This is a genomic window from Saccharothrix mutabilis subsp. mutabilis, assembly GCF_039521145.1.
GTDB lineage: Bacteria > Actinomycetota > Actinomycetes > Mycobacteriales > Pseudonocardiaceae > Actinosynnema > Actinosynnema mutabilis.
Genome location: NZ_BAAABU010000001.1, coordinates 740,559 through 798,229, shown reverse-complemented (window position 1 = coordinate 798,229; position 57,671 = coordinate 740,559). Strand labels below are relative to the sequence as shown.

Below are 57,671 nucleotides of genomic sequence, written 5' to 3'. Positions count from 1 at the left end.
CGTGGCACGGTGTGTAACAACCTCATTGACCTGCGGGATGTTGCACAGGTGGAGCGCCGGCGGTGGCGTAGTTTCTGCCCGCCACCACTATCCGGTGGACTCGTCGCTGCAAGGGTTGTGAGCCAGTGGACCTCGGTGCCCCGCACGGAATCCGGTTCCGCTTCGAGGCGGGGCTGCTGCGCGCCGTCCTGCTCGACGTGCACCGCAAGCCGCCGCTGCCGGTCAGCGAGCACCTCACCGCCGAGGCCGGCGCGCGGGACCTCCTGGTCGACGAGCACCGGGACGGCCACCTGCGCACCGTGCTCAGGCAGCGCTTCGACCTGCCCGCCCCCGCCGAGTGGCGGCTGAAGGTCGACGCGCCCGGCACCGAGACCACCGACGGCGTGCGGTTCGCCCTGTCCGACCACGTCTCGCTGCACGTCAGCGGCTCGTCCCCGTGCACGACGCTGGACGACGGCGTCCGCGTGGCCCTCCCGGCGGGCGAGTCCGAGCTGCACGTCACCGTGACCAGCGCGCCCGTCTACGGCGTCGCGGACACCGCCGTCGTCTGCCGCCCCGACCAGACCGGTGCGGCGGCGGTCGTGCTGTCCTGCCTGCCCGGGTTCGCGCCCCTGGTCGTGGTCGAGGGGGACGAGCCGGAGCGGCTCAAGGAGTTGCTCGGCAAGACCGGTGTCCGGCGCGCGGTCGCGCTGTGCGATGACGGCTTCGTGGACGGCCTCGACATCGTCCGGCTGGAGCCGGCGTGGGACCCGGACGCCGCCTGGCGGGCGTTGCGCGACGGCGAACCCGACCCGCTGGAAGCGCCGCCGGGCGCCGAGGTCCGAGCCCTGCGCGCGGCGCTGCACCAGGGCCGTCCGCTGCGGATCGTCGCCGGCGCGCCGACCCCGCCCGAGCCGGACCTCGACACCGACGAGGCCGTCCTGGTCGAGGACACCGGCGCCGCCCACACCCTGGTCGCCGCCCAGTACGCCCACCACCGGGGAGCGGCGCTGGTCACCGCGCCCGTCCCCGACCTGACCGACGTCCACCGCGTCATCGCCGAGGAACAGGACCGGGTCAGCGCCGCCGCCCGCGCCATAGGGGACGCCGTCAAGGGCATCGGGTTCGTGGAAGCCCTGTGGCGCTACCTGTCCGCCGGCGACCACGACCCGTTCGCCGCGCTGGAAGCCGTCGTCACCGCCCAGGTCCCGGCCGAGGTGGTCGACGCGGTCGGCGACCGGCGGCTGACCGCGTTCACCACCGGCCTGCCCTACTCGTTCGTCCGCACCGACGACGCCAACTGGACCCGCAAACCCATCGGCCACGTCGCCGCCGACCCGACCCTGGTCGTGCTGACCGAGCTGTACGGGGAGGGCGCCGCCCGCGAAGCCGGCGCGTTCAGCCTGGTGTTCGACACCGCCGCGCCGCCCGCGCCCGCCGACGGGGTCGGCCACTTCACCCACCCGCTCGTCCTGTCCGGCCCGGATGCCTGCCCGGCGGCCCTGGCCGCGCTCGCCCGGGACCTGCCCGTCGAGCTGGTCTTCTTCAACACCCACGGCGACGACGACGGGATCGTGCTGGGCGACGAACCGCTCACCGACGTCCCCCGCCTGGGCCACCGCCCGATCGTGGTCAACAACTCCCGCCGCCCGTGGACCGAGGTCGGCCGCGAGTTCGTCCGCGCCGGGGCGCGCGGGTACATCGGCACGCTGTGGACGGTCCCGCCCGGCCTGGCGACGAGCTTCGCCGCGACCGTCGCGCACCGCCTGACCGCCGAGGAGGCCCCGGCCGCCAACGCCATCGTCAACACCGGCACCCCCGGCGGCATCGAGCGCTGCTACCTGTACCTGGGCACGGTCAACGGCCGCCTGGACGAGTGGCGCGACCGGTCCACCACCGACGGCGAGGCGGCCCTGGCCGAAGCCGAGCTGCTCGGCCGCTTCGCCCGCACCTGCCCGGCCCCGCTGACCACCGTGCTGCGCCGCGAGATCACCGCGCTGCGCCGCACCGCCGAACAGCGCGGGGCCGCCGACGCGCCGTCCTACGTGGACGTCCTGCTCGACGAACTGGCGCTGACCGGCGACCCGGCCCTGGCCGACCGCGTCGACACCGCCCTGGCCGACCTGGACCTGCCCGAACCGGAGTCCGCACCCCGCCGAGCCCGCCGCCACGAGCTGACCGGCCGGGTCCACGAGCAGCGCGGGGAATACGACGCGGCGCTCGCGGACTTCGAGAAGTGTGTGGAGGGGGGCGACGCGTGCGAAGACCGGGCGGACGTGTTGCTGCGCATGGCGCGCCTGCTGGTGCGCGCGGACCGACCGGAGGACGCGCGGCGGGCCGCGCTGGAGGCGCACGACGTGTTCCGGGCCCGGGGCAGTCGGACGCGGCTGGTGGAGGCGATCGACGTGCTGGGTGAACTGAGCGGCGAAGACCACGAGACGGCGCTGCGCTACGCCGTCGAGGGCCACGAGGTGGCCGTGGAGCTGGACGACCGGCGCAAGCAGGCCGGGTTCAAGCTGGAGGAGTGCGTCCGCAGGCGTCGCGCCGGCGACGTCGCGGCGGCGATCGAGGCGGGCGTCCAGGCGGTGGAGTTGTTCCGCGCCGAGCACGACGACGCGGCAGAACTGACGGCAGTGCGCGAACTGGGCGCGTGCCACCGAGACCTGGGCGAACTGGAGACCGCGCAGCACTACGCCACGGTCGGCCTGGCCCTGGCCGAGCGTCGGGCCGTGCCGACGGAGATCGCCACGTGCCACGACGAACTGGGCCAGGTGCTGACCCTGCGCGGCGAGCACGCCAAGGCCTTGGACCACTACAGACACGCGGTGGAACTGCTGGTGGCCAAGGGCATGTGGGTCGAGGGCGCGGCGCTGCTGCCGAACCTCGCGGTGGGCGCGGTGCGCGCGAACGACCCGGGAGCGCTGTGGACGACCGCGCTTTGTGGCGGGTTGATCTGCGAGACGGCCGAGCAGCCGACGTGGGCCGCGGTGGTGCCGCTGGTGGTCGATTCGATGAAGCGCGCGATCGAGGTCGGGCCGCGGGAGTTGACCGAGCGGGGGATGACGGACTTCGCCCACGCGGTGACCGCGGGGAACCGGGACGAGATGCCGTTCCAGGTGGGTGTGCTGGCGGACGTGGTGGTGGTGTTGCTGGCTTGGCTGATGGACCGGGCGGACCGGGGGATCGTCGGGTTCGCGCGGGAGCTGGACCGGACGACGGGTGGCGTGCTCGGGCTGGAGGACTACATCGCGACGCCGTTCGCGCAGCGCGCTCGGCAGGCGGCACATGGGTGGTTGCCTCAGCGGGGTTGACGGCTGGTGCTCTGGCGGCGGGTGGGAGCAGCCGGGCGGGTTACCCGGCGCAGCCGGGGTGGCTTTTCGGCGCAGCCGGGGCTTTTCGGCGCAGCCGGGGATTTTGGGCGCAGCCGGGGCTTTTGGGGCTTTTGCTGGGTGGCCTGGGAGGGGGTGGGTGGGTGGAGGCTCAGGTGGGATAGCCCCTGTCACGCTGCCGAGTCCGCTGGGAGCCAAGAGGGCCGTGTCACCGATGCGTCCACCCACCCACCCCCACCACGGCCGACCCTGCAAAAGCCGCAAAAGCCGCAAAGCCCCGCGCTGCGCGCGACGCGCTGCGCGAAAGGCCGGCCTCCGGCCCCCGTCTCCATGGTCTCACGGGGTACCGACAATCCCGGCTACCAGAGCCGCCCGGTGGGCAGCTCGCCCAACTCCGGCCGGGACAAGTGGTGCACCCGGTACCGCAGCCCTTCAACCCCCGCCGGCACCTCGTCCACCCACAACGTGAACTGCACGAGTTCCCAACCCCGCGTGTCCACCACCAACGCGGTCGAGTGCGCCCCGCCCTCCAGCCGCTTCAGCCCGTCCACAGCCTCCTCGACCGCCGCCACCGGATCGGCGTCCGCCGGCACGTGCCAACTCCGCTTGGTCGCCGACCGCGGCACGGCACCGAGATCGAACGCCTCGAACGCCAACCCCGTCCACTGCTGCACCACGGGCCGCCCGAAGTCGCGGCTCAACCCGGCGAACCCCGGCCCCCACAGGAACGTGTTCATGCCCTCGACCGTGCGCCACAGGTAGAACGGCGCGTACTGGTTCACCGGCGACCCGTCCACACCCCGCTCCCGCACCAGGTACGCCTTGCACGCCAACCCCGGCCACGCGTCCAGGGCCGAACCCTTCGTCGCGACCCGCCTGTGGATCACCGACATGTCGTAGTCAGCGGGCAGGGTGATTTCGTAGTGCATCGCGTGCATCAGCGCGTCCCCCTACGATAACCCGCCGCCGTGAGCGGGTACTGCTCCCGGTACGCCGTCAAGTGGCCCCACGGGGTTGTCACGGACTCCGCCGCCAGCAAGCCGTGCACCAACGCCCGGGCGAACGCGTGCCGGGCCGCCTCCAGGACCTCCTCGACCGGCGCGTCGTGCGTCCCCGTGGACGCCGCGAAGACCGTGTCGCCGTCCACCATGCCGTGCGCCGGGTCCACGGCCAGGGCCAAGCCGTCCTGGCCGGCCGCGGCCAGCGCGTACAGCGCCGGGACGCGCGCGTTCGTCGCCACGACGCCGATCACCGTGTTGAACGGGTTCACCGCAGCCGGCATCGGCCGCGCCAAGTCGTCGCCACCAGGCGGCGGGAACTCGCCCGGCAGGCCCGAACCGTGGGCCAGCGGCAGGCCGGTCGCCGGGTCCACGCCCGAACCGGCCGCGTTCAAAGCCGCCACCGCGCCCACGACCACCCCGCTGCCCAACTCGACGCTCGCCGTGCCCAGACCACCCTTCAACGCGGCGTTCATCGCGCCCGCCCCGGCACCCACGTTGCCCTGCGGCACGTCCACGCCCGCCGCGCGCACGGCCTCCGCCCCGAACTCCGGCGTCGGGTAGGTGCCGAACACCCCACCCCGGCCCAGGTCGTACAGCGCCGCCGCCGGCACGAACGAGCCGACCTCGCGGGCCGCGCCGTCCGCCGCCGCCAGCCCGTACGCGCTGCCCCCGGTCAACACCACGCACCGCACGGCACGGCCGCCGTGGCGGGCGTCCAGCGCCGCCGTGTCGCGGGTCGCCGGCGCGCCGCCGCGCACGTCCACAGTGGACAGCGTTCCCGGCGGGAACAGCACCGCCGTCGTGCCGGTCAACGCGCCGTCGCCGGCGCGGGTGGCGTGGCCGACCAGCACGCCGGGCACATCGGTGATCGCGTTGCGCACGTCCGCGATGCTACTGACCGGCCAGCCGGGCGCCGATCTCGCGGACCACCGACACCAGCAGGTCCACGTCCGCCTCGGTCGTGCGCCAGTTCACGATCGCCGGCCGCAGCGCCACCGCTCTCGTAGGGCACGTTGAGCCACTTATGCGCGTCCGCCGCGATCGAATCGGCGCGGTCACGTCCACGCCGTGCCGCGCCGCCCACCAGTGCCGCGCGCACGCCAGCCCGGTCAGGTTCGCGAACGTCGCGCTCGGCGTCAGCACCCCGCCGAAGGTCCCCGGCAGCCCCACCAGCTCGCGCAGCCACCGCAGCTCCGCCACCGCCGCCGGCGCGCCCTCGCCGTCCTCGGGCAGCGGACCGTCCAGGTCCCGCGGCAGGTGCGCGTGGGCCGCGTCGCGCACCGGCAGGGTCGGCAGCGCGTCGAGGTAGGGGCGGGCCGCCTCCGCCACCAGCCGCAGCGCCGCGGCGGCGTTCTGTCGTCCCATCAGCGGATCGCCCATCGTGGCAGAGTGGTCGCCGATGAGCACACGTGGACGTTTTCGGGGCCTGGCGGTCGATCCCGCGGTCGACGCCTTCCTCGGCATCCGGTACGCCGAACCGCCCTTCGGCCCGCGCCGGTTCGCCGCGCCGGTCCGCGCCGAGCACTCCGGCGACTGCCGGGAGTTCGGCCCCATCCCGCCCCAGTCCGCCGAGCTGCCCGGCGCGCCGGTCTGGCGGCCCGGCGACGAGGACGTCCTGACCCTCAACGTGTGGGCGCCCCGGCACGGCGACGGCCACCCGGTCCTGCTCTACCTGCACGGCGGCGCCTACACCTTCGGCTCCTCCGCCCAGCCCGACTACGACGGCACGGCCCTGGCCCGCGCCGGGCTCGTCGTCGTGACCTGCAACTACCGCCTGGGCTTCGAGGGCTTCGGCCACGTCGAGGGCCACCCCGCCAACCGCGGCCTGCTCGACCAGCGGGCCGCGTTCGACTGGGTGCGCGACGAGATCGCGGCCTTCGGCGGCGACCCGGACAACGTCACCGTCGCCGGGCAGTCGGCGGGCGCGGGCTCGGCGCTGTTCCTCGCCGCCGACGCGCCCGTCCGCCGGGTGATCGCGCACAGCGTCCCCGGCCGGTGCCACACCGAGGACTTCGCCCGCCGCGTCGCCGAGTGGATCGACCCCACCACGCCCGAGTCCGCGGTGGCCTCAGCCGACGCGCTGATCGCCGCGCAGGAGTGCGGACCGCTGGGCTACGACCCGGTCGTGTTCGGACCGGTCGCCGACCGCCTGCCCGTGCCGCCGCCGCACGTGGACGCCCTGTTCTGCCACACCACCTCCGAGTACCGCCTGTTCGAACGCGTCGGCGCCCTCGCCCCGGTGCGCACCGACGACGAGTACGCCCGCTTCGGGCGTGCGCACGGACTGCCCACGCACGTCCTTGACGGCTACCGCGCGCTGTTCACGTCCGTCGCCGACGCGTACGTGGAACTGATGGGCGACAACGTCTTCAGCGAACCCACCACCCGCCTCGCCGAAGCCCACGGCCGCGCCCACCTGGCCCGCTTCACCCGCGCGCCGGGCTGGCACACCGCCGACGTCCCGTTCAGCTTCGGCAACCTGACCGGCGCGGACTTCCTCATCGGCGGCCCGCCCGGACCCGCCGACCACGAGCTGTCGGCCCGCATGCTGCGCGCGTGGGCGGACTTCTGCCGCACCGGCGACCCCGGCTGGACCGGCGTGCGCCACTGGGGTCCGGAGGTGGACCTGTCGGCTCGGCGCGCGCTGTGGCGGGGCGTGGACGTGGAGGGTCCGGTGGACCACCCGGTCACCGGAACCGGCGTTCTCCCGCCTCGGCCGCGACGGTGACGTCGGTGGGTCGGTGCGGCGGTGGTTCGGTGACGACGGTGCGGCGGTGGGTCGGTGCGGCGGTGACGAAGGGACGCCGAGCGGGCGGTGGCACCCGCTCGGCGGACCGGTTCAGCGGTTGTCGTCGCGCTCGCGGCGGATGGTGACCTTGCGGCCCTTGATGGTCGCCCCGCGCAGCGCCGTGATCACCTGCTGCGCCGCGCCGTCGGGCACCTCGACCAGCGAGAACCGGTCGGCGATCTCGATCGCGCCGATCTCGCGGCCGTTGAGCCGCGCCTCGCCCGCGATCGCGCCCACGATGTCCTGCGGCCGGATGCCCGCGCTGCGTCCCGCGCCCACGAACAGCCGGGTCATGCCCGCCGTGGGGCGACGCGGCCGGCGTTCCCGCCGCTCACCGCCCACCGGCGCGCCCCGGCGGTCCCGGTCGCGCGGCACGAACTCGGGGATCTCCTCCTCGTCGGCCGCCGCGCCGGTGGCCTCGTGCGCGAGCTTGACCGCCGCCAACGCGATCTCCACCACGTCGAACTCGTCGGCCAACGTCTCCACCACGACCCGGAAGCCCTCCAGGTCGTCCTCCAACAGGCTCTCGTGCAGCGCCGCCCGGGTCAGCTCCAGCCGGCGGGCCCGCAGGTCGGCGACCGTGGGCACCTTCTCCATCTGGATGCGCTGCTTGGTGACCCGCTCGATGGTCTTGAGCATCCCGTGCTCACGCGGCTCGGCCAACGTGATCGCCACACCCTCGCGGCCCGCGCGCCCGACCCGGCCGATGCGGTGCACGTAGGACTCCGGCGCGGACGGCACGTTGTAGTTCACGACGTGCGTGAGCTGCTCGACGTCCAGACCGCGCGCCGCGACGTCCGTGGCCACGAGCAGGTCGGCGGTCCCGTTGCGCAGCCGTGCCATCACCCGGTCGCGCTGCTCCTGGCTGATGCCGCCGTGCAGCGACTCGGCCCGGTAGCCGCGGCCGTTGAGGGTCTCGGTGAGCTGGTCGACCTCGTCACGCGTGCGGCAGAACACGATCGCCGCCGTGGGGGCCTCGACGTCGAGCACCCGGCCCAGCGCGGCCGGCTTGTGGGCGCGCGGGACGACGTAGGCGCTCTGCCGGACGCGCGGCGCTTCACCCGGCTCGGTCTGCTCGCGGCCGATGGTGATGCGCACCGGGTCGGTGAGGTGCTGGCGGGCCAACCGGTCGATGCGCGGCGGCATGGTCGCGGAGAACAGCACCGTCTGCCGGTCCTCGGGCGCCTCGGCGAGGATCGCGTCGAGGTCCTCGGCGAACCCCATGTCGAGCATCTCGTCGGCCTCGTCCAGCACGACGATCTTCAGGTCGTCGAGCTTGAGCGTGCCCCGGTTCAGGTGGTCCACCGCGCGGCCGGGCGTGGCCACGACCACGTCCACCCCCTGCTCCAGCACCCGCAACTGCCGCCCGATCGGCTGACCGCCGTAGATCGGCAGCACCCGCGCGCCCAGCTCACGCCCGTACCGGTGCACGGCCTCGGACACCTGCACGGCCAGCTCACGGGTGGGCACCAGCACCAACGCGAACGGCAGGGTGTCGGTCCGCCCGCCGCCGCCCATGCGCTCCAGCACGGGCAAGGCGAACGCGGCGGTCTTGCCGGTGCCGGTGGCGGCCTGCCCGAGCAGGTCACGCCCTTCGACCAGCGGCGCGATGGCTTCCCGCTGGATGGGGGTGGGTTCCTCGTAGCCGAGTCCGGAGAGCGCCCGCAACAGTTCGGGGCGCAGCCCCAGGTCGGCGAAGCTGGTCCTGTCGTCGTCGGGCGCGTCGGCGGTCATGCCGTCAAGTTTCGCTGATCGCCCGCGAACCGCTCGGCGAGGGGGTGCTGTAGGGACGGTCGGTGGGGTGTGGCACGCGTGCGCTCTGCTTGCTTCCTTCAAGATCGAGAGCGGAAGCGAAGAGCGAAGAGCGAAGAGCGAAGAGCTGAAGCGAAGAGCGAAAAGCGGCGCTCGCCGCGCGGCAGGCCCCCGGGGGTGGAAGGGCGTCGGTTCGTTCCCCGTACGGCCTGCCGGAGGCAACCACCCTTTGGTCTTCTCCGCAACCGGAAAAGCTGGTTGCGGAGAACCCCAAAGCGCGGTTGGGCTGCGCCCAGGCCGTACGGGGAACGAACCGAGGCCCTTCCTGTGGCTTGGCAGCCCTTGAAAGCGATCGCGGGGGTTTTGGCTGGATCGGTTAAGGTGGTGCGGAGTTGGGTGGATTGGGAGGGTTCTGTGTTGCGGTGGGGTGTGTTGGGGTCTACGGCGTTCATCAGTACGCGGGTTGCGCCCGCCATCCACCGCACCGCCGGGAACGCCGTGGTGGCCGTCGCCGCTCGGCCTGGTCGGGTGGAGGCCTCGGGGCGGTTCGCGGCTGGGTTCGGTGCTCGGGTGCATGACGGGTTCGAGGCGTTGTTGGCCGATCCCGACGTGGACGCCGTCTACATCGCGCTGCCCAATTCCGAGCACGTGCCCTGGACTCTCCGCGCGCTGGAAGCGGGCAAGCACGTTCTGTGCGAGAAGCCGTTGGCGTTGTCCGTCGCGGATGTCGAGAGGGTCGCGGCGGCGGCTGGTGGGCTGACCGTCATGGAGGCCTACATGTACCGGTTCCACCCGCAGCAGCGGCGGGTGGTCGAGTTGCTCGCCTCGCGGGTGATCGGTGAGTTGCGGGTGGTTCGGGCCGCGTTCGCCGGGGTGATGGATCCGGTCGGGAACATTCGGTACGACCCGTCGTTGGGGGGCGGGGCCACCTGGGATGTCGGGTGTTACGCGTTCGACGTCCCGTTGTGGGCGTTCGGGCGGGCGCCTGAGCGGGTGCGGGCTCGGTTCCACTCCGAGGGTGGCGCGCCGGTGGACACCAGTGGCGTCGCCACGTTGGACTTCGGGGGCGGGCGGGTGGCGCAGATCGACTACGGCTTCGACTACGGGCCGTGTGCCCGCTACGAGCTTCAGGGCACGCGTGGGTGGATCGGGGTGCGCAACGCCTGGACCGGCCCCGATGAGGAGTGCGTGATCACCGTGGTGACCGACGAGGGCCGGAGCGAAGAGGTGCTGGCCGGCGCGGACGCCTACGAGCACCAGGCCGCCGCGTTCGCGGAGGCGGTGCGGACCGGTCGGACGCCGCTGATGTCGTTGGACGACTCCAAGCGCACGGCGCGGGTGGGTGAGGCGCTGGTGGAAGCGGCTCGGACCGGCGCGGACGTGTCGTTGTAGTCCGCGCCGGGTCCGGGGGAGCCTGCCTCAGGAGTTCATGGCCTCCCGCAGGGAACGCGGGCGCATGTCGGTCCACACCTCGTCCACGTGGGCGGAGCACTCGTCCAGGGTGCCGGTCTTGCCGTCGGCCACCCAGCCGGCGGGCACCGGCTGGTGCGCGGGCCACAGCGAGTACTGGCCCTCGTCGTTGACCAGCACCTGGTAAGCGATGTCAGACCTCACGAGACAACCTCCTGATCAGCGTAGCGCCGCAACGTGGGACTCACCGTCACGAACGCGGTCACCAAAGCGATCCCGACGGCACACACGACGACCGCGTCGGTGGGCGCCAGGAATTCCGTCAACACACCGCCGAGCACGGGGCCGAGCACGCCCGCCAACCCGACGGCCACCGCCAGCACCCCGCTGAGCCGCCCGCGCAGTTCATCGGGCGTCAGCAGGAGCTGGTGGGTCGAGATCGTCGTGTTCGCCGTCGGCGCCAGCACCATCATCAAGGCGAACACCCCACCGAGCGCGTACCCGTCGGCAACCAGCAGGGAAACCGGCGTCAACAGCGTCACCGCCCAGAACACCCCGGCGATCGACACGTACGGCCCCAGCACGCGGTGCAGGCGCGGCGCCAGCAGCGAGCCGACGACACCGCCCACCCCGAGCATCGCCGCCATCACGCCGATGACCGCCGGGGACACGCCCCGGTGTTGCGCCAGCACGATCACCACCAGGTAGAACGCGCTGAAGAACAGGTTGAGCACCACCGCGCACACCGCCGTCACCCGGATCTCGCGGCGCTGCCACACCCACCGCAGGCCCGACCGGATCTCCCCGAGGAAGTCCGCCTTCCCGACCGTCGGGGTGCGCGGCGGCACGCGCAGGAACAGCAGCGTCACGAACGCCACGCAGTGGGTCAGCAGGTCCACCAGGAACGGCAGCCACCGGGTCACCGCGAACAGCACGCCGCCCAACGCCGTCCCCGCCATCTGCCCCAGGGACGTCCGGGCGGAGTTCATCGCCACCGCCGTCGCCAACTGCTCGTCGGGCACCAGCTTCGGCAGGCACGCGTCCTCGGCCGGTTCGAACAGCGCCCGGCACACGCCCATCACGGCCGCGACCACCGCCATGTGGAGCACGGACGCGACCCCGTGGAGCAGCGCCACCACCAGCGTCCCCAGCGCCACGGCCTGGGCCGCCTCGCACGCCAGCATGATCCGCCGCCGGTCCCACCGGTCCACCAGGACACCGGCCGGCAGCCCGGCCAGCAGTTGCGCCGCCGCGTCCACGGCCAGCACCAGCCCGGACGCGGCGGGCGACCCGGTGACCGCCAGCACCAGCAGCGGGAAGGCGATCAGCGACGCCGAGAAGCCGACCTCGGCCACCGCCTGCCCGCTCCACAGCAGGGTGTAGTTCCGGTTGCGCGCCAACGAGGTCGTCATCGCCGGCAGTCCTCGGCGATGGCCCGCAGCGCCCGCGCGAAGTCCGCCGCGACGGCGCGGACCTCGTCGGCCGGGTGCACCTGCGGGTGGAAGTACCAGGAGAACACCATCCGCCCGTCGCCCGCCTCGCCGACCACGTCGACCAGGTGGTGCGCCGGGTCGGCCGGGTCGTGGTCGCGGCCGATCGACGGCAGCACCGCCCGGTACAGGCCGGTCGACTCCGCCGACCCGGCGTCGAACTGCCCGAGGTAGTTGAACGCCACCGCCGGCGTGCCGCCCGCCGGCACCCGGCCGTGCTGGCGCAGCGCGCCGCAGCCGACGCCGCCGCCCGGCACCGCGCGCAACTGCCGCCGCACCGACTTGACCCGCGTGCGCCAGTCACCCTCCGCGACGTCCAGCACCACCGGGTAGACGGACGTGAACCACCCGACCGTGCGGGACAGGTCCACGCCGTCGAACAGGTCCTCGCGGCCGTGCCCCTCCAGGTCCACCGCGACCCGCGACTGGCCGGTCCACCGCGCCAACGCCCACGCCAACGCGGCCAGCAGCACGTCGTTGACCCGCGTCCGGTAGGCGGCGGGCGCGCCGCGCAGCAACGCGTCCGTGTCCTCCGGCGACAGCTCGACGGTCACCACGTCCACCGGCCCGCGCGCCTGTTCGGCCGCCGGGACGGGAACACTCCAGTGGTCCACCTCGGCGTCGAACCCGCCCTCGGCCACGTGCGCCCACAGCCGCCGCGCCCACTCCTGGAACGAGGTCGTCTTCGCGCCCAGGTCACCGCCGGCGTAGGCGGTCTCCAAGTCGTCGAGCAGGATGCGCCACGACACCCCGTCGACGACCAGGTGGTGCGCGACCAGCAGCAGCTCCGGCTCGTCCCCGGCGAACAGCACCGCCTTGAGCAGCGGCCCGGTCGCCAGGTCGAAGCTCGCGTGCACCTCGTCCGCGAACGCCTCCCGGTCGGCCACGTCGGTCACGACCATCAGCACGTCGACGTCCGACACGGGCGCGTTCTCCTGCCGCCACGACCCGTCGGCGTGGCTGAACCGCATCCGCAGCGCGTCGTGGTGGGCCAGCAGCCGCCGCAACGCGGTCCGCAGCCGCTCGACGTCCACCTCCGGGTCCAGCCGCACCAGGTGGGACTGGTTGAAGTGGTGCGGGTTGCGCCGCCCCGAGTGCAGGAACCAGTGCTGCACGGGCGTCAGCGGCACGTCGCCGACCACCGCCGCCTGCTCGCCGACCGCCGCCTCGCCGGTCACCACGGGCGCGAGCGCGGCGATGGTCTGGTGGGCGAACAGGTCCCGCGTGGTGAACCGCAGCCCCGCCTGCCGGGCCCGCGCCACCACCTGCATGCTCAGGATGGAGTCGCCGCCCAGCGCGAAGAAGTTGTCCTCGGTGCCGACCCGCGGCACGCCCAGCACGTCGGCCCACACCGCCGCCAGCGCCTCCTCGACCGGTCCGGCCGGCGCCACGTACTCCGCCGTGGCCAGGGCCGAGAAGTCCGGCTCGGGCAGCCGCGCCCGGTCCACCTTCCCGTTGGGGCTCATGGGCAGCGCGTCGACCGGCACGAACAGCGACGGCACCAGGTACTCCGGCAGCGACTCGCCCAGGAACTCCCGCAGGTCCCCGACCGGGCCGACGACGTAGGCGACCAGGCGCTTGTGCCCGGCCCCGTCGGCCCGCGCGACCACGACGGCCTCGCGCACGTCCGGGTGCCGCAGCAACGCCGTCTCGACCTCGCCCAGCTCCACCCGGAAGCCGCGGATCTTGACCTGCTCGTCGGCGCGGCCCACGAACTCCAGCTCGCCCCGGCGGTTCCAGCGCACCACGTCCCCGGTCCGGTACATCCGCGACCCGGGCGGCCCGAACGGGTCGGCCACGAACCGCGCCGCCGTCAGGCCCGGCCGGTCGAGGTAGCCGCGCGCCAGGCCGACGCCGGCCACGAACAGCTCGCCCGGGACCCCGATCGGCGCCCGCTGCCCCTCGGCGTCCAGGACGTGCACGCGGGTGCCCGGCAAAGGCCGGCCGATCGGCGGCACGCCACCCGGCTCCAACGGCTCGCTCCAACTGGTGACCACGGTGGACTCGGTGGGGCCGTAGGCGTTGACCATCCGCCGGCCCGGCGCCCACCGCGCGACCAGGTCCGCCGAGCACGCGTCACCGCCGACCACCAGCGTCCGGAAGGTCGGCAGCGGCCGGTCCGGCACGGTGGCCAGCGCGACCGGCGGGATCAGCGCGTGGGTCGCGCCGAACGCGTCGATCACGTCCGCGAGCTGCTCGCCCAGCAGCGGACCGGGCGGCGGCACGACCAGCGCGGCCCCGGCGGGCAGCGCCATGCACAGCTCCAGCACGGACGCGTCGAAGCTGGGCGAGGAGAACTCCAGGACCCGGTCGCCCGGCCGCACGTCCAGGTGCGCGATCTCGGCCGCCGAGAACGTCGAGATGCCCGCGTGGGTCACCACGACACCCTTGGGCCGGCCGGTCGAGCCGGACGTGTAGATCACGTACGCGGGGTGCTCCGGCCGCACGGCCACGCCGGGGTCGTGGTCGGGGTGGTCGGACACGTCGACCGGCCCGTCCAGCACCAGCAGCGGCCGGGCGTCGGCCAGCATGAACCCGATCCGCTCGGCGGGGTAGGCCGGGTCCACCGGCAGGAACGCCGCGCCCGCCTTGAGCACCGCCAGTTCCGCCACGACCAGGTCCGCCGACCGGGGCAGCCGCACCGCCACCACCCGCTCCGGCCCGGCGCCGGCGGCGATGAGGTGGTGCGCCAACCGGTTGGCCGCCGCGTTCAGCTCGGCGTAGGTCAGCTCCGCCGCGCCGGTCAGCGCGGGGGCGTCGGGCGTGCGGGCCACCTGGGCCTCGACCAGGCCCGCGAACGGCACGAACGGCTGCGCGGGACCGCCGTCGCCGAACCGGGCCAGCTCGCGCAGTTCGGCGCGCGGCATCGGCAGGGTCCACAGTGGACGGTCGTCCGTGAGGGCGTCGAGCAGCGTCACCAGGTGTTCGGTGAGCCGCTCGACGGTCGAGGCGTCGAACAGGTCGGTGTTGTACTCGACCGACCCGCTCAGCGCGCCGTCGTCCTCCTCGGTGAACTCCACCGTCACGTCGAACCCGGTCGAGGTGACCGGCTGGGCCACGTCGGTGGCCTCCAGCCCGGCGAACCCGGTGGGGCGCGGCGCGTTCTGCAACGCCACCACCGCCTGGAAGATCGGCGTGCGGCTGGTGTCGCGGTCGGGCTGCACGGCGTCCACGACCCGTTCGAACGGCACGTCCTGGTGGGCGAACGCGGCCAGCACGGTCTCCCGCACCCGGGCCAGCAGCTCGGGGAAGGTGGCCCGCGGCTCGACCCGGGCGCGCAGGGCCAGGGTGTTGACGAAGAACCCGGCCACCCGCTCCAGCTCCGGCCGCTCCCGTCCGGCGGCGACCGTGCCCAGCGCGAAGTCCTCCTGGCCCGACCAGCGCGCGAACAACGCCTGGCAGGCCGCGACCAGCGCCATGAACAGCGTGCAGTCGTGCCGGCGGGCGAGGCCGCGGACCCGGTCGGCGACCTCGCGCGGCACCGCGAACTCGACCTGCGCGCCGGCCGTGGTCTGCACGGGCGGGCGGGGCCGGTCGGTGGGCAGCTCCAGCGCCGGCACGCCGCGCAGCTCCTCCCGCCAGTGGTCGAGCTGGGCGTCCAGCGGCTGCTCGCGTTGCCAGGCGGCGAAGTCCACGTACCGCACCGGCGGGTCCGGCAGGTCGTGGCCCTCGTAGAGCGCGGCCAGGTCGGACACCAGCACGCCGCCGGACCAGCCGTCGGTGACGATGTGGTGCATGGTCAGGGCCAGCACGTGCTCGTCCGGCGCGACCCGGACCAGCGCCGGCCGGAACAGCGGGCCGGTGGCCAGGTCGAACGGCTCGATCTCGGGCAGCTCGGCCAGGAGGGGCAGGGTGACCTCGTGCGGCGGGTGCACCACCTGCACCGGCAGGCCGTCCACCGCGGGGAACGTCGTGCGCAGCGACTCGTGGCGGGCGACCAGGGCGGTCAGGGCGCGGCGCAGCCGTTCGACGTCCAGCTCGCCGCGCAGCCGCACCGCGAGCGGGGTCACGTACTCGGTGCCGCCGGGGGAGAACTGGTCGAGGAACCACAGCCGCTGCTGCGCGAACGACAGCGGGAAGCCGCCGCCGGACAGCGCGGGGTCTCCGCTGGGCAGGGCGGGGTCTGCGCCGGGCAGGGCGGTTTCCGCGCCGGCGGGCGGGATGGCGGGGGTCGCGCGGGGGATCGGGGTCTGGGCCTCGCCGCTCAGGGCCGCCGCCAGCCCGGCCACCGTCGGGTGGTCGAACAGGGCGCGCGGTGAGACGTCGAACCGTTCCCGCAGGCGGGCCGCGACCCGGATGCTGCTGATCGAGTCGCCGCCCAGCGCGAAGAAGTCGTCCTCCGCGCCGACCCGCGCCAGGCCCAGCACGTCCGCCCAGGTCCGCGCCACCAGCCGTTCGGTGTCGGTGCGCGGCTCGACGTACCCGTCGGCGACCGTCGCGTCCCGGTCCGGGGCGGGCAGCGCGGCCCGGTCCAGCTTGCCGTTGTTGTTCAGCGGCAACCGGTCCAGCGGCACGTACGCCGCCGGCACCATGTGGTCGGGCAGGGTGCGCGCCGCGTGCTCGCGCAGCGCGGCGGCCGGCACCGGCTCGTCGGCCACGACGTAGGCGACCAGCCGGTCCTCCCGCGCCACCACGGCGACCTGCCGCACCGCCGGGTGGGCCGCGAGCACCGCCTCGACCTCGCCGGGCTCGATCCTGAACCCGCGCACCTTCACCTGCTGGTCCGCGCGGCCCAGGTAGTCCAGCTTCCCGTCCACCCAGCGGGCCAGGTCGCCGGAGCGGTACATGCGCGACCCGGGCTCGCCGAACGGGTTGGCCACGAACCGCGACGCGGTCAGGCCCGGCCGGTCGAGGTAGCCGCGGGCCAGGCCCGGCCCGGCCACGTGCAGCTCGCCGACCACGCCCGGCGGCACCGGCTGGAGGTCGTCGTCGAGCACGTAGACCCGCAGGTCGGGGATGGGGACGCCGACCGTGCCGTCCGCCTCGGTGCAGGTCACGTGGACGGTGGTCTCGGTGATGCCGTACATGTTGATCAACGTGCCGGCGCCCCGCCAGTCCGCCACCTTGCGCAGGTCCAGCGCCTCACCGCCGAAGATCACGTACCGGGCGTCCGGCTGTTCGGGGATGAGCTGGTAGAACGCCGACGGCGTCTGGTTGAGCACGGTCACGCCCTCGTCGTCCAGCAGCCGGGCGAAGTCGCGCGGCGACCGGGAGACCTCGTAGGGCACCACCACGAGCCGGCCGCCGTGCAGCAGCGGCCCCCACAGCTCCCAGACGGAGAAGTCGAAGGCGTAGCTGTGGAACAGGGTCCAGACGTCGGTGTGGTCGAACCGGAACCAGTGGTCCGTCGCCGTGAACAGCCGGATCACGTTGGCGTGCGGGATGATCACGCCCTTGGGCCGGCCCGTCGAGCCGGACGTGTAGATCACGTACGCCGGGTTCTCCGGGCGCAGCGACGTCCTCGGCGGGGTCGACGGGTACGCGGACAGGTCCGGCAGGCGGTCGAGGACGATCACCGGGCGGGCGTCCTCGACCATGCCCGCAATGCGCTCCGCCGGGTACGCCGGGTCGATCGGCACGTAGGCCGCGCCCGCCTTGAGCACGCCCAGCACCGCGACCACCAGCTCCGGCGACCGCGGCAGCAGCAGCGCCACGAACTGCTCCGGCCCCGCGCCCTCGGCGACGAGGTGGTGCGCCAACCGGTTCGCCCGCTCGTCCAGCTCCCGGTAGGTCAGCGCCGAGCCGTCGAACGTCACCGCCACCGCGTCGGGCGTGCGCGCGGCCTGGGCGGCGAACACCTCCGGGATGGTCGTGGTGACCTTGCTCGTCGCGTCGCCGTTCCACGACCCGAGGACCTGCCGGCGCTCCCGCTCGGACAGCCACGGCAGCTCGCCGATCCGGCGCGTCGGGTCGGCGCCCAGCGCGTCGAGCAGGCGGGTGAGCCGGGCGCCGAGGGTCTCCACGGTGGCCGCGTCGAACAGGCGCGGGTCGTAGGTCAGCTCGACGTGCAGCGCCGAGTCCGCGTGCGCCCGCACGGTCAGCGGGAACGTCGTCGTGTCCAGCCCGTCGACCTCGCCGACCGCCGGCGCGGCACCGGACGGGGCCCGCACGGGGTAGTTCTCGAACGCCAGCAGGCTGTCGAACAGCCGGCCGCCGGCCCACGCCTGGAGCTGCGCCAACGCCACGAAGTCGTGGCGGCGCGACTCGATCTGGGCGTCCTGGAGCCGCCGCAGCCAGGTCACGGCGTCGTCCAGCGGGTCCACCGACACCCGCGTCGGCACGGTGTTGATGAACATGCCGACGATGTCCTCGACGCCGGGCAGCTCGGCGGGCCGCCCGGACACGGTGGTGCCGAACACCACGTCCCGCTCGCCGGAGGTGCGCGCCAGCAGCAGCGCCCACGCGCCCTGGACCAGGGTGTTCACCGTCAGGCCGTGGGCGCGGGCCACCGCGTCGAGCCGGTCGACCGGCAGGTCCAGCACCACCTGGGCGGAGGACTCGGCGCGGTGCGCGTCGGCCGGCGGGCGGTCGTAGGGCAGGGGGGTGGGCGCGGTGAAGCCCGCCACCACGCCCCGCCAGTGCCGCTCGGCCGCCGCGTGGTCCTGCTCGCCCAGCCACGCCAGGTAGTCCCGGAACGGCCGCCGCGCGACCGGCGCGTCCCCGGCGTACTCGGCCAGCACCTCGCCGAACACCTGGGACGTGCTCCAGCCGTCCAGCAGCAGGTGGTGCGACGTCCACAGCACGTCCACCTCGGTGTCGGAGACCCGCCCGATGGTCAGGCGCATCAACGGCGCGCGGGTGAGGTCCAGCCCCGCTTCGGCGTCGCGGGCCACCAGGTCGTCGGTCACCGGCGCGAACCCCACCGGCACGACCACGTCGCGGTGCACCACCTGCACCGGCTCGTCCACGCCCTCCCACACCACGCTCGTGCGCAGCACCGGTGTGCGGTCCACGACCCGTTGCCACGCCCTCGCCAACCGCTCCGGCGAGTCCACCCCGGACAGCCGGACGCGCAGCTGGTTGAAGTAGGCCGACCCGTCGTCCACCAGGCTGTGGAACAACATGCCGGTCTGCAACGGGGTGAGCGGGTAGACGTCCTCGACGTCCGGCGTCACCACCCGGTCCACCTGCTCCTGGGTGAGCCGGGCCAGCGGGAAGTCCGACGGCGTGCGGCCCCAGGACCCGGCGCAGTGCGCGACGATCCCGCGCAGCGCGTCCACCATCCGGTCGGCGAGCGCGCGCACGCCCTCCTCGGTGTCGACCTCGGTCGAGTACTCCCAGTCCAGCACCAGCTCGCCGCCGGTCACCGCGGCCGTGATGTCCAGCGCGTTGGGCCGCACCACGTCGTCGGGCGCCTCGCGGCCCAGGTCGGCCTCGACCACGTCCTCCTCGAACCGGCCCAGGTAGTTGAAGCACACGCGGGGCAGCGGCCCGGTCAACCGGCCGGTCTGCCGCAACGCGTCGTAGCTCAACCCCTTGTGCGGCACGGCCCGCAGCTGCTCCTTGACGGTCTTGAGCGCGTCGCCCCAGTCGGCGGGCAGGTCCAGCGCCACCGGGAACTGGGCGGTGAACCAGCCGACCGTGCGGGAGACGTCGACGCCGGGGAACACCTCCTCGCGGCCGTGGCCCTCCAGCGTCACCAGCACCCGACCCGCGAAAGCCGCCGCCAACGCCGTCAGCAGCACGTCGTTGACCTGCGTCCGGTACGCCTCGGGCACGCGTTGCAGCAGGGCGTCGGTCTCCTCCCGGCCCAGCCGCACGCGCACGGTCCGCGCGCTGCCCGCGGTGGTGGGCAAGGGCTCCTCGGACGGGACCGCCTGCCAGTAGGGCAGGGCGTCGTCCATCGCGCCCGCGCGGACGTGGGCGTCGAGGCGGTGCGCCCAATCGGTGAACGGCAGGCTCTTGGGGGCCGGCTCACCGCCGTCGTAGGCGGTTCGGAGGTCTTCCAGGACCACCCGCCACGACACCGCGTCCACGACCAGGTGGTGGGCGGTGAGCAGCAGCTTGCCGTCCCGGAACAGCACGGCCCGGAACAGCGGGCCGCGCCGCAGGTCGAGGCTCTGCCGGGCCCGGGTGGCCTCGGTCGCGCGGTCGAGGGTGGCGGCGAGGTGCAGGACGTCGCCGGCCTCGCCGACCTCCTGCCGCCACTCGCCGTCCACCTCGACGAACCGCGTGCGCAGGGCTTCGTGGTGCGCCACCACGGCGTCCAGCGCCTGCCGCAGGCGGGGCACGTCCACGTCGTCCCACTCCACCAGCACCGACATCGTGAAGTGCGCCAACGGCCCGTGCTCGGCGAAGAACCAGCGCTGGATCGGCGTCAGCGGCGCGGGACCGGTGAACGCCGGCGCGTCGGCGGCGTCCTCGGCCGCGGTGACCGCGAGCGCCAGGTCCGCGACCGTCTGCCGCAGGAACACGTCCTTCGACGTCAGCCGCAGCCCGGCCTGCCGCGCCCGCGACACCACCTGCATGCTCAGGATGGAGTCGCCGCCCAGGCCGAAGAAGTTGTCCCGCGCGCCGACCCGCTCGACGCCCAGCACCTCGGCCCAGATCCGGGCCAGCTCGGCCTCCACCGGCGTGCGCGGCGGCACGTGCCCGGCGTCGGAGAACGTCGGCGCGGGCAGCGCCCGGCGGTCCACCTTGCCGCTGGGGGTCAGCGGGACCTCGTCCAGGGTGACGAACACCGACGGCACCATGTGCTCGGGCAGCCGGTCCTTGAGCCAGGCGGCGAGGTCGGTCGCGGCGCCGACGACGTACCCGACGAGCCGGGTGTGACCGCCGTGCTCGCGCGCCACCACCACGGCCTGCCGCACGTCCGGGTGGGCCAGCAGCGCGGCCTCGACCTCGCCGGGCTCGACGCGGTAGCCGCGGACCTTGACCTGGTCGTCGGTGCGGCCCAGGTACTCCAGCCGGTCGCCGACCCAGCGGACCCGGTCGCCGGTGCGGTACATGCGCCCGCCGCCGAACGGGTCGGGCAGGAACCGCTGGGCGGTCAGGCCGGGGCGGTCGAGGTAGCCGCGGGCGACCTGCGGTCCGGCGACGAACAGCTCGCCGGGCACGCCCTCGGGCTGGGGTCGCAGGTCGGCGTCCAGGACGTAGGCGGTCAGGTTGCGCAGGGGGCGGCCGATGAGCGGCCGGTCGCCGGTGATCCGCGTGGACACGGCGTCCACCGTGGTCTCGGTGGGACCGTAGAAGTTGTGGGCGCGGACGCCCGAGCGGGCCAGTTCCCGCCACAGCGCGGTGTCCAGGGCCTCGCCGCCGAGGGTGAGGATCTTCGGGGCGTGGGCGCCGGTGAGCAGGCCGGCGTCCAGGAGCTGCCGCGCGAACGGGGGTCCGGCGTCGACCAGGTCGATGCCGTGCACGCGGACGTAGCGCACGAACTCCGCCGGTTCCAGGCGGACGTCGTCGGTGATGATGTGCACCTCGTGCCCGTCGGCCAGCAGCACCAGGCCTTCCCACGACGTGTCGAACGTGAACACCGCGGACAGCGCGACCTTGAGGTGTTCGGTGGCGAAGTCGTCGCGGTGGTTGTGCAGGAGGTTGACCAGGCTGCGGTGCTCGACCACGACCCCCTTGGGCGTGCCGGTCGAACCGGAGGTGTAGATGACGTAAGCCGCGTTGTCCGGTCGCAGGTCCACCCGCGGCCGGGTGTCCGGGCAGGCCGTGAGGTCGGGCCACGAGTCGAGCACGACGGTCGGCGCGGCGTCGGCCAGCAGCACGTCGAGGCGTTCGGCGGGCAGGGCCGGGTCGATCGGCAGGTACACCGCGCCCGCCTTGTGCACGGCGAGGACGGCGGCGACGGCGTCGGCCGAGCGGGGCAGCCGCACCGCCACGGTCCGCTCCGGGCGTGCGCCCAGGCCGATCAGGTGGTGCGCCAACCGGTTCGCGCGCGCGTCCAGCTCGGCGAAGGTCAGCCGGACGTCCCCGCAGACCAGGGCGGTCGCGTCGGGCGTGCGCGCGGCCTGCGCCTCGAACAGCGCGGGGAACGTCGTGTCCGGCACGTCCAGCGCCGGTCCGTGCGGCGAGGGTTCGTCCCCGAGCAGCAGGGACACCTCGCGCAGCGGCCGGTCCGGGTCGGCGGCGACTGCGGCCAGCAGCGCCACCAGGTGCCGGCACATCCGCCGCACGGTGGCCGCGTCGAACAGGTCGGTGCTGTACTCGACCGCGCCCAGCAGGTCGCCGCCGGACTCGCCGAACTCGAACGTCAGGTCGCACAGCGCCGACACCGTGGGCACCGCCAGCTCCTCGACCCGCAGGCCGGGCAGCTCGGGCACCTCGCTCGCGGTGTTCTGCACCAGGACCATCACGTCGAACAGGGCGTTGCGGCTCGGGTCCCGCTCGGGGCGCACCGCCTCCACGACCCGTTCGAACGGCACGTCCTGGTGGGCGAAGGCGTCCAGCACGGTCCGGCGCACCCCGGACAGGAACTCGCCGAACGTCCGGTCGGTGTCCACTGTGGACCGCAGCACGAGCGTGTTGACGAACAGGCCCACCACGTCGTCCAGCTCGGCCCGGCCGCGCCCGGACACGGCGGTGCCCACCGCGATGTCGTCCTGGCCGGTGTAGCGGGCCAGCAACGCCTGGCAGGCCGCGACCAGCGTGGTGAACAGGGTGTCGCCGCGCCGCCGCGCCAGCTCCCGCAGTCCCGCCGACACCTCCGCCGGCACGGTGAACTTGTGCGCCGCGCCCGCGCCCGTGCGCACCGCCGGGCGGGGCCGGTCGGTGGGCAGCTCCACCACCGGCACGCCCGCCAGCCGGTCCGCCCAGTAGTCGACCGGCGGGTCCTCGCGCCAGGCCGTGTAGTCGACGTACTGCACGGGCAGCGGCGGCAGGTCCTCGCCCGCGTAGAGCGCGCCGAGGTCGCGCGCCAGCACACCGGTGGACCAGCCGTCGGTGACGATGTGGTGCAGCGCCAGGACCAGCACGTGGTCGTCGTCGGCCACGCGCACCAGCCGCGCCCGCACCAGCGGACCCTCGCGCAGGTCGAACGGCGTGCCGACCTCCTGGCGCAGCACGTCCTCCCACGAGCCGTGCTCGACCTCCACCGGCAGCTCGAAGGGCTCGTGCACGATCTGCACGTCGTCGTCGAACGTCGTGCGCAGCGACTCGTGCCGCGCGACCAGACCGTTGAGCGCCCGGCGCAGGGCCGCGAGGTCCAGCGGTCCGCGCAGCCGCAGGGCGGTGGGGGTGACGTACTCCGTGCCACCGGGTTCGAAGCGGTCCAGGAACCACAGCCGCCGCTGGGCGGGGGACTGGGGGTGGACGCCACCGCGCGGGATCACCGGGATGGCGTCCACCGCACTCAGACCGGCGATCGCTGTCGCGAGGCCGGACACCGTGGGGTGCTGGAAGAGGGCACGGGGGGACAGCTGCACGCCGAACGCCTCGCGCAGCCGCGAGGTCACGCCGATGCTCAGGATCGAGTCGCCGCCGAGCGCGAAGAAGTTGTCGTCCGCGCCGACCCGGTCGAGTCTGAGCACGTCCGCCCAGATCGCGGCGATCGTGCGTTCGGCGGGCGTGCGGGGCTCCTGGAAGCCGCCGCCGAACTCCGGCTCGGGCAGCGCCTTCTTGTCGAGCTTCCCGCTGGGCGACAACGGGAACGCCTCGACCGCGACCACCGCCGAGGGGACCATGTAGTCGGGCAGGGACGCCTTGAGGTGGTCGCGGGCGTCGGTCTCGGGCTCGCCGGTGACGTACCCGACGAGCCGGCCGGCCCGCACGACCACGACGGCGTCGCGCACGCCGGGCACCTCGCGCAGCGCCGCCGCGACCTCGCCGGGCTCGACGCGGAAGCCGCGCAGCTTCACCTGGTCGTCGGCGCGCCCCAGGTAGTCCAGGACGCCGTCGAGCCAGCGGACCCGGTCGCCGGTGCGGTACATGCGCGACCCGGGCGGGCCGAACGGGTCGGGCAGGAACCGCTGGGCGGTCAGGCCGGGGCGGCCGAGGTAGCCGCGACCGACCTGCGCGCCGCCCACGTACAGCTCGCCGGGCACGCCGGGCGGCACCGGCCGCAGGTCGGCGTCCAGCACGTACGCCTGCGCGTTGTGCAGCGGGCGGCCGATGACGGGGTGGTCGCCGGTGACCCGGGTCGAGGCCGCGTCCACCGCGGTCTCCGTGGGGCCGTAGTAGTTGAAGCCGCGCACGCCCGAGCGGGCGATCCGCCGCCACAGCGCGGCGTCCACGGCCTCGCCGCCGAGCATGAGCTGGTCCAGGCCGGACTCCAGCAGCCCGGCGGCGACCAGCCGGTGCGCGTAGGACGGGGTGAGGTCCATCGTGCCGACGCGGTGGTCGCGGACGTAGGCGACCAGCCCGTCCGGGTCCAGGCGCAGCTCGTCGTCGATGACGTGCAGCTCGTGGCCGGCGGCGAGGAAGAGCAGGCCCTCCCAGGACGTGTCGAAGGAGAAGGTGGCGGTGAGCGCGAACCGGGTCCGCTCGCCCATCAGCTCGTGCCGGTTGGCGTGGAACAGGTTCGCCAGCTGCCGGTGCTCCACCACCACGCCCTTCGGCTTACCCGTGGAGCCGGAGGTGTAGATGATGTAGGCCGCCTGCTCCGGCCGGAGCACCACGTCCGGCGCCTCGTCGGTGGGCGACAGCGCGGGCAGGGCGTCGAGGACCAGCTTCGGCCGCGCGTCGTCCAGCAGCAGCTCGACGCGGTCCGCGGGCAGCGTCGGGTCGATCGGCAGGTGGACCGCCCCGGCCTTGAGGATGCCCAGCAGCGCCACGACGACGTCGGCCGACCGCGGCACCCGCACGGCCACCACGTGCTCCGCCCCGACGCCTTCGGCCCGCAGGTGGTGTGCCAGGGCGTTGGCGCGGGCGTCCAGCTCGGCGAAGGTCAGCGACCGGTCGCGGAAGACCAGCGCGGTGGCGTCGGGCGTGCGCCGGGCCTGCTCGGCGACCACGTCGGGGTAGAGCGTGCCCGGCGTGGGCAGGGCGGTCCGGTTCCACTCGACCAGCACGCGGCGCTCGTCCTCGGGCGTGAGCCACGGCAGGTCGGCGATCCGCGCGTCCGGCCGGTCGACCAGGTCGCGCACCAGGTCGCGCAGCCAGCCGGCGAGGCGGCGCGCGGTGGCCGCGTCGAACAGGTCGGGGTCGTAGGCCAGGTCCAGGTCCAGCCGCCGCGACCCGGCCGCGGTCAGGGTGAGGGGCAGGGTGGTGTTGTCCACCGTGTCCACCTCGACCACGCGCGGGCCGTCGCCGGACTGGTCGAACGGGTAGTTCTCGAACACCACCACGCTGTCGAACAGCCGCGTGCCCAGCCACGACTGGATCTCCGCCAGGGAGGTGTGGTCGTGGCGGCGGGCCTCGCCCTGGGCCGCTTGGAGGTCGCGCAGCCACGCCGCGACCCGCGCGGAGGTGTCCACCGCCACCCGCGTGGGGACGGTGTTGATCAGCATGCCGACCATGTCCTCGACGCCGGGCAGTTCCGCCGGCCGCCCGGACACCGTGCTGCCGAACACCACGTCCCGCTCGCCGGAGACCCGCGACAGCAGCAGCGCCCACGCGCCCTGCACGACCGTGTTCACGGTCAGCCCGAGCCGTTGCGGCGCGTCGCCGAGGTCCACGGCGACCCGCACCGACTCCGTCGACTCCGCGCGGTGCGCCTCGGCCGGCGGCCGGTCGAACGGCAGCGGCGTCGGACCGTCCACATCGGACAGCGCGCGTCGCCAGTACGGCTCGGTGTCGCCCTGCTCGGCAAGCCAGCCCAGGTAGTCCCGGAACGGCCGGCGGGCCGGCACGCGCGCGGACGTGCCGGTGGTGATCGCCCGGTAGTGCTCCAGGACCTCGGTGAACACCTGCCCGGTGCTCCAGCCGTCCAGCACGACGTGGTGGGAGGTCCACACGACCTCGACCCGGTCGCCGCCCAGCGGCGTGACCGCCACCCGCAGCAGGGGCGCGGTGTCCAGCGAGATCTCGCCGTCGGCGGGCAGCGCCACGTCCCGGTGCACCACCTGCACCGGCTCGGCCAGGCCGTCCCACACGATCGACGTGCGCAGCACCGGCGTGCGGTCCACCACCCGTTGCCACGCCTGCCGCAGGGCGTCCGGGTCGGTGACGCCGTCGAGCACCAGCCGCACCCGGTCCACGTACGCGCCGGGCTCGACCAGGCTGTGGAACACCATGCCCGCCTGCAACGGCGTCAGCCGGTAGACGTCCTCCACGTCCGGCCCGGCGATGCGGTCCACCTGCTCCTGGGTCAACCGCGCCAACGGGAAGTCCGACGGCGTCCGGCCGCCGGCGCCGGGCTCGGCGCAGTGCGCCACGATCTCCCGCAACGCCGCCACGACCCGCCGCGCCAGCCGCCGCACGGTGTCCTCGTCGTGGACGTTCGCCGAGTAGTCCCAGCGCAGGGCCAGTTCGCCGTTCTCCACCAGCCCCGTCACGTCGAGCAGGTGCGGCCGGTCCCGGTCGGGGGCCACGTCGCCGGACGCCAGGTCGCGCCGCGCCCGGACCAGGTCGCCGCCGGTGAGGTCGAACCGGCCGTGGTAGTTGAACGACACGTCCGGCAGCCCGGTCAGCCCCAGGGCTTCGTAGCTCAGCCCCCGGTGCGGCACCGCCCGCAGGGCCTCCTTGACAGTCTTGAGCGTGCGACCCCAGTCGCCGCTGGTCTCCAGCACCACCGGGAACTGCGTGGTGAACCAGCCGACCGTGCGCGAGAGGTCCGCGTCGAACAGCTCCTCGCGGCCGTGGCCCTCCAGGGCGACGCCCACCGCGTCCCGCCCGGTCCACTCCGAAAGCGCCCGCCCCAGCGCGCTCAGCAGCACGTCGTTGACCTGCGTCCGGTACACCGGCGGCACGTCGCGCAGCAGGGCGTCGGTGGTGGCGCGGTCCAGCCGCACGGTCACCGACCGGGTGGACCCGACGGTGTTGGGCCCGGACCGGTCCACCGGCAGCGCCGCCGGCTCGGGCAGCGACCGCCAGTGCTCCAGCGCGTCGGCCAACCCGCCCTGCCGCACGTGCTCGTCCAGCCGGTGCGCCCAGTCGGTGAAGGACGTCCCGACCGGGTCGAGCGCCTCGCCCCGGTACGCCTTCTCCAAGTCCTCCACCAAGATCCGCCACGACACGCCGTCGACCACCAGGTGGTGGGCAACCAGCAGCAGCGACGGCCGGTCACCGGGGAAGAACACCGCCCGCAGCAGCGGCCCGCGCTCGACGTCCAGCGACCGCCGGGCCTCGACCGCCGCCGCCTCGACCGCCGCCGCCTCGACGTCCGCCGCCTCGACGTCCGGGCAGACGGTGAACACCTCGGCCCCGGCGGGCGCGACCTCCTGCGCCCAGCCGTCGCCGACCCGCCGGAACCGCAGCCGCAGGGCGTCGTGGTGGTCCACCACCGCGCGCACGGCCGCGCGCAACGCGGTCTCGTCCACCGCCGGGTCGAGGTCCACCAGCAGCGACATGGTGAAGTGCGCCAACGGCCCGTGCCCGGCGAAGAACCACCGCTGGATCGGGGTCAGCGGCGCGGGACCGGTGTAGACCCGCGCCGGCGCGGCGGCCTCCCCCTCGCCCGCGACCAGGGCCAGCTCGGCGATCGTCTGGTGGCGGAACACGTCCCGCGAGGTCAGCCGCAGCCCGGCCTGGCGGGCCAGCGACACCAGCCGGATGGACAGGATCGAGTCGCCGCCCAGGGTGAAGAAGTTGTCGTGCACGCCGACCCGCTCCGCGCCCAGCACGTCGGCCCAGATCCGGGCCAGCTCGGCCTCGGCCGGCGTGCGCGGGGCGACGACCTCGCCGGTCGCGCGGGCCTGGGGCGCCGGCAGCGCGGCCTTGTCCAGCTTCCCGTTGGGCGTCAACGGGATGCGGTCCAGCTCCACGAACGCCGAGGGGATCTGGTAGTCCGGCAGCAGCCGCTTGAGGTGGTCGCGCAGGTCGGTCGGCGACTCGGCGACGACGTAGGCGACCAGCCGGGTGTGGCCGTCGTCGGCGCGGGCCACCACCGCGGCCTCGCGGACGTCGGGGTGGGCCAGCAGCGCGGCCTCGACCTCGCCGGGCTCGACGCGGTGGCCCCGGATCTTGACCTGGTCGTCGGTGCGGCCCAGGTACTCCAGCCGGTCGCCGACCCAGCGGACCCGGTCGCCGGTGCGGTACATGCGCGAACCGGGCCCGCCGAACGGGTCGGCGAGGAACCGCGCCGCGGTCAGGCCCGGCCGGTCGAGGTACCCGCGCGCGACCTGCGGCCCGGCGAGGTACAGCTCACCGGGGACGCCCTCCGGCTGCGGCTGGAGGTTCGGGTCGAGCACGTACGCCGTCATGTTGCGCAGCGGGCGGCCGATCACCGGGCGGTCGCCCTCGACCAGCGTGGACACCGCGTCGACCGTGGTCTCGGTCGGCCCGTAGAAGTTGTAGGCGCGGGTCGGCGCCGCCGCCAGCTCCCGCCACAGCGCCGGGCCCAGCGCCTCGCCGCCCAGCATGAGCACCTTGGGCCGGTGCGGGCCGTCGAGCAGCCCGGCGGGCAGCAGTTGCTGCACGTAGGACGGGGTGAGGTCGAGGAAGTCGATCCGGTGCTCGCGCACGTACGCGACCAGCGCGGTCGGCTCCAGCCGGACCTCGTCGGTCAGGACGTGCAGCTCGTGGCCGTCGGCCATGAGCACCAGGCCCTCCCACGACGTGTCGAACGAGAACACGGCCGTGAGCGCGACCCGCAGGGGCTGCGACGCGAAGTCGTTGCGGTGGTTGACCAGCAGGTTCACCAGGTTCCGGTGCTCGACCACGACGCCCTTGGGCGTGCCGGTGGACCCGGAGGTGTAGATGACGTACGCGGCCTGGTCCGGTCTGATCCGGACCTTCGGCGGCGTGTCGGGCAGGCCGGCCGTGTCCACCGGGCCGTCCAGCACCCGCACCGCGCCCGAGTCCGTGACCAGGTGCGCCTTGCGCCGCTCGGGCAGCGACGGGTCCACCGGCAGGTACACCGCGCCGGCCTTGAGCACGCCCAGCACCGCCACCACCGCGTCCACGCCGCGCGGCAGCGACAGCGCGACCACCTGCTCGGGCCGCACGCCGTCGGCCACCAGCCGGTGCGCCAGCCGGTTCGCCCGCGCCTCGACCTCGGCGTAGGTCAGCACGTCGTCCCCGCACACCAGCGCCGTCGCGTCGGGCGTCCGGGCGGCCCGCGCCTCGAACAGCGCCGGGAAAGTCGTGTCCGGGACCTCCGCCGCCGGGCCGTGCGGCGAGGGCTCGTCGCCCAGCAGCAGCGGCACCTCGGCCAGCGGCCGGTCCGGTTCGGCGACCACGCGGGCCAGCAGGATCAGCAGGTGGCGGCACAGCCGCGCGACCGTCGCGGCGTCGAACAGGTCCGTGCTGTACTCGACCAGGCCGTGGATGCCGTCGCCGGTCTCGGCGAAGTCCAGGCTGAGGTCCCAGTTCGCGTGCCGCCGGGTCAGCGGGTGCTCGGTGACCTCCAGGCCGGGCAGGGCGGGCAGCGCGGCGCCGGCGTTCTGCATCACCACCATCACGTCGAACAGCGGCGTGCGGCTCGGGTCGCGCGGCACGCCCAAGGCCTCCACGACCTTGTCGAACGGGGCTTCGTCGTGCGCGAACGCGTCCAGCACGCCCGTGCGGGTCCCGGCGAGCAGGTCGGCGAACGACCGCGAGGTGTCCACTGTGGACCGCAGCACGATCGTGCCGACGAAGAACCCGACCAGCCGCTGGAGTTCGGGCCGGTTGCGGCCGGTGGTCACGGTGCCCACGGCGATGTCGTCCTGGCCGGTGTAGCGGGCCAGCAGCGCCTGGCACGCGGTGAGCAGCACGGTGAACAGGGTCGTCTCGTGCGTGCGGGCCAGCTCCGCCAGCCGCGAGGACAGCAGCGGCGGCACGGTGAACTCGTGCGTCGCGCCCGCCGACGAGCGCTCCGCCGGGCGCGGCCGGTCGGTGGGCAGGTCCAGCGGCGGCACGCCGGCGAGCCGGTCGCGCCAGTGGTCCAGGTCCACCGGCCGGTCCTGTTGCCACACCGCGTAGTCGCCGTAGCGCAGGTCGGTCGGCGGCAGCTGCTCGCCCCGGTACAGCGCGCCGAGCTCCTCGGTCAGCACGCCGAGCGACCAGCCGTCCACGACGATGTGGTGCGAGGTCAGCAGCAGCACGTGGTCGCCGTCGTGCCGGACCAGCAGCGCCCGGAACACCGGCCCGCCCGCCAGGTCGAACGGCCGTTCCACCTCGGCGCGCAGCGCGGCGTCGAGGTCGTCGGCGTCCACCACCGGGACGTCCAGCCGCACGTCCCGCACGACCTGCGCCGGCTCGCCGTCCACCTCGGGGAACGTGGTGCGCAGCGACTCGTGCCGCCGCACCAGCTCCCGCAGCGCCCCGGTCAGCCGGTCGACGTCCAGCGCGCCGCGCAGCCGCAGCGCCAGGGCGGTGTTGTAGTCGGTCGGCGCCACCTGGTGCAGGAACCACAGCCGGCGCTGGCCCGCCGACAGCGGGAACGGCCCGTCGTGCCCGGCGCGCGGGATCACGTCGGCGGGGGCGGCGCGGCCCGCGAGCCGCTTGCGCAGGCGGTCCCGCAGGTGTGCGGGCAGCGCGGAGATGCGGTCTTCCCTGGAGGTCGTCATGGCTCACGCTTCCCGGTCGGCGAGGGCTTCGAGGTCGGCCAGCACGAGTTCCTCGACCAGGCCGGCGAGGTGGGACACGGTGCGGGCGGTCAGCACGTCGCGTGGTGACAGGTCCACGTCGAAGGCCGCCTTGGTCCGGGACGTGATGCGCAGGCTGCGGATGGAGTCGCCGCCCAGGGCGAAGAAGCTGTCCTCCACGCCCACCCGGTCCACGTCGAGCACCTCGGCCCAGATCTCGGCGATGGCCCGCTCGGTCTCGGTGCGGGGGGCCACGTACTCGGTGGAGGTGACCGCGTCGCGCTCGGGCGCGGGGAGCGCGGCGCGGTCGAGCTTGCCGTTGGCGTTGAGCGGCAGCCGGTCCAGCGCCACGTAGGCCGCGGGGACCATGTAGTCGGGCAGCGCGACCGAGGCGTGCTCGCGCAGGTCGGCCACGGCCACGTGCCCGTCGGGCACGTAGTAGGCGACCAGGCGCTCGTCCACCGCGAGCACGACGACCTGCGCGACCGCGGGGTGCGCAGCGAGGACGGCCTCGATCTCGCCCAGCTCGACGCGGAACCCGCGGATCTTGACCTGGTGGTCCGCGCGGCCCAGGCAGTGCAGCGTCCCGTCGCGCCAGACGCCCAGGTCGCCGCTGCGGTACATGCGCTCGCCCGGCGCGCCGAACGGGTTGGCCACGAACCGGGACGCGGTCAGCCCCGGCCGGTCGAGGTAGCCCCGGGCGAGGCCGGGGCCGGCCACGTACATCTCGCCCACCACCCCGGGCGGCACCGGTTCGAGGTCTTCGTCGAGCACGTAGACCCGCAGGTCGGGCATCGGGACGCCGATCGAGCCGTCGGCCACCGTGTAGGTGACGTGCACGGTCGTCTCGGTGATGCCGTACATGTTGATCATGGTCCCGGCGCCGCGCCAGTCCTTCGTCTTGTCCAGGTCCAGCGGTTCGCCCGCGAAGATCACCCGCTCCACGTCCGGCTGCTCGGGGATGAGCTGGTAGAACGCCGACGGCGTCTGGTTGAGCACCGTCACGCCCTCCTCCCGGACCAGTCGGGCGAACTCGCGCGGCGACCGGGAGGTCTCGTAGGACACGACGACCAGCCGCCCGCCGTGCAGCAGCGCGCCCCACAACTCCCACACCGACACGTCGAACGCGTAGCTGTGGAACAGGGGCCAGACGTCGTCCTCGTCGAACCCGTACCAGTGGCGGGTGGCGGCGAACAGCCGGATGACGTTGCTGTGCGGGATCACCACGCCCTTGGGCTTGCCGGTCGAGCCGGACGTGTAGATCACGTACGCCGCGTGCTCCGGGTGGTGGGCCACCGCCGGCGGGGTCGTCGGGTAGCCGGACAGGTCGGGCAGCCGGTCCAGCACGACCACGGGCTTGCCGTCGGCGATCGTGCCCGCGATGCGCTCGGCGGGGTAGGCCGGGTCGATCGGCAGGTACGCCGCGCCGGACTTCAGCACGCCGAGCACGGCCACGACCAGGTCCGCGGTCCGCTCGAACAGCAGGGCCACCAGGCGCTCCGGGCCCGCGCCCGCCGCCACGAGGTGGTGGGCCAGCCGGTTGGAGCGCTCGTCCAGCTCCCGGTAGGTCAGGTGCTCGCCGGCGAAGCTGACCGCGATCGCGTCGGGCGTGCGGGCGGCCTGCGCGGCGAACCGCTCGGGGATGGTCGTGGTGACCGGGAACTCGGCCGAGCCGTTCCAGTCCACCAGCACTTGGCGGCGCTCGGCGTCGGACAGCCACGGCACGCGCGCCACCGGCCGCCCGGGGTCCTCGGCCAGCCCGACCAACAGCGCCTTGAGCCGCTCGCCCAGCCGCTCGACGGTCGCGGCGTCGAACATCGCGGGCTCGTAACCCAGCACCACGCCCAACCGCTCCGACGGGTACACCGTGGCGCTGAGCGGGAAGCTCGTGGTCTCCACGGCCTCGATCTCGCGCAACCCCATCCCGTCACCCAGCTCGACGGGGTAGTTCTCGAACACCACCGCGCTGCCGAACAGGTCCACCCCCTCGGCGACCGCGCTCCACGCCTTGAGCCGGGTCAGCGGCACGTGCTCGAACCGCCGCGACTCCGCCTGCGCCGCTTGGAGGTCGCGCAGCCACGCCACCACGGGACGCGTGCCGTCCACCTCCACCCGCACCGGCAGCGTGTTGATGAAGATGCCGGTGATGGCGTCCGCGCCCGGCAGGTCCGCCGGCCGCCCGGACACGGTCGCGCCGAAGCACACGTCCCGCTGCCCCGACGACCGCGCCAGCAGCAACGCCCACGCGGCTTGCACCATCGTGTTCACGGTCAGGCCGTGGGCGCGGGCGAACGCGTAGAGCCGGCCCGACTCCTCGGCCGACAGCGCGACCGAGTGCCGTTGCGACGACGCCGCCGGGCCGGTCGCGGGCCGGTCGGCCGGCAGCGGCGTGGGCGAGTCGAACGTGCCCAGCACCTGCCGCCAGTGGCGTTCGGCGGCCTGCTCGTCCCGCGCCGCGAGCCACGCCACGTAGTCCCGGAACGGCCGGCGCTCGGCGGGCTCGCCCAGCACGTCCGACAGCACCTGGAAGACGCTCCACCCGTCCAGCAGCACGTGGTGGAACGTCCACACCACCCGCACGGTCTCCGGCGCGAGCCGGACCACGGCCACCCGCATCAGCGGCGGCACGGACAGGTCGATGCCCAGCGCCCGGTCCTGCTCCAGCAACACCCGCAGCCGCTCGGCGCGCGCGTCCTCGTCCAGGTCGCTCCAGTCCAGGAACGTGAACGGCACCTCGGCGTGCGCGTGCACCACTTGCAGCGGCTCGGGCACGTCCTCCCACAGCACGCTCGACCGCAGCACCGGCGTCCGGTCCACGACCCGCTGCCAGGCGCGGGCGAAGGCCGCCGAGTCGGGCACCCCGTCCACCAGGAACGTGGTCTGCTGGAAGTACACGCGGGTGTCCGGTCGCGCCGACCCGACGCGACCGCGCTCGCCCAGGCCGTGGAAGACCATGCCCGCCTGCATCGGCGTGAGCGGGTAGGCGTCCTCGCCGGTGATCCGGTCCACCTGCTCCTGGGTCAGCCGCGCCAGCGGGAAGTCCGACGGCGTCCGGCCGCCCGCGCCCGGGGCGGCGCAGTGCGCGATGACCGCGCGCAGCGCCGCCGCGTAGGACTCGGCCAGCCGCGCCACCGTGGACTCGTCGTGCACGGCCGCGCTGTAGTGCCAGGCGACCTCCAGCCGCCCGTCCTGCACCCGGCCGACCACGTCGAGCAGGTGCGGGCGCGGCATGTCCGGGTCGGCGGTCAGGTCGAGGTCGCGCTGTCCGCCGCCCCACCGGCCGATGTAGTTGAAGCCCACGGCCGGGTCGCACGCCGGGCCGCCGGCGAGGCGGCGCAGCGCCCCGTAGCCGATCCCGCGCCGCGGCACCGCCCGCAACCGCTCCTTCACCGACTTCAAGGCCGCGCCCCACTCGCGCGGCACGTCCAGCGCCACCGGGTACACCGAGGTGAACCAGCCGACCGTGCGGGACAGGTCGACATCGGCGAACAGCTCCTCGCGGCCGTGGCCCTCCAGGTCCACCACGACCCGGTCGCGGCCGGTCCAGTCGGCCAGCACCCGGCCCAGCGCGGTCAGCAGCACGTCGTTGACCTGGGTCCGGTACACCTCCGGCACGTCGCGCAGCAGCGCGGTGGTGTCCTTTTCGGACAGTCGGACGGTGATCGTCCGCTCGGTGGCGTAGGTGTTGGCGCCCCGGCGGTCGGTGGGCACGTCCCCGCCGGTGACGGCGGCCCAGTGCGCCAGTTCGTCGTCGAACCCGCCGGCGCGGGTGTGCTCGGCCAGCCGGCGCGCCCAGTCCAGGTACGACGTGGTCTTGCGGCCCAGCGGTTCCCGCCGCAACGCGGTCACCAGGTCCTCGGCCAGGACGCGCCACGACACCACGTCCACGACCAGGTGGTCCGCGGTCAGCCGGACCGACCGCGGACCGACGAGTTCCCCGCGCAGCAACGGGTCCGGGCCGCCGACGGGCCGGTTGACCTGCCGGTCGCCCTCGAACCGCATCCGCAGGGCGTCGTGGTGCTCGACCAGCGCGGCGACGGCGTCGGCCAGGTCCGCCTCGGTGACGGCGAAGTCCAGGTCCACCACCAGGGACTGCTCGAACAACCGGGAACCGGTGCCCAGGAACCACTTCTGGATCGGGGTGAGCGGCGCCTCGCCGGTGACCGGGCCCTGGTCGGCGTCGGGCGGCAGGTCGCGGGTGACGTGCGGCGCGAGCGCGGCGACGGTCTGGTGGGCGAAGATGTCCCGCGAGGTCAGCACGAGCCCGGCCGCGCGGGCCCTGGTCACCACCTGGATGCCCAGGATGGAGTCGCCGCCCAGCGCGAAGAAGTTGTCCCGCACGCCGACCTTCGGCGCGCCCAGCACCTCGGCGAACACGTCCGCCAGCACGGCCTCGGTGGGCGTGCGGGGCGCGACGTACCCCTCGGACTCCCGCGGCGGCGCGGGCAGGTCGGCGCGGTCGAGCCGGTGCAGGCCGACGAACGTCGCCGGGATCGCGTGCGCGGGCAGGGTCTGGCCGGCGAAACCCTTGAGGGCGGCCGGGTTCACCGGCGGCGTCACGTAGGCGACCAGGCGGCCGTCCACCGGGACCACGACGGCGTCGGCCACCTCGTGGTGCCGCTTGAGGGTCTGCTCCACCTCGGCGAGGTCCACCCGCAGGCCGCGGACGCGCACGGCGTCGTCGGGCGGGAAGTCCAGCTCCACCAACGACCTCAGCGGCCGGTCGGGGTGCTCCACGACGTCGTGGAGGAGCCGGTCGAGGTCCTCGGCGAGGCGCTCGACGGTCTCGGCGTCGAACAGGTCGGTGTTGTACTCGACGGTCAGGGTGAGCGAGTCGTCGCGCGGCCAGAACTCGACCACCAGGTCGAACCGGGCGTTCGGGCGGGGCAGGTCGTGCTCGGCGAGCGCCAGCCCGCCGAAGTCCGCCCGCTTGACCAGGGGTTGCTGCAACGCCACCACCGCCTGGACCAGGGGCGTGCGGCTGGGGTCGGGTTCGACGCCCAGCTCGGCCACGATCCGGTCGAACGGCACGTCCTCGTGCTCGAACGCCTCCACGACGGTGCCGCGGACCTGGTCGAGGAACGCGGTGAACGGCAGGTCCGGGTCCACCCACGAGCGCAGGACGAGCGTGCGGACGAAGAACCCGACCGCGCGCTCCAGGTCGGCGTGGTCGCGGCCGGAGGTGACGGTGCCGACGGCGATGTCGCGTTGGCGGGCCCGTGCGGACAGCAGCACCTGCACGGCCGCGGTCAGCGTGGTGAACAGGGTGGCGTCGTGCGCGCGGCCCACGGCGGTGAGGCGGTCCACCAGGTCGCGGGGCAGCGGACGGCGGTGGACGGCCCCGGCGGTGGTGCGCAGGGCCGGGCGCGGCCGGTCGGTGGGCAGGTCGAGGGCTTCCAGCCCGGCCAGCCGCTCGACCCAGTGGGCGGCGTCCCGGTGCGGGCGGTCGGCGTCCCAGACCGCGAAGTCGGGGTACTGGGCGGTGGGCGCGGCCGGTTCGACGCCCGCGTAGAGGTCGGCCAGCTCGTCCACCAGCACGGCCACCGACCAGCCGTCGGTGACGATGTGGTGCTGCACGAGGACCAGGACGTGGTCCTGCGGGCCGAGGGGCTTGAGCACCGCGCGGGTCAGCGGGCCGCGCCGCAGGTCGAACGGCGCGCACAGCTCGCGCTCGTCCCCGACGACCAGCGGGATGGTGCCGTGGTCCGTGACCACCTGCACCGGCTCGCCGTCCACCACGTCGAACGTCGTGCGCAGGGCGGCGTGGCGGCGCGCCAACGCGTCCAGCGCGGACTCCAGGCGGGACACGTCCAGCGGACCGGTCAGCCGCAGGCCCACACCGGTGTTCTGCTCGGCGGTGCCGTCGAGGGAGAACAGCCGGCGCTGCGCGGGCGACAGCGGCAGCGGGCGGTCGTGCGGGACGCGGGGGATCGGCGTGCGCGTGGGCAGCACGGCGGCCAGCGCCTCGACCGTCCGGTGCTCGAACATCGCCGCGACCGGCAGGCCGCCCAGCCGGGCCAGCGCCCGCACGGCCAGGATCGAGTCGCCGCCGAGGGCGAAGAAGTCGTCGTGCGCGCCGACCGAGGGGACGCCCAGGACGTCCTGCCAGGCCTGCGCCACCCGCCGCTCGGCGTCCGTGCGGGGCGCGAGGAAGTCCTCCGGGGCCGGGCCGACGACGGGCGCGGGCAGCGCGTCGCGGTCGAGCTTGCCGTGGGGGGACAGGGGGAATCGGTCCAGCGCGACGAACGCCGACGGCACCAGGTAGTCCGGGAGCGTGGCGGCCAGGTACTCGCGCAGGCCTTCCACCTCACCGACCACGTAGGCCACGAGCCGCTTGGGCTCGTCGCGGGCGACGACGACGGCCTGCCGCACCGCGGGGTGCTCGCGCAGCAGCGCCTCGACCTCGCCCGGCTCGACCCGGAAGCCGCGGATCTTCACCTGGTGGTCGGCGCGGCCCACGAACGCCAGGTCACCGTCGGGGGCGCGGCGCACCACGTCGCCGGTGCGGTACATGCGCGACCCGGGCGGGCCGAACGGGTCGGCCACGAACCGGGTCGCCGTCAGGCCCGGCCGGCGCAGGTAGCCCCGCGCCAGGCCCACCCCGGTCACGTACAGCTCGCCCTCGTCGGCCGGGCGCAGCTCGTCGTCCAGCACCCGGACCTCGGTGCCGGGGATCGGCCGCCCGATGGGCGGCGCGCCGCCCGGCTCCAGCGGGCCGCTCCAGCTGGTGACGACGGTGGACTCGGTGGGGCCGTAGGCGTTGATCATCGTCCGGCCGGGGGCCCAGCGCGCCACGAGGTCGGGCGGGCACGCGTCGCCGCCGACGATGAGGCAGCGGAAGGTGGGCAGCGGCCGGTCCGGGACGGTCGCGAGCGCCACCGGCGGGATCAGCGCGTGGGTCACGCCGAACTCGTCGATGACGTCCGCGAGCTGGTCGCCCAGCAGCGGGCCGGGCGGCGGCACGACCAGGGCCGCGCCGGCGGGCAGCGCCATGCACAGCTCCAGCACGGACGCGTCGAAGCTGGGGGAGCTGAACTGGAGGACGCGGTCGCCGGGCCGCACGTCGAAGTGCGCGACCTCGGCGTGCGCGAACGCGGGCAGACCCCGGTGGGTCACCACCACGCCCTTGGGCCGCCCGGTGGAGCCGGAGGTGTAGATGACGTAGGCGGGGGAGTCGGGGTGGATCGGCACACCGGGGTCGCTGTCGGGCTGCCCGTCGGTGTCCAGGGGCCCGTCGAGGACGAGCAGCGGTTCGGCGTCGGCGAGCATGAAGTCGATGCGCTCGGCCGGGTAGGCGGGGTCGACGGGCAGGTAGGCGGCGCCGGTCTTGAGCACGGCGAGCCGGGCGACGACGTTGTCGACCGACCGGGGCAGGGCGATCGCCACCACCCGCTCCGGTCGGGCGCCCTTGGCCAGCAGCAGGTGCGCCAGGCGGTTGGCGCGCGCGTCGAGTTCGCGGTAGCTCACCGCTTGCTCGGCGCAGACCACGGCGGGGGCCTCGGGGGTCCGGGCGACCTGCTCGGCCACGAGTCTCGGCAGGTTTTGGGCAGACGTCATCGCGAGCGGAACCTTTCTCGGGGATTCGGGGAGCAGCGGGCGCCGCCTTACCCGCTTCTACTGGGGTCCAAACGTGTTTTTCAGACCATTTCCGGGACCTGCCGCCGCGCGAGCCGGCCGCCGATCTGGATCCACTCGATCGACCCGCGCTGGGGGTCCCGCAGGAAACGGCCCGTCTGGCTGGTGTCGCCCGTGTCGGAATCACGCATCGCGAACACCAGCCCGTCGAACAACGACAGGTCCGCGAACGGCTCGCCGTCCACCGTGAGCTCCAACTCCTCGCGGTCGGCCGGTCGCACCTTGTATTCGGTGTCGCCGTTGCGGAACCGGCCCGCGCACTCCGGCGGGGGCGGGATGCGGCGGCGCAGCGCGCGGAATCCGTCGTAATCGCCGACCGGCAGGCCGGCCTCGGCCAATTCGGGCACCAGGTCCCGCCACAGCGCGAAGCCGCTGCTGCCGTTGGTGGTCAGCGCGACCACGGTGCCGTCGTCGGGGTTGATCCGCAGGTGGCAGGAGGTGCCGTCGGCGGTGCCGTCGTGGCCCACCCACACCGCGCCGTCCCGCTCGTAGAGGGCGAGGCCCAGCCCCCAGCCGTCGGCCATGCCGAACGGCTCCGCGTGCCGCACCGGCGCGCGCATCAGGTCGAGGTCGTCGGGGTCCACCAGGGTCGGCGGCGCGCCCGCGAGCATGCGCCCGAACGTCACCAGGTCGGTGGCGCTGGCCGCCAGCGCGCCCGCCGGCGCGTCCACCAGGGCCAGCGACTGGCGCACCGGGACGACCCGTTTCAGCGCGGTGTTGACGGCGTGGCCGGGCACCGCGGCGCGGTCGGTGTCGGGCCCCACGGTGAACCGCGGGCGCAGGCCCAGCGGGCGCAGCAGCACCGCGTCCACCGCCTCCCACCAGGACATCCCGGTCGCCTGCTCGATGAGGTGGCCGACCAGGACGTAGCCGATGTTGGAGTAGGAGAAGCCCGCGCCGGGGCGGTGCAGCGGAACCAGCGTGCGGCACGCCTCCAGGGCGTGGCGGCGCAGCGAGGTGCCGTGGACGTCGTCTGGGTCGGACGGCAGGCCGCCGGTGTGGCTGAGCAGTTGGCGCAGCGTGAGGGGCCGGCCGACGTCGGGCAGCGGCGCGTCGAGTTCGAGGTCGCCGTCGGAGACCAGGGCCATCGCGACGGTCGCGGTGAAGGTCTTGGTGATCGACCCGATGGGCACGGCCGCGTCGGGGGGAAGGCCGACGGCGGTGGTCCACAGCCCTTCACCGGGGCGGTGCACGGCGAGCTGCGCGCCGGGCACGAGGTGCTCGTCGACGAGGCCGACTAATCGACGGGCGATCTGTTCGGGGTTCATCGATCCGATCCTTTGTGCGAATGGACCATTTGGTCGCGGACCTACGTTGACGGCCGTTCCGGGAGCCACGCGACCGCCAAACGGAGCATCTGCCGAATTAAGGTTCCCCGGTTTCTGCGGAAGTAACCGGCCGTTTCCGGCGGCGCCTCCCCATTTCACTCGAACGGCCTGGTTTGGACTGGCCGGTTCCGTAATGCCCGGCGCGTATGTGAAGTCTATTCGCACTCGCGGGGAAACTTGTCGCGGGCGTGTCCACTGGATGGACTCGCGAAGTATATTTCACGGCGTTGGACAGTGTTACCGAAGAAATGCGGCGCGGGGCGTAACCTTCCGGCATCGGTAGTCGTTTGTGGTTACTCGCCGGTCGGTTGTCGGGGTGCGCGGCGGCACTTGTCCGGGTTGCGCGCCGTGCGATGCGCGCGGCCGGTCGGCGCGTGAGGGCGCGGTGTGCGCGGGGTGGCCGGGTTGTGTGTGCGTGGGTGTTCGGCGCGCCGGCGTGCGGTGTGCGCGGGGTGGCCGGCGGGTTGTTACGCGTCGGTGGCGCGGGTGCGGCGGTAGTGCCGGGCGGCGCGGACGCGGTTGCCGCAGCCGGGCGAGCACCATTCGCGGCGCGGGTGGTCCTTGACGAAGTACAGGACGCAGCCCGGGGCGTAGCAGGCGCGCAGCAGGGCGCGGTCCGGACCGGTGAACAGCTCGACCGCCTCCGCCGCGGTGGCGGCGAGGGCTTCGGCGGGTCGGCTGGGGGTGTCCGTGGCGGTCCGGCGGACCAGGTCGCCGTTCTCGACCGTGAGCTGCGGCCAGGTGGCGGTTCGGCGGACCGCGGCGTTCACGGCGGCGACGGCCGCGTCCCGGTCCCGGGCGGCGGCGATCTCGCGGGTGTCGTCGGTGATCGTGGCGGCCAGGTCGCGCAGGGCTTGGCGCAGGGCGCGGAACGCCTCCAGGTCGGCGGCGTCGGTCGGGGTGCCGCCCAGCCAGGTGGTCAAGCCTTCCGTCGTGGTGAGGTCGTCGTGCAGCCCGGACCGGTCGGCCCAGACGGTGTTCATCAGGCGGACGGGGCGGGGTTCGTCGGGCAGCACGGGTCTCACGGTAGCACCGGCTTGCATGCGTTAGGCGAATGTTCTAACGTTTGGAGTGAATCACAACCGTTAGAGGGGGTTGGCTGTGCAGCTGGTGCCGCCGTTCGACGAGGAGACCGCCCGCCGCAAGGTCCGGGCCGCGCAGGACGCCTGGAACACGCGCGACCCGCTGCGCGTGGCGGCGGCGTACACACCGGACTCGGTGTGGCGCAACCGGTCGGAGTTCATCACCGGTCGGGACGAGATCGTCGCCTTCCTGACCCGCAAGTGGGAGCGGGAGCACGGGTACGTGCTGCGCAAGTCCCTGTGGGCGTTCGCGGGCGACCGGATCGCCGTGCGCTTCCAGTACGAGTGGCACGACGACGAGGGCCAGTGGTGGCGCAGCCACGGCAACGAGAACTGGGAGTTCGCGGCGGACGGCCTGATGCGGCGGCGCGAGGCGAGCATCAACGACGTCCGGATCGGGGCGGACGAACGGCGGATCGACCCGGCGTCGGACGACGAGATCCCGCTGGCGTGACGGTCCGCCGCGCAACCGGTGCGGCGGGTCGAACATCTGCCGGGGCCGGGGCCGGGGGTGGCCGCGCGCCTCGCGTGGGCGGGCCGCCGGGAAACGCCCGCTCCGCGCGGCGATCGGGTGCTAGTCGTGCTGGATGCGTTGGTGCAGCGACTCCATGCGGGCGTCCAGCTCGGCCGCGATGGCCGCCGAGCTGGTCAGCTCCTCCACGAAACCGGCCGGCACCTGGTCGTCGTACTTGTAGAACAGCTTGTGCTCCAGGGTGGCCCAGAAGTCCATCGCGATCGTGCGCAACTGGACCTCCACCTTGACGTGCTCCACGCGGTCGGACAGGAAGACCGGGATGCGGACGATCAGGTGCAGGCTGCGGTAGCCGTTGGGCTTCGGGGCGGCAATGTAGTCCTTGGTCTTGAGGATCTCGACGTCGCTCTGGCGGGCCAGCATGTCGCGGACCCGGTAGACGTCGGAGACGAACGGGCAGACCACCCGGACGCCGGCCACGTCGTCGAGGTGCTCGGCGGCCAGGGCGAGGTCCGGCGGCAGGCCCTTGCGGCGCAGCTTGTCGAGGATCGCGTCGGGGCGCTTGACGCGCTGGGTGATGTGCTCGATCGGGTCGTGCCGGTGGACGAGGTCGAATTCCTCGCTGAGGATGCGGAGCTTGGTCATCAGCTCCTCGACCGCGAACTTGTACACCACCAGGGACCGCCGCAGCAGGTCGTCGGCGACGCCCGTCTCCATGATCCCAGCGTACCGATCAGCTACGATGCCGGGCGTGAACACCCACTGGCACGTCGTTCTGCCGCCGCCGGCCGCCTGACGGGCGCACCCGCGGCAACTCACCCAGATCGCTCGGCCCTGTCGCCGTGCGCCCGTTCGCGCCCTTTTTCGGACATCCGCGAACGGAGAACACGTGTCGTCCACTGTGCTTCGAGCACGCTTCACCCACGGACCGCTGCCCATCCTGGGCGCGTGCTTCCTGTGGGGCACCACCGGGACCGTCAGCTCGTTGGCGCCGGCGTCCGCACCCGCCGCGGCGGTCGGCGCGGCGGGGTTGGTCGTCGGTGGCTTGTTGTTGTTCCTGACCGCGCGTGGTGCGCGGGAGGTCGTCGTCCGGGCCGATCGGCGGTTGTTGCTCCTCGGGGCGGTGACGGTGGCCGGGTACGCGTTGGCGTTCTACCCGGCGGTGGCGCGGACCGGTGTCGCGGTGGCCACCACCGTGGCGTTGGCCACCGCGCCGATCGTGCTGGGGATGCGCTCGCGGCCCCTGGTGACCTCGACGGCGGTCGCGGGGTGCGCGGCACTCGTCCTCGGGGGCGGGGAGGCGCACGTCGACCTGGTCGGGGTGGGGCTGGCCGTGGTCGCGGGGTTGTCCTACGCCGCGTACTCCGCGGTGTGCGCCCACCTGATCGGGGTCGGGTTCCCGGCGCGGGCCGTGGTGGGAACCGTCTTCGGCGGGGCGTCGGTGTTCACCTTGCCGGTGTTGCTGTGGCTCGGCGTGGGGTGGCTGAGCGCCGGTAGTGGGGTGGCGGTGGTGGTGCACCTGTCGGTGCTCACCACGTTCGTGGCCTACCTGCTGTTCGGCATGGGGCTCCGGCACACTTCGGCCGCCGCGGCGACGACGTTGACGCTCGCCGAGCCCGCGGTGGCGGCGGTGTCGGGCGTGGTGGTGTTGGGGGAGCGGTTGCCGGTGGTGTCGTGGTGCGGCATGGCCGTGTTGGCGGTCGCACTGGCGGCGTTGGCTCGCTGACCTGCGGAGATCGGTACCCGGCCGGGCGGTGGGCGCGCGGCCGGGTGGCCTCCGGCCCCCGTCTCGATCGTCTCACGGGGGACCGGCGGAAACTGGTTGCGGGGTCAGTCCTGGCGGCGGTCCATGGCTCCGCCCAGGCCGTAGAGGATGCGCTGGATGACCTCCGGGTCCACCTCGGGCTCGTCGCCGAGGGCCTCCGCCGCCGGGGAGCGGCGGGGTTCGCGGCGCGGCAGGGGGACCGCCGAGGCGTTCATGCCCGACGGCAGCGCGAGTTCGCACCACGCCAGGCGCCCGCCCGCGGTCAGGTCCACCAGGCCCGCCCGGCCGCCCGCGAGTTCCGGCGGCAGCGCCACGCGGTTGCCCTCGACCTCCACGACCAGGCAGTTGCCGCTCAGGCGCAGGCGCACCAGGAGGAACCCCGGAGCGCGCTGGTCGGCCACCTCGACCGCCGCGGCCACCAGGCGGCGGGCCGTCTGGGCGGCCTCGTCCTGCATCGAGCGCAGGCGCCACTCGCCGAGCGAGAAGCGCACGAACATGTCCGCGACGTTGACCGCGGTGGGCAGCGCGACGAGTCGAATGTCGTCGACCTGTTCGGTCCGGGCGTTCACACCGATCCTCCTCGCCGGGCGTCCAGCCGCATGTTGCGCCAGATGGTGCCATGAATCCAGCCCGTGTCACCCACGTGGTCTAGACACCGTGAGCGGAACGTGTCCATTAGTACGGGCGGAGCGGGCCGGTGGTTCACGGTTCGTGCCTGGAAGATCTCAAACCGTACCGATGTGCCGAATCGGGTGGAATTCCAGGGGTCACTCGAACCGGCGATGCGAACACCGCACGTGCACGCGAAAGGGGCCTGTCCGGACTCGCCGGTCAGGCCCCTTCGAAGGGGGTGCTCAGGCCTGCAGGACGGCCTCGATCTCCAGCAGGATGGTGATCTTGTCGCCGACGGCCGCGCCCGCCGCGCCGCCGGTCACGCCGAAGTCCTTGCGGCTGATCTCGGTGCTGGCGGAGAAGCCCGCGACCTTCGCGCCCTCGAAGCCGTCGCCGAAGCCGTTGAGCTCCAGCTCCAGCTCGACCGTCTTGGTCACGCCGCGCAGGGTCAGCTCGCCGTCGACGATGAAGCCCTCGCCGTTGGCGCGCACGCCGGTGGAGGTGAAGGTCAGCTCGGGGTGCTTCTCGACGTCCAGGAAGTCCTCGTTGCGGACGTGGGCGTCGCGCGCCTCGTTCTTGGTGTTGATCGACGCCGTCTCGATCTTGGCGGTGACGGTCGACTCCAGCGGGTTCTCGGCGGTCACGATCTGGCCCTCGAACGTGTCGAAGTGGCCGCGGACCTTGGAGATGCCGAGGTGGCGGACCACGAAGGAGACGTCGGAGTGCACCGGGTCGATCGCCCACGTGCCCGCGATGTAGCCGGGGATCTGCACGGTCTGCGTGGTCATGGTGTAGTCCTTCTCGCTCGGTCTGGTTGAACTCTCAACTGAACATAGCGCATCCTGGTTGAGAGTTCAACAAGGACCGTATGATGGGAGCATGAGCGACGTGCGGTGGCTGAACGCCGATGAACAGCGGATTTGGCGCGGCTTCACGACCGCCGTGACCAAGTTCACCGAACACCTCGACCGGCAGTTGCAGCGCGACTCGGGGATGCCGGTCGCCTACTACGAGATCCTGGTCGCACTCTCCGAGGCCCCGGACCGGTCGCTGCGGATGAGCGAGCTGGCCCTGGTCTGCCACTCCTCCCGCAGCCGGCTCTCGCACGCGGTGGCGAAGCTGGAGAAGGAGGGCTGGGTGCGGCGGCAGGCGTGCCCGTCGGACCGGCGCGGCTCCATCGCCGTGCTGACCGACCGCGGGTATGCCGTGCTGGAGGGGGCCGCCCCCGGGCACGTCACGGCGGTGCGCGAGCACCTGTTCGACGTGCTGACCCCGGAGCAGCTGCGGTCGCTGGAGGAGATCAGCCGGGCGATCGACAAGGGCCTCCAGGGCGAGTGCGCCCAGGTGCGGGCCGAGCTGGGCGAGTTCTAGCCGGGCGAGCGCTCACCCCGCCACCGGCGCGCGGCGCACACTCGGGCGTCCCTCCCCGCGCGGCGCGCAACCGGGAATCCTCCGCGCGGCGCGCAACCGGGAATCCTCCGCGCGGCGCGCAACCAGGGATCCTCCGCGCGGCGCGCGACCGGGCGTCACTCCCGCGAGGGAGGTGTTCGGTCCGAAGTGGACGCATCCGGCCGAAGGCCCCTGGGCCGGTCGGAGCAGGGCCGCGGAGTCTTCTCCGAAGTGTCATAGGAGAGCGTTAGCATCCGCGCGTGGGGTCAACGCTGGGGAAGATCGCCCGTCGGGTCGTCGCGGTCGGCCGCCGTCAGTCGGCGAGTGCCACCGCCGCCTCGCTGGGCGTGTTGCTGCTGGTCGGCGCGGCGCTGGGCAACGGGATCGCGCGCACCGCCGTCGACGTCTCCGACGGGATGACCTGGCTCGGTGACGACGAGCGCGGCGAGGTCGTGCAGGTCAACCCGAGCTCGGGCAAGCCGCAGACCCGGTTGCAGGTCAGCGGCGGCGACGCGCAGCTGGAGATCGCGCAGTCCGACGACCGGCTGATCGTCCTGGACCGCCGCACCGGCCAGATCACCGTCGTCGACCTGGCCACCCTGCTCGCCAGCGGACGCCGCCAGGCCCCGGTCGGGCAGTCGCCGAAGGTGCTCATCGTGGACGACCGCATTCATGTGGTCGACCGCGACGCGGGCACCGTGCACAACGTGGACCCGGTGACCCTGGCCGACGTCGGCGAGCCGTGGCGGGTGGGCCGGCCGCTGGCCGACGTCGTCGCCGACGACCGGGGCGTGGTGTGGGCCGTCGACCACGGCGGCAACCTGCACGCCCTGGAATGGGCCGAGGACGCCCACAAGTTCCGCCGGCTCTCCAACCGGCCGGTGCCCGGCGCCGGTCCCCGCACGGCCCTGGTGCCCCACGAGCGCGGCGTGACCCTGCTGGGCCTGGAGGGCGGCGTCGTCGTGCGCGACGGCACCACCCGCGACCTCACCCTGGGCACCGACTCGCTGTCCGGCGAGGTGCTGGCCGCCCAGACCAGCCCGCCCGGCCTGGTGCCCGCCGCCGTGCCCGACGCGGGCGCGGTCGTGCTGGTCTCCGACGACGACGTGGTGCGCGTGGACATGGGCCAGTACGGCTGCGCCCGGCCCGGCCGCCCCGCCGTGTTCCGCGACCGCGTCTACGTGCCGTGCCGCGGCGCGGGCAAGGTCGTGGTGCTGGACCGCTCGGGCAAGCGCGGCAGCCAGGACGTCCCCGCGCCCGGCGACGACCCCGAACTGGTCTTCGACGACGGCAAGCTGTTCATCAACACCCCCGGCGCGTCCAACGGCGTCATCGTGGACACCGACGGCCGCACCAAGGACGTGGTGATCCGCAGCCCCGAACTCCCGGTCACCGACCCGGACCGCTCGCCCATCCCGAGCGTGCCCAGCCCGCCGCCGCCCAGGCCCGACCCGCCCACGCGCGACGACCGGCGGCCCGGCGGCCCCGACCCGACGACCACCACCGACGCGCCGGTGACCACCACCCCGAGCGCCGGGGTGAAGGGCGTCGCGCCCGGCCGGCCGCCCGGCGTCACGGTGAACCAGGTGTCCAACGACGGCTCGACCGTCGTGGTCCGCGTGACGTGGGGCGCCGCGCCGGACAACGGCGAGGCGGTGTCCGGCTACTCGGTGACCGCGACCGGCGGGTTCAGCGGCGGCACCAAGTCCACCCGGGTGGCCGGGACGTCGGCGGACCTGTCGCTGCCCTGCGCGGGCGGCGCGTTCTGCGCCAGCGGCCGGCTCGACGTGTCCGTGACGGCCTACAACAGGCTCGGGTCGGGCGAGGCCGCGACCGCGTCGTTCTCGGTGCGCCCGCCGGTCGTGGCGACCACCACGCAACCGCAGCCGACCACCACGACGACCACGCCCCCGCCGCCCCCGCCGACCACGACGACGACCACCACACCGCCGCCGCCGCCCAGCCTGCCCACGGCGGGCGCGGTCGTGATCTCCTCGGTCGGCGCGACCGGCGACGTGTTCAGCCGGATCATCAACACCTCGCCCCCGGCCGACTGGGCCAACCACAGCGGCACGTGCGAGGTCGTCAACATCACCTACAGCACGTCCGTGCCCATCGCGTGCGGCGGCGGGTCGGTCGAGATCTACGTGGACATCGGCACGAACCGGATCGTCGTGCGGGCGCACGCCGGCGGGCAGTCGGTCGACTCCTACGCCCGCAGCGTGATCGTGCGCGACCTGGAGCCCGAACCCTGCGGCGGCGGCCGGATCTGCCAGCCGCGCAGCGCGCCGCGCGCCGACGCGGCCCCGATGGCGAGCGGCGGTCTGGCGCTGCTGGCGGCGGCGTGGCTGCTGGGGCTGCGCAACCGCAAGCGCCCCGAAGACGAACGGTGAACAAGGGCACGACGAGGGGTACGGGCGAGAAGTGACGACAACGGCGGTCCCGGCGGTCGGCGAGGACGAGACCGCGGCGTTCCGCGTCCTGCACGCTCGCCTGGGCGACGCGGTGGAGACCGCGGTCCGGGGCAAGCGGGACGTGGTGGACCTCGTCCTGGTGTCGCTGTTCGCCGGCGGCCACGTGCTGCTGGAGGACGTGCCCGGCACCGGCAAGACCACCCTGGCGCGCGCCGTCGCGGGCGCGTTGGGCGGGGTGTCGCGGCGCGTCCAGTTCACGCCCGACCTGCTGCCCTCCGACGTGACCGGCACGTCGGTCTACGACCCGCAGACCGGCCAGGTGAAGTTCCGGCCCGGCCCGGTGTTCGCCAACATCGTGCTGGCCGACGAGATCAACCGCGCCGCCGCCAAGACCCAGTCCGCGCTGCTGGAGGTCATGGAGGAGCGCACGGTCACCGTGGACGGCGTGGCGCACGCGGTGCCCGCGCCCTTCCTGGTGGTCGCCACGCAGAACCCGATCGACCTCGACGGCACCTACCGGCTGCCCGAGGCGCAGCTGGACCGGTTCATGCTGCGCACGTCCATCGGCTACCCGTCGCCCGAGCACGAGTTGGACGTGCTGCGGCCGGGCAGCGGCGCGGGGTTCGTCGGCGCGGTGCCGACGGTGTCCAACCCGCACGTCGTGGCGGAGTACGGCCGCCGGTTGCAGACCCTGCACGTGGCGGACCCGATCCTGCGCTACGTCGGCGAGTTGGGCGCGGCGACGCGGGCCGACGACCGGTTGCGGCTGGGCGCGAGCACGCGCGGGTTGAAGGCCCTGGTGCGGTGCGTGCAGGTGTACGCGGCTTCGCGCGGGCGGCACTTCGCCGTGCCCGGTGACGTCCAGGCGCTGGTCGTGCCCGTGCTGGCGCACCGCCTGGTGCTGACCCGCGAGGCGCAGCTGGCCGGGGTCACGACCGAACAGGTGCTCCAGGACGTCGTCGCGGGTGTGGCGGTGCCCAGACCGTCGTCGCGATGAGGGGCGTGCGGCTGACCCGGCGCGGCGTGGGCGCGGTGGTGCTCGGCGTGCTGCTGGTGGCGGTCGGGCTGTGGTGGCGGTACCCCGGCGTGGTCGGGATGGGCGTGGCGCTGGTGGCGCTGGCCGTGGTCGGGGTGCTGTCGGTGTTGTCGCGGGCGCGGGTCGAGCCGCGCCGGACCGTGCGGCCCCGGACCGTGCCGCGGCTGGGCGCGTGCACCGGCGTGGTCGAGCTGACCGGCACCGGCAAGCGGTTCCCGGTCATGTTCGACGCGGTGGACCTGGTCGCGGGGAACGCGGTGCCGGTGGACATCCCGCTGCTGCGGCCGGGGCAGACGGTCAAGGTCGAGTACCCGATCCCCACGCACGCCCGCGGGCTGCTGCCCGTGGGGCCGTTGACGTTGAGCCGGCGGGGGTTGGCGGGCCTGGCGCTGGCGCGGACCGTGCTCGGCGACGTGGTGCGGGTGCGGGTCGTGCCGCGCGTGCTGCCCGTGCGCGGGTTGCCCGGCGGGGTGCGGCGCGGGCACGTCGGCGCGGACGAGCGGGTCGAGCGCGGCGGCACGGACCTGGTGGGGCTGCGCGAGTACGTGCCCGGCGACGACCTGCGCCGCCTGCACTGGGCGACCTCCGCCCGCACCGGCACGCTGATGGTCCGCGAGGACGCCGACCCGGCCCGGCCGCACCTGGCCGTGCTGCTGGACGACGACGCCGGCGGCTACCCCGACCCCGCGCGGTTCGAGGACGCGGTCGAGGTGGCCGCGTCGCTGGTGACGGTGGCGGTCGCGGAGGGGCACCCGGTGCGGCTGCTCACGTCGTCGGGCGGGGTGGACGTGGAGGTGGCGGCGGGGTCGGTCGACGCGTCCGCGGTGCTGGCGGTGCTGGCCGAGATGGCGCTGGGGACGTCGGGCGCTTCGTCGGTGCCGATCCGGGACCTGGACGTGGTGGCGGTGGTGTGCGGGCCGGCGTCGGAGGTGTCGGCGTTGACGTTGGAGGCGTCGCGGGCGTCGGTGGGCGTGGTGCTGGCGGTCGACGCGGCGGCGGGGATCTCCGCGTCGGGTGGGGTGTTGGTGTTGCGCGCGCCGGACGCGGAGTCGTTGCTGGCGGCGTGGGGGACGGCGGTGGCCCGGTGAGCGCGGGTGCCGGGTCGACGGGTGCTGGGTCGGTGGGTGCTGCTTCGGCCGGTGCTGCGTCGGTGGTCGCGCGGTTGGCGGGTGCGCGGTCGGGGTGGGCGGCGTTGGTGCTCGTGGTGGCGGCGGTTCACCTCGGGGCCGGGTGGCAGGGGTGGTTGCCGGCGCTGGTGTTCTCCGGCGCGGTGGTGGTGGCGTTCGCGTGCGTGCCGCTGGTGCGGTGGCGGCGGGTGCCCTCCGGGCTGACGTTGCTGTGCCTGGTGGCGTTCGCGCTGGTCGGCGCGTACTGGGTGGCCCGCGACACCGGCGAGACCACCGACCCGACCACCGTGCTGCTCGACGTCGTGCCGCGCCTGCTGACCGCCGCCCGCCCCGCGCCCGCCACGCCGGAGCTGCTGGTGCCGGGCGTGCTGCTGGTGTTCGGGGTCGCGCTGGCGGTGGCCCTGTCGGTGACCGGCCGGGCCCTGCTGGGGCCCGCGGTCGGGGTCGTCGTGCTCTACACGTGCACCGCGCTGCTGACCGCCGGCAAGGCCGACCGTTACGGGTTGATGGCGTTGCTGCTGGTGGCTCTGCTGGTGGTGGGCTGGCTGGTGGTGGACCGGCTGGAGACCGGCGGCCGGCTGCTGACGGCGTTGCCGCTGGTGCCGGTCGCGGTGGTGGCGCTGCTGGCCTCGACCGTGCCGACCACCGGCGCGTTCGAGCCGCGCGAGCTGGTCGAGCCGCCGGTGACCGACCTGGGCGTGACGAACCCGTTGCCGCAGCTGGCTTCCTGGGCGAACCTCGGGCCGGTCGAGCTGTTCCGGGTGCGCGGCCCGGAGCGGGCGATCCGGCTCGCGGCGCTGTCGGACTACTCGGGCGCGACGTGGCGGGCGGCGTCGCTGTACGGGCCCATCGGCGCGGTCGCGGCCCCGGACCTGCCGCCGGGCGGCCGGACCGCCGAGGCCGAGGTGGAGGTGACCATCGGCGAGTTGACCGGCAGTTGGGTGCCCACGGCCGGGCGGCCGACGTCGGTCACGCTGGACGGCGCGATGGTGGACCCGAACTCCGGGTCGCTGGTGCTGCTGGACGGCCTGTCGCCGGGCCTGTCGTACCGGGTGCGCGGGGTCGTGGACGTGCCCGACGACGCCGACCTGACGCGGGCCGGCGTCCCGGCGGGGGAGCGGGCGCGGCGGTACCTGGCGCTGCCGGGGTTGCCGTTCTCCCTGGCGGAGTACGCGCGGCAGATCGTGCGCAACGCCCGGACGCCGTTCGAGCGGGCGGTGGCCATCGAGCAGGTGGTGAAGACCGGACGCGTCCCGGACGCCGGCGCGCCGGTCGGGTCGTCCTACGCGCGGCTGGAGCGGTTCCTGTTCGGGGCGGCGGGGGAGCCGGGTGCCGGGGCCGGGACGGCGGAGCAGTTCGCTTCGGCGTTCGCGGTGCTGGGACGGGCGGTCGGGTTGCCGACGCGGGTGGTGGTCGGGTTCCAGCCCGTGGGTGGGGGCGGTGCTGTCGGGGGCGGTGCTGTCGGTGCTGTCGGTGCTGTCGGTGCTGTCGGTGCCGAGGAGCGTGTGGTGCGCGGCAGCGACGCCACCGCGTGGCCGGAGGTGTACTTCGAGGGGTGGGGCTGGGTCCCGTTCGACCCGTTGGCGGGGTCGTCGTCGGGTGGGTCGAGCGCGGCGGCCAAGCGGGAGGTGCTCGACCGGCTCGCGTCGATCACCGCGACGCCGACGACGACCGCGCTGTCCGCTCCGCCGCCGTTCGTGCCGTCGTCCGCTCAGCCGCCGGGGCAGGCGGTCGCGTCGGAGTCCCGTCGGTGGGTGGGCTGGGTCGTGCTGGCCGCGGTCCCGCTGGTGGTGTTGGTGCTGGTGGTGGCGTTGCGGGTCGGTCGGCGGGTGAGGTTGAAGCGGGCCGGCGCGGCGGGGGCCTGGGACCACGTGTTGGACGGGTTGCTGCTGGCCGGCCGCACCCCGCCGCCTGATCGGACGGCTCCGGACATCGCCCGGGAGTTGGGGCCGCCTGCGGATCGGCTGGCGGAACTGGCCGACTGCTCGGCCTTCGCGCCGGTGGGTGCGCCGGTGGGTGCGCCGGTGGGTGCGCGGGTGGTTGGCGGGGCGGGGTCGGCGGCGAGGCGTGGGGGTGGGGTGGAGTCGGCGGCGAGGCGTAGGGGTGGGGCGGAGGCGTGGCGGTTGGCGCGGGTTGTCACTCGGGGTGTGAAGCGGCGGGCTCGGTGGTCGCGTCGGCTGTTGTGGGCGGTTGATCCGCGGCCCCTCTGGCGTCGCTAACCGTTGCGGACCGCGCAGGACTGGTCGGACGAACCGCGTTGCGTGGTCGAGTCCTCCAGGCCGATGGCGACCACCTTGAAGCAGTACTGCTCCGCCTTCGGGTCCAGGCCCTCGACGGTGTGCTGGGTGTTGCCGGCGGCGATGTTGCCCACCCCGCGCGGCGTCTGACCGGTCACGTCGAACACCACGAACTGCGCCTTGCCCCCGCTCGGGTCGGTCCAGTGCACGGTGATGCTGGAACCCTTGTCCTCCAAGCGCTTCAGCACCGGGACGAACCTCGGGTCGGCCTGGAGCGACGTGGCCGAGGTGGTCGTGGTGGTGGAGGACGAAGGCGGCTGGGCGGTAACGGTTTGGGCGTTGTTGCGGACGCTCAGGTAGACCCCGCCGCCGACGCCGACCACCAGTGCCGCCACGCCGGCGAGGACCCTTGGCGCGCGTCGGGAGCCCTCGCCGGTCTCGTCGGCCATGCGGTTGTCGCGGGGCTTGCCGGTGAGCGGGCGGTCCGGCGGGAGGGTCACCAGCGGGGGTGCGGGCGGCGGGACCGGGGGGCGGTGGGTCGAGTGGCGGACGGTCAGGTCGGCCAGGTCCTCGGTCCACGTGCGCGGGGCCGGTGGGTCGGCGGGTGGCGGTTCCGGGGTGGGTTCGGGTTCGGGCGGGGTTGGGCTCGGGCCGAAGTCCGGGACCGTCGTCGGGCCCTCGGGGTAGTGCCGGGGGACGTCCCGGCGCACCGCCGCCGTGTGGTCCGGGTCCACTGTGGACTGCGGGGCCCAGGTCGGGATCGCGGCCAGGGCGGCGCGCAGCGAGGTGGCGTCCGGGAAGCGGTCCTCGCGGTTCTTGTTCAGGCACCGCAGGATGATCGCGACCAGCTCCGGCGGCACGTCGCGGCGCAGCAGGGACCGGGGCGGCATCGACTGCACGCGGCCCAGGTAGGCGAGCATGGTGTCCTGCTCGGGCGTGGCCGACGCGAACGGCGGCTGCCCGTCGAGCAGGGTGAACAGGGTCGAGCCGAGCGACCACAGGTCGTCCGCCGCCGCCGGCGGGTGGCCCTCCACCATCTGGGGCGCGGCGTGGCGGTAGCTGACCATTTGCAGCGACGCGGAGTGCCCGGCGTCCGCGCCGCGCGCGATCCCGAAGTCCGCGAGGACGTAGGAGGTCGGGAGGACCAGGATGTTCTGCGGCTTGACGTCCCGGTGCAGGATGCCCTGCCCGTGCGCGAACGCGAGCGCGTCGGCCACCGCGATCCCCGCCGCCACCACCTCGGCGACGGGCAGCGGGCCGTGGTCGGTGAGCCGGTCGTGCAGCGAGCCGAGGTCGTGGTACTCCATGACGATGCACGGCCGACCCGCGATCGAGCCGGTGTCGAGCACGGTCACGATGTGCGGGTGCTGCCGCCCGAGCCGGACGGTGATCTCCAGTTCGCGCCGGAACCGCGCGACGGTCCCGGGATCGGTGACGTCGAGGACCTTGACCGCGACGTCCCGCCCCAGTCCGTCCTGGCGCGCCCGGTACACCGTGCCCTCGCCGCCGTGGGCGACCAGCCGGAAGTCGCTGTAGCCGGGCAGGCTGATCGCCGGCGCGGTGGTGGCGGTGGGTTCGGGTGCCCACTGTCTCAGGTCGTCCGACGGATCCACTCCCGGATCCTATCCGGCGGAGGTGGGGGTGGAAGGGTGCTCTCAAGATCAAAGCTGAAAGCTGAAAAGCGGCGCTCGCCGCGCGGCAGGCCCCCGGGGGTGGAAGGGCGTCGGTTCGTTCCCCGTACGGCCTGCCGGAGGCAACCACGCTTGGGTCTTCTGTGCAACCGGTGAAGCGTGGTTGCACAGAAGACCCAAGCGTGGTTGGGCTGCGCCCAGGCCGTACGGGGAACGAACCGAGGCCCTTCCTGTGCTTGGCAGCCCCATGAAAACGCCCCCTCCAGATGGGGGTGGTTGGGTTGGTCGGTGGGGTGGAAGGTTGGGTGATGAGCTTTCGTGACGCCCGGGACTTTCTGTTGGCCCACTTGACCGACTATGCCGAGGCCCGTGCGGGGTTCGTGTGGCCTGACCTGCGTGAGTTCAACTGGGCGCTGGACTGGTTCGACGAGATCGCGCGTGGCAACGACGGGATTGCCCTCTGGATCGTCGAGGAGGACGGGCGGGAGGGGCGTTGGTCGTTCGCCGAGTTGTCCCGGCGGTCGAACCAGGTCGCGAACTGGTTGCGGGAGCGGGGTGTTCGGCGCGGGGATCGAGTGGTCCTCATGTTGGGGAATCGGGTGGAGTTGTGGGAAGCGCTGTTGGCGGCGATGAAGCTCGGGGCGGTGGTCATCCCGGCCACCACGCTGCTCGCGCCGGCTGATCTGCGTGATCGGGTCGAGCGTGGCGGGGCGCGGCACGTTGTCGTGGGGGCGGAAGATGCCGCCAAGTTCGACGAGGTGCCCGGGGATTACACGCGGATTTCGGTGGGGGCGCGGGAGGGGTGGCTTGATTACGGGGAGAGTGCGGGTGCGTCGGTCGAGTTCGCGGCTGACGGGGTTACCCGGGCTGACGACACCTTGTTGTTGTACTTCACTTCCGGCACGACGGCGCGTCCCAAGCTCGTGGAGCACACGCACGTCTCGTACCCCGTCGGGCACCTGTCCACAATGTACTGGATCGGGCTGGAGCCGGGGGACGTCCACCTAAACATCTCTTCGCCCGGCTGGGCGAAGCACGCCTGGAGCAACGTGTTCGCCCCGTGGAACGCCGAGGCGACCGTGTTCGTCTACAACTACTCCCGGTTCGATCCCGTTCGGCTCATGTCCGAGATGGACCGGTGCGGTGTGACCAGTTTCTGCGCGCCGCCCACCGTGTGGCGGATGTTGATCCAGGCCGACCTGACCGCGTTGAAGACGCCGCCGCGCAAGGTCGTCGGCGCGGGCGAGCCGCTCAACCCCGAGGTGATCGACCAGGTGCGCTCCGCGTGGGGGGTGACGATCCGGGACGGGTTCGGGCAGACCGAGACGACCGTGCAGATCGCCAACACGCCGGGGCAGCCGGTCAAGGCCGGGTCGATGGGGCGGCCGGTCCCGGGGTACCCGGTCGTGCTCGTGGACCCCGTGACCGGGCGGCCGGGCGCGGAAGGGGAGATCTGCCTGGACCTGGCGCACCGCCCGCTGGGGCTGATGGTCGGCTACCACGGCGACGACGAGCGCACCGCCGAGGTCATGCGGGACGGCTACTACCACACCGGTGACGTCGGCTCGGTGGACGAAGACGGCTACATCACCTACGTGGGCCGCACGGACGACGTCTTCAAGGCCTCGGACTACCGCATCTCGCCGTTCGAGCTGGAGAGCGTCCTGCTGGAGCACGAAGCGGTGGCGGAGGCGGCGGTGGTGCCGTCGCCGGACCCGGTGCGGTTGGCGGTGCCCAAGGCGTACGTGGTGCTCGCGGCCGGGTTCGCGGCGGACGAGGGGACCGCGTTGGCGATCCTGCGGCACGCGCGGGAGAACCTCGCCCCGTACAAACGGGTGCGCCGGGTCCAGTTCACCGACCTGCCGAAGACGATTTCGGGGAAGATCCGGCGGGTGGAGTTGCGCGGGCGGGAGACCGGTGAGCGGGTGCCGGGGGAGTACCGCGAGGAGGACTTCCCGTCGTTGAAGGGCTGACTCCGTGCGAGTACGGCTCACGTAGTTGTTGGTTGCCTTTTAGGACCAAGTCCCGGTAGGTTCCCGGCGTGCGCCGCCCAGCCGGGGACCCCCAGACCCGAGGCGGGCGGGCGCCGGTGGTGTCGGCCGGCCGGCACCGCTTGAGGTGCCGCGTGGATGGGCTGGTCCCGGCTCATCCACGCGGCACCCGGACTTATCATGCGCGAATGCTCCGACGCACGTACGACGGTCAGACCTGCTCGATCGCCCGAACGCTGGAAGTGGTGGGCGAGCGGTGGACCCTGTTGATCGTGCGCGACGCGGCGCGCGGGGTGACCCGGTTCGACGGGTTCCTGGACAGCCTGCCCATCGCGCGCAACGTGCTCAGCGACCGGCTGGGAACCCTGGTGCGCCACGGCGTCCTGGAGCGCGTCCGCTACCAGGACCGCCCGCCGCGCCACGAGTACCGGCTGACCGCCAAGGGGCGTGAGCTGATGCCGGTGCTGTTGGCGCTGATGGAGTGGGGTGACCGGCACCTGAACGACGAGAGCGGCCCGCCGGTGGTGGCCGAGCACGCGGGGTGCGGCGGCGCCGTGGACGTCCGGCTGACCTGCCGGGAGTGCCAGGGGTCGGTCGCGCCCGCCGAGGTGGTCACGCGGGAGGTCTGAGGAGCGGTGCCGGGCGGTGGCGGGGGACGTTGCCACCGCCCGGCTCCCGTTCACACGCCGCAGGCCGCTCCGCCGAGGGTCACGCCGGTGGGCGCGCCCGAGGGGCCGTTGGCGGTGAAGCCCAGCGCGACCGAACCGCCCGCCGGCAGCGACGGGCTGTAGGACGGCGCGGTGACCGTGACCGTCGTGCCGGACTGGCTGAACGTGCCGTTCCAGCCGCTGGCGATGGTCGCGCCCGCGGGCAGCGTGAAGACCACCTTCCACGGCGTCACCGCGGACGCGCCGGTGTTGGTCACCGTCAGCGAGCCCTGGAAGCCGCCCTGCCACGCGTTGTCCTGCTTCCACGCCGCGCGGCACGCGCCCGGCGGCGGCTGGTCGGTCTTCGTCGTGGTGGTCGTGGTCGTGGTGGTGGTGCCGCCGGTCGGCGGGATCAGGTACGGCTGGAGGATCGACTGCTTGGCCTGGTTGACCGTGGTCCAGTCGTCGCCGACGATGCCGCCCGTGTCACCGGAGTTCGGGTTCCACGACCAGTAGGTGAACGACATGCCGTTGACGCCCGAGCCGGTGTAGGCCATCAGGTTCTCCAGCCACACCTTGTCCTTCGGGTCGGCCAGCGTGCTGCCGAACTCGCCCATCATGATCGGGGCGGTGTTGTTCTTGTAGAGGTAGCCCCAGTACTTGTCCCAGATCGCGGGCATGTTGGCCGGGTACTCCGGCGCGTCGAACCACTTCTGCCGGTAGACCGAGGTCGCGTACTCGTGCGGCGAGTAGACCAGCCGGTTGGGCACGGACAGCCGCACCGGGAACTCGCCCGCCTTGGACAGGTTGCCGCCCCACCAGCCGCAGTCCTCGTCGTTGGACGGGTCGTTGTCCCAGACGTTGGACAGGCCGCCGCTGGGGCAGGACACGCCCTCGACGAAGATCAGCCAGTCCGGCTGCACGGACAGGATCGCGTTGCCCGCACGTTCGGCGGCCAGCCGCCAGTCGCGCGCGGTGTCGCCGCAGCCCCAGCACGCGCCGGTCGCGTCGGGGTTGGTGCCCTCGGCGTGCGGCTCGTTGTGCAGGTCCGCGCCGATCACCGTGGGGTTGCCGGCGTACCGGCGGGCGAGGGCCTTCCAGTCCTCGATCCACGTGGACTCGGGCACGGTCGCGGTGTACCAGAGGGCGCTCTGGCCGGCGCTGGTCGGGCGGTGGCGGTCGAGGATGACGCGCATGCCCTTCCCGCCTGCGTAGCCGATGACCTTGTCCAGGATCTGCAGCGGGGACAGGCCGACCAGGTCGGGGTTGACGAAGTCGTTGACGCCGCTGGCCTTGGCGTCGGGCTTGAGCGCGTCGTTGGAGAACGGGACGCGGAGGGTGTTGTAGCCGAGCTGGGCCATCTGGTCGAGCTGCTGCTTCCACGTGCGGTTGGACCACAGGCCGTGGAAGGTCTTGTTGTCGGTCTCCATGCCGAACCAGTTGATGCCGGTCAGGCGGACGGGGTTGCCCGCGCTGTCGACGATCTTGTTGCCGCTGGTCCGCAGGTACCCGGTGGCGGCGGACGCGACCTGCTCCGTGCCCACCGAGACGACCACGCCCGCGACGGCCACCGCCGCCGCGGCGAGTGCGCCCAAGACCGTTCTCCGATGCCGCATACCGCTCTCCTTTGAGCTGCCGAGGGATCTGGGAGCGCTCCCAGACGGAGCGTAGTGGCGGCGGGGACGGTGTCAAGCGGTGGTCGGTGAGTGGTCAGCGGACGCCGCGGGGGCGGAACTGGACGCTGATGCGGGGGCCGACGGCCTTCGAGGTCTTCGGGATCGCGTGTTCCCACGTGCGCTGGCAGCTGCCGCCCATGACGATCAGGTCGCCGTGGCCCAGGGCGTAGCGCAGGGTCTCGCCGCCGCCGCGTGGGCGCAGCATCAGGGCGCGGGGTGTGCCGACCGAGACGATCGCGACCATGGTGTCCTCGCGGCTGCCTCGGCCGATGGTGTCGCCGTGCCACGCCACGCTGTCGCGGCCGTCGCGGTAGTAGCACAGGCCG

The 57,671-nt window shown here is 73.8% G+C and carries 27 protein-coding genes and 1 pseudogene (1 of these 28 only partly in view); 12 read left to right on the top strand and 16 right to left on the bottom strand.

The features are described 5' to 3' along the window. Nucleotides 1-125 precede the first annotated feature (125 nt). Nucleotides 126-3,290 carry a tetratricopeptide repeat protein gene (locus tag ABD126_RS03485; RefSeq protein ID WP_343932113.1) on the top strand — a complete coding sequence of 1,055 codons (3,165 nt, stop codon included), beginning with the start codon at nucleotides 126-128 and terminating at the stop codon, nucleotides 3,288-3,290. Between the two features lie 377 nt (nucleotides 3,291-3,667). Here ABD126_RS03485 and ABD126_RS03480 read toward each other — a convergent pair whose 3' ends face one another. From ABD126_RS03480 to ABD126_RS03470, 3 genes are read right to left on the bottom strand one after another with little or no spacing between them, the layout of a single operon-like run. Then, nucleotides 3,668-4,246, bottom strand: a complete 579-nt coding sequence (locus ABD126_RS03480) for a DUF4865 family protein (protein WP_343932112.1) — start codon at nucleotides 4,244-4,246, stop codon at nucleotides 3,668-3,670. Beyond that, the gene (locus tag ABD126_RS03475) at nucleotides 4,246-5,190 is read right to left on the bottom strand and encodes a P1 family peptidase (RefSeq protein WP_343932111.1); all 945 of its coding nucleotides are present in this window, start codon (nucleotides 5,188-5,190) and stop codon (nucleotides 4,246-4,248) included. Before ABD126_RS03475 ends, ABD126_RS03480 begins: the two co-directional genes overlap by 1 nt. 10 nt (nucleotides 5,191-5,200) lie before the next feature. Continuing rightward, complete coding sequence (locus tag ABD126_RS03470; protein ID WP_343932110.1) at nucleotides 5,201-5,689, bottom strand: hypothetical protein; 489 nt, start codon at nucleotides 5,687-5,689, stop codon at nucleotides 5,201-5,203. A gap of 19 nt (nucleotides 5,690-5,708) precedes the next feature. On the opposite strand from ABD126_RS03470, the gene ABD126_RS03465 reads away from it, so the two are divergent. Further along, entirely contained in the window at nucleotides 5,709-7,037 is a 1,329-nt protein-coding gene (locus ABD126_RS03465; protein ID WP_343932109.1) for a carboxylesterase family protein, read from the top strand. Nucleotides 7,038-7,148: 111 nt separating this feature from the next. Here the strand turns inward: ABD126_RS03465 and ABD126_RS03460 are convergent, their stop codons facing one another. After that, the gene (locus ABD126_RS03460; protein ID WP_343932108.1) at nucleotides 7,149-8,831 is read right to left on the bottom strand and encodes a DEAD/DEAH box helicase; all 1,683 of its coding nucleotides are present in this window, start codon (nucleotides 8,829-8,831) and stop codon (nucleotides 7,149-7,151) included. Between the two features lie 69 nt (nucleotides 8,832-8,900). Between ABD126_RS03460 and ABD126_RS03455 the strand changes: the two genes are divergently transcribed. Continuing rightward, nucleotides 8,901-10,241, top strand: coding sequence for a Gfo/Idh/MocA family protein (locus tag ABD126_RS03455; RefSeq protein WP_343932107.1), 1,341 nt, complete (start codon nucleotides 8,901-8,903; stop codon nucleotides 10,239-10,241). A 27-nt stretch (nucleotides 10,242-10,268) separates the two neighbouring features. Here ABD126_RS03455 and ABD126_RS03450 read toward each other — a convergent pair whose 3' ends face one another. The 6 genes and pseudogenes from ABD126_RS03450 to ABD126_RS03425 form a co-directional block, all read right to left on the bottom strand. Next, on the bottom strand, nucleotides 10,269-10,463 hold the full coding sequence (locus tag ABD126_RS03450; protein WP_343932106.1) for an MbtH family protein: 195 nt from the start codon (nucleotides 10,461-10,463) through the stop codon (nucleotides 10,269-10,271). Further along, the gene (locus ABD126_RS03445) at nucleotides 10,460-11,671 is read right to left on the bottom strand and encodes an MFS transporter (protein WP_343932105.1); all 1,212 of its coding nucleotides are present in this window, start codon (nucleotides 11,669-11,671) and stop codon (nucleotides 10,460-10,462) included. Before ABD126_RS03445 ends, ABD126_RS03450 begins: the two co-directional genes overlap by 4 nt. Further along, nucleotides 11,668-30,285 carry a non-ribosomal peptide synthase/polyketide synthase gene (locus ABD126_RS03440; RefSeq protein WP_343932104.1) on the bottom strand — a complete coding sequence of 6,206 codons (18,618 nt, stop codon included), beginning with the start codon at nucleotides 30,283-30,285 and terminating at the stop codon, nucleotides 11,668-11,670. Before ABD126_RS03440 ends, ABD126_RS03445 begins: the two co-directional genes overlap by 4 nt. Nucleotides 30,286-30,288: 3 nt before the next feature. Next, a pseudogene (locus ABD126_RS03435) lies at nucleotides 30,289-37,887 on the bottom strand (amino acid adenylation domain-containing protein); the annotation flags it as partial. 53 nt (nucleotides 37,888-37,940) lie between these two features. Then, on the bottom strand, nucleotides 37,941-39,206 hold the full coding sequence (locus ABD126_RS03430; RefSeq protein WP_343932102.1) for a serine hydrolase domain-containing protein: 1,266 nt from the start codon (nucleotides 39,204-39,206) through the stop codon (nucleotides 37,941-37,943). Nucleotides 39,207-39,733: 527 nt separating this feature from the next. After that, entirely contained in the window at nucleotides 39,734-40,282 is a 549-nt protein-coding gene (locus tag ABD126_RS03425; protein WP_343932101.1) for a CGNR zinc finger domain-containing protein, read from the bottom strand. 85 nt (nucleotides 40,283-40,367) lie between these two features. On the opposite strand from ABD126_RS03425, the gene ABD126_RS03420 reads away from it, so the two are divergent. After that, a complete protein-coding gene (locus tag ABD126_RS03420; RefSeq protein WP_343932100.1) occupies nucleotides 40,368-40,802 on the top strand; it encodes a nuclear transport factor 2 family protein in 435 nt (144 codons plus the stop codon). Nucleotides 40,803-40,922: 120 nt separating this feature from the next. Here the strand turns inward: ABD126_RS03420 and ABD126_RS03415 are convergent, their stop codons facing one another. Beyond that, nucleotides 40,923-41,537, bottom strand: a complete 615-nt coding sequence (locus ABD126_RS03415) for a GTP pyrophosphokinase (RefSeq protein ID WP_343932099.1) — start codon at nucleotides 41,535-41,537, stop codon at nucleotides 40,923-40,925. A 172-nt stretch (nucleotides 41,538-41,709) separates the two neighbouring features. Between ABD126_RS03415 and ABD126_RS03410 the strand changes: the two genes are divergently transcribed. Further along, nucleotides 41,710-42,546 carry an EamA family transporter gene (locus ABD126_RS03410; protein WP_343932098.1) on the top strand — a complete coding sequence of 279 codons (837 nt, stop codon included), beginning with the start codon at nucleotides 41,710-41,712 and terminating at the stop codon, nucleotides 42,544-42,546. A 104-nt stretch (nucleotides 42,547-42,650) separates the two neighbouring features. On the opposite strand, the gene ABD126_RS03405 is transcribed toward ABD126_RS03410, so the two are convergent. Beyond that, nucleotides 42,651-43,154, bottom strand: coding sequence for an ATP-binding protein (locus tag ABD126_RS03405; protein ID WP_343932097.1), 504 nt, complete (start codon nucleotides 43,152-43,154; stop codon nucleotides 42,651-42,653). Nucleotides 43,155-43,439: 285 nt separating this feature from the next. Further along, nucleotides 43,440-43,985 carry a YceI family protein gene (locus tag ABD126_RS03400; RefSeq protein WP_343932096.1) on the bottom strand — a complete coding sequence of 182 codons (546 nt, stop codon included), beginning with the start codon at nucleotides 43,983-43,985 and terminating at the stop codon, nucleotides 43,440-43,442. Nucleotides 43,986-44,076: 91 nt separating this feature from the next. Here ABD126_RS03400 and ABD126_RS03395 point away from each other — a divergent pair, with 91 nt between their 5' ends. The 5 genes from ABD126_RS03395 (at nucleotide 44,077) to ABD126_RS03375 (ending at nucleotide 51,382) form a co-directional block, all read left to right on the top strand. Beyond that, a complete protein-coding gene (locus ABD126_RS03395) occupies nucleotides 44,077-44,568 on the top strand; it encodes a MarR family winged helix-turn-helix transcriptional regulator (protein ID WP_343932095.1) in 492 nt (163 codons plus the stop codon). A gap of 278 nt (nucleotides 44,569-44,846) precedes the next feature. Then, a complete protein-coding gene (locus tag ABD126_RS03390) occupies nucleotides 44,847-46,979 on the top strand; it encodes a YncE family protein (RefSeq protein WP_343932094.1) in 2,133 nt (710 codons plus the stop codon). 31 nt (nucleotides 46,980-47,010) lie between these two features. Continuing rightward, the gene (locus tag ABD126_RS03385) at nucleotides 47,011-47,997 is read left to right on the top strand and encodes an AAA family ATPase (RefSeq protein WP_343932093.1); all 987 of its coding nucleotides are present in this window, start codon (nucleotides 47,011-47,013) and stop codon (nucleotides 47,995-47,997) included. After that, a complete protein-coding gene (locus ABD126_RS03380; protein WP_343932092.1) occupies nucleotides 47,994-49,124 on the top strand; it encodes a DUF58 domain-containing protein in 1,131 nt (376 codons plus the stop codon). Before ABD126_RS03385 ends, ABD126_RS03380 begins: the two co-directional genes overlap by 4 nt. Nucleotides 49,125-49,156: 32 nt before the next feature. Then, a complete protein-coding gene (locus ABD126_RS03375) occupies nucleotides 49,157-51,382 on the top strand; it encodes a transglutaminase TgpA family protein (RefSeq protein WP_343932091.1) in 2,226 nt (741 codons plus the stop codon). Here ABD126_RS03375 and ABD126_RS03370 read toward each other — a convergent pair. Beyond that, entirely contained in the window at nucleotides 51,379-53,013 is a 1,635-nt protein-coding gene (locus tag ABD126_RS03370; RefSeq protein ID WP_343932090.1) for a serine/threonine-protein kinase, read from the bottom strand. The genes ABD126_RS03375 and ABD126_RS03370 overlap by 4 nt on opposite strands. Before the next feature lie 326 nt (nucleotides 53,014-53,339). Here ABD126_RS03370 and ABD126_RS03365 point away from each other — a divergent pair, with 326 nt between their 5' ends. After that, complete coding sequence (locus ABD126_RS03365) at nucleotides 53,340-55,004, top strand: AMP-binding protein (protein ID WP_343932089.1); 1,665 nt, start codon at nucleotides 53,340-53,342, stop codon at nucleotides 55,002-55,004. A 206-nt stretch (nucleotides 55,005-55,210) separates the two neighbouring features. Then, a complete protein-coding gene (locus tag ABD126_RS03360; protein WP_343932088.1) occupies nucleotides 55,211-55,651 on the top strand; it encodes a winged helix-turn-helix transcriptional regulator in 441 nt (146 codons plus the stop codon). 50 nt (nucleotides 55,652-55,701) lie between these two features. Here the strand turns inward: ABD126_RS03360 and ABD126_RS03355 are convergent, their stop codons facing one another. Both ABD126_RS03355 and ABD126_RS03350 read right to left on the bottom strand, forming a co-directional pair. Then, nucleotides 55,702-57,285, bottom strand: coding sequence for a cellulase family glycosylhydrolase (locus ABD126_RS03355; protein ID WP_343932087.1), 1,584 nt, complete (start codon nucleotides 57,283-57,285; stop codon nucleotides 55,702-55,704). Nucleotides 57,286-57,379: 94 nt separating this feature from the next. After that, a protein-coding gene (locus ABD126_RS03350) for an alpha-ketoglutarate-dependent dioxygenase AlkB (RefSeq protein WP_343932086.1) crosses the window boundary here: on the bottom strand, nucleotides 57,380-57,671 show its 3' end. It continues 326 nt past the right edge of the window; the window shows 292 of its 618 coding nt (coding positions 327-618); the start codon falls outside the window, past its right edge; its stop codon occupies nucleotides 57,380-57,382.

Coding starts and splice junctions, on each gene's coding strand:
- ABD126_RS03460 (WP_343932108.1), bottom strand. CDS start 8,831: ATGACCGCCGACGCGCCCGACGACGACAGGACCAGCTTCGCCGACCTG.
- ABD126_RS03440 (WP_343932104.1), bottom strand. CDS start 30,285: ATGACGACCTCCAGGGAAGACCGCATCTCCGCGCTGCCCGCACACCTG.
- ABD126_RS03430 (WP_343932102.1), bottom strand. CDS start 39,206: ATGAACCCCGAACAGATCGCCCGTCGATTAGTCGGCCTCGTCGACGAG.
- ABD126_RS03465 (WP_343932109.1), top strand. CDS start 5,709: ATGAGCACACGTGGACGTTTTCGGGGCCTGGCGGTCGATCCCGCGGTC.
- ABD126_RS03415 (WP_343932099.1), bottom strand. CDS start 41,537: ATGGAGACGGGCGTCGCCGACGACCTGCTGCGGCGGTCCCTGGTGGTG.
- ABD126_RS03445 (WP_343932105.1), bottom strand. CDS start 11,671: ATGACGACCTCGTTGGCGCGCAACCGGAACTACACCCTGCTGTGGAGC.
- ABD126_RS03400 (WP_343932096.1), bottom strand. CDS start 43,985: ATGACCACGCAGACCGTGCAGATCCCCGGCTACATCGCGGGCACGTGG.
- ABD126_RS03380 (WP_343932092.1), top strand. CDS start 47,994: ATGAGGGGCGTGCGGCTGACCCGGCGCGGCGTGGGCGCGGTGGTGCTC.
- ABD126_RS03365 (WP_343932089.1), top strand. CDS start 53,340: ATGAGCTTTCGTGACGCCCGGGACTTTCTGTTGGCCCACTTGACCGAC.
- ABD126_RS03480 (WP_343932112.1), bottom strand. CDS start 4,246: ATGCACGCGATGCACTACGAAATCACCCTGCCCGCTGACTACGACATG.
- ABD126_RS03470 (WP_343932110.1), bottom strand. CDS start 5,689: ATGGGCGATCCGCTGATGGGACGACAGAACGCCGCCGCGGCGCTGCGG.
- ABD126_RS03395 (WP_343932095.1), top strand. CDS start 44,077: ATGAGCGACGTGCGGTGGCTGAACGCCGATGAACAGCGGATTTGGCGC.
- ABD126_RS03355 (WP_343932087.1), bottom strand. CDS start 57,285: ATGCGGCATCGGAGAACGGTCTTGGGCGCACTCGCCGCGGCGGCGGTG.
- ABD126_RS03360 (WP_343932088.1), top strand. CDS start 55,211: ATGCTCCGACGCACGTACGACGGTCAGACCTGCTCGATCGCCCGAACG.